This window comes from Trichocoleus sp. FACHB-262, assembly GCF_014696035.1.
Taxonomy (GTDB): domain Bacteria; phylum Cyanobacteriota; class Cyanobacteriia; order FACHB-46; family FACHB-46; genus Trichocoleus.
Window position 1 is genome coordinate 1 of the sequence record NZ_JACJPK010000108.1, and the last position, 57,671, is coordinate 57,671.

50 protein-coding genes, 2 tRNA genes and 1 pseudogene (1 of these 53 running past the window's edge) are annotated in these 57,671 nt (G+C 50.0%); 29 read left to right on the forward strand and 24 right to left on the reverse strand.

All coding sequences use genetic code 11. The annotated features are described in order from the left end of the window. From H6F68_RS25585 to H6F68_RS25595, 3 genes and pseudogenes are all read left to right on the forward strand, one after another. A pseudogene (locus H6F68_RS25585) lies at positions 1–144 on the forward strand (photosystem II protein D2); the annotation flags it as partial. Continuing rightward, complete coding sequence (psbC, locus tag H6F68_RS25590) at positions 128–1,513, forward strand: photosystem II reaction center protein CP43 (RefSeq protein WP_190436428.1); 1,386 nt, start codon at positions 128–130, stop codon at positions 1,511–1,513. The pseudogene H6F68_RS25585 and the gene psbC, both read left to right, overlap by 17 nt. 228 nt (positions 1,514–1,741) lie before the next feature. Beyond that, the gene (locus H6F68_RS25595; protein ID WP_190436434.1) at positions 1,742–1,927 is read left to right on the forward strand and encodes a PCP reductase family protein; all 186 of its coding nucleotides are present in this window, start codon (positions 1,742–1,744) and stop codon (positions 1,925–1,927) included. A gap of 24 nt (positions 1,928–1,951) precedes the next feature. Here H6F68_RS25595 and H6F68_RS25600 read toward each other — a convergent pair whose 3' ends face one another. Both H6F68_RS25600 and H6F68_RS25605 read right to left on the reverse strand, forming a co-directional pair. Further along, on the reverse strand, positions 1,952–2,860 hold the full coding sequence (locus H6F68_RS25600) for an SWIM zinc finger family protein (protein ID WP_242065661.1): 909 nt from the start codon (positions 2,858–2,860) through the stop codon (positions 1,952–1,954). Beyond that, entirely contained in the window at positions 2,857–6,249 is a 3,393-nt protein-coding gene (locus H6F68_RS25605; protein ID WP_190563427.1) for a DEAD/DEAH box helicase, read from the reverse strand. The genes H6F68_RS25600 and H6F68_RS25605 overlap by 4 nt, the downstream gene beginning before the upstream one ends. Positions 6,250–6,379: 130 nt before the next feature. Here H6F68_RS25605 and H6F68_RS25610 point away from each other — a divergent pair, with 130 nt between their 5' ends. The 3 genes from H6F68_RS25610 to tpiA all read left to right on the forward strand — a co-directional run bounded on the left by H6F68_RS25610 (position 6,380) and on the right by tpiA (position 10,324). Next, positions 6,380–6,931, forward strand: a complete 552-nt coding sequence (locus H6F68_RS25610) for a GNAT family N-acetyltransferase (RefSeq protein WP_199300355.1) — start codon at positions 6,380–6,382, stop codon at positions 6,929–6,931. 316 nt (positions 6,932–7,247) lie between these two features. Continuing rightward, entirely contained in the window at positions 7,248–9,398 is a 2,151-nt protein-coding gene (locus H6F68_RS25615) for a polyribonucleotide nucleotidyltransferase (RefSeq protein WP_190563429.1), read from the forward strand. 197 nt (positions 9,399–9,595) lie between these two features. After that, complete coding sequence (gene tpiA / locus H6F68_RS25620; RefSeq protein WP_190551682.1) at positions 9,596–10,324, forward strand: triose-phosphate isomerase; 729 nt, start codon at positions 9,596–9,598, stop codon at positions 10,322–10,324. A gap of 54 nt (positions 10,325–10,378) precedes the next feature. Here the strand turns inward: tpiA and H6F68_RS25625 are convergent, their stop codons facing one another. Together H6F68_RS25625 and H6F68_RS25630 are read right to left on the reverse strand one after the other, a co-directional pair. Beyond that, positions 10,379–12,199: a histidine kinase N-terminal 7TM domain-containing protein gene (locus H6F68_RS25625; RefSeq protein WP_190563431.1), complete on the reverse strand. Its 1,821-nt coding sequence runs from the start codon at positions 12,197–12,199 to the stop codon at positions 10,379–10,381. A gap of 33 nt (positions 12,200–12,232) precedes the next feature. Then, complete coding sequence (locus H6F68_RS25630) at positions 12,233–12,604, reverse strand: response regulator (protein WP_190436450.1); 372 nt, start codon at positions 12,602–12,604, stop codon at positions 12,233–12,235. 190 nt (positions 12,605–12,794) lie between these two features. Between H6F68_RS25630 and folP the strand changes: the two genes are divergently transcribed. After that, on the forward strand, positions 12,795–13,661 hold the full coding sequence (gene folP, locus H6F68_RS25635; protein WP_190563434.1) for a dihydropteroate synthase: 867 nt from the start codon (positions 12,795–12,797) through the stop codon (positions 13,659–13,661). 23 nt (positions 13,662–13,684) lie between these two features. Here folP and H6F68_RS25640 read toward each other — a convergent pair whose 3' ends face one another. The 7 genes from H6F68_RS25640 to H6F68_RS25670 all read right to left on the reverse strand — a co-directional run bounded on the left by H6F68_RS25640 (position 13,685) and on the right by H6F68_RS25670 (position 20,925). Continuing rightward, positions 13,685–14,512: an SPFH domain-containing protein gene (locus H6F68_RS25640; protein ID WP_190436456.1), complete on the reverse strand. Its 828-nt coding sequence runs from the start codon at positions 14,510–14,512 to the stop codon at positions 13,685–13,687. A 90-nt stretch (positions 14,513–14,602) separates the two neighbouring features. Beyond that, on the reverse strand, positions 14,603–15,058 hold the full coding sequence (locus H6F68_RS25645) for an NfeD family protein (RefSeq protein ID WP_313930245.1): 456 nt from the start codon (positions 15,056–15,058) through the stop codon (positions 14,603–14,605). Between the two features lie 202 nt (positions 15,059–15,260). Beyond that, the gene (locus tag H6F68_RS25650) at positions 15,261–17,114 is read right to left on the reverse strand and encodes an alpha/beta hydrolase (protein ID WP_242065662.1); all 1,854 of its coding nucleotides are present in this window, start codon (positions 17,112–17,114) and stop codon (positions 15,261–15,263) included. Between the two features lie 196 nt (positions 17,115–17,310). Beyond that, on the reverse strand, positions 17,311–18,027 hold the full coding sequence (locus H6F68_RS25655) for a CAP domain-containing protein (protein WP_190563436.1): 717 nt from the start codon (positions 18,025–18,027) through the stop codon (positions 17,311–17,313). Between the two features lie 137 nt (positions 18,028–18,164). Next, positions 18,165–18,563: a secondary thiamine-phosphate synthase enzyme YjbQ gene (locus tag H6F68_RS25660; RefSeq protein ID WP_370527502.1), complete on the reverse strand. Its 399-nt coding sequence runs from the start codon at positions 18,561–18,563 to the stop codon at positions 18,165–18,167. A gap of 52 nt (positions 18,564–18,615) precedes the next feature. After that, positions 18,616–19,695 (reverse strand): glycosyl transferase, encoded by a 1,080-nt coding sequence (locus tag H6F68_RS25665; RefSeq protein WP_190563438.1) that lies wholly within the window; start codon positions 19,693–19,695, stop codon positions 18,616–18,618. A 15-nt stretch (positions 19,696–19,710) separates the two neighbouring features. Beyond that, positions 19,711–20,925, reverse strand: a complete 1,215-nt coding sequence (locus H6F68_RS25670) for an aminotransferase class V-fold PLP-dependent enzyme (protein ID WP_190563440.1) — start codon at positions 20,923–20,925, stop codon at positions 19,711–19,713. A gap of 196 nt (positions 20,926–21,121) precedes the next feature. On the opposite strand from H6F68_RS25670, the gene H6F68_RS25675 reads away from it, so the two are divergent. Further along, a complete protein-coding gene (locus H6F68_RS25675; RefSeq protein WP_190563442.1) occupies positions 21,122–21,907 on the forward strand; it encodes a hypothetical protein in 786 nt (261 codons plus the stop codon). 190 nt (positions 21,908–22,097) lie between these two features. Continuing rightward, entirely contained in the window at positions 22,098–23,573 is a 1,476-nt protein-coding gene (locus tag H6F68_RS25680; protein WP_190563444.1) for a TM0106 family RecB-like putative nuclease, read from the forward strand. Here H6F68_RS25680 and H6F68_RS25685 read toward each other — a convergent pair. Next, a complete protein-coding gene (locus H6F68_RS25685) occupies positions 23,565–24,074 on the reverse strand; it encodes a GNAT family N-acetyltransferase (RefSeq protein ID WP_190563446.1) in 510 nt (169 codons plus the stop codon). The genes H6F68_RS25680 and H6F68_RS25685 overlap by 9 nt on opposite strands. Positions 24,075–24,156: 82 nt before the next feature. On the opposite strand from H6F68_RS25685, the gene H6F68_RS25690 reads away from it, so the two are divergent. From H6F68_RS25690 to H6F68_RS25700, 3 genes are all read left to right on the forward strand, one after another. Continuing rightward, positions 24,157–24,230: transfer RNA gene (locus H6F68_RS25690), tRNA-Asp, on the forward strand. Positions 24,231–24,333: 103 nt separating this feature from the next. After that, entirely contained in the window at positions 24,334–25,779 is a 1,446-nt protein-coding gene (gene gltX / locus H6F68_RS25695; protein ID WP_190563448.1) for a glutamate--tRNA ligase, read from the forward strand. Between the two features lie 291 nt (positions 25,780–26,070). Further along, the gene (locus H6F68_RS25700; protein WP_190563450.1) at positions 26,071–26,574 is read left to right on the forward strand and encodes a hypothetical protein; all 504 of its coding nucleotides are present in this window, start codon (positions 26,071–26,073) and stop codon (positions 26,572–26,574) included. Between the two features lie 129 nt (positions 26,575–26,703). On the opposite strand, the gene H6F68_RS25705 is transcribed toward H6F68_RS25700, so the two are convergent. Together H6F68_RS25705 and H6F68_RS25710 are read right to left on the reverse strand one after the other, a co-directional pair. Continuing rightward, entirely contained in the window at positions 26,704–27,426 is a 723-nt protein-coding gene (locus tag H6F68_RS25705) for a hypothetical protein (protein ID WP_190563458.1), read from the reverse strand. A 5-nt stretch (positions 27,427–27,431) separates the two neighbouring features. Next, positions 27,432–28,511, reverse strand: coding sequence for a ParM/StbA family protein (locus H6F68_RS25710; protein WP_190563460.1), 1,080 nt, complete (start codon positions 28,509–28,511; stop codon positions 27,432–27,434). Between the two features lie 507 nt (positions 28,512–29,018). Between H6F68_RS25710 and ftsH2 the strand changes: the two genes are divergently transcribed. After that, on the forward strand, positions 29,019–30,905 hold the full coding sequence (ftsH2, locus tag H6F68_RS25715) for an ATP-dependent zinc metalloprotease FtsH2 (protein WP_190436490.1): 1,887 nt from the start codon (positions 29,019–29,021) through the stop codon (positions 30,903–30,905). Between the two features lie 81 nt (positions 30,906–30,986). Here the strand turns inward: ftsH2 and H6F68_RS25720 are convergent, their stop codons facing one another. From H6F68_RS25720 to H6F68_RS25740, 5 genes are all read right to left on the reverse strand, one after another. Then, a complete protein-coding gene (locus tag H6F68_RS25720; RefSeq protein WP_190436995.1) occupies positions 30,987–31,292 on the reverse strand; it encodes a DUF6464 family protein in 306 nt (101 codons plus the stop codon). Between the two features lie 133 nt (positions 31,293–31,425). Continuing rightward, complete coding sequence (locus H6F68_RS28760; RefSeq protein ID WP_190551655.1) at positions 31,426–32,310, reverse strand: glycine betaine ABC transporter substrate-binding protein; 885 nt, start codon at positions 32,308–32,310, stop codon at positions 31,426–31,428. After that, the gene (locus H6F68_RS28765; protein WP_190563462.1) at positions 32,307–32,945 is read right to left on the reverse strand and encodes an ABC transporter permease; all 639 of its coding nucleotides are present in this window, start codon (positions 32,943–32,945) and stop codon (positions 32,307–32,309) included. Before H6F68_RS28765 ends, H6F68_RS28760 begins: the two co-directional genes overlap by 4 nt. Further along, positions 32,945–33,718, reverse strand: coding sequence for an ATP-binding cassette domain-containing protein (locus tag H6F68_RS25735; RefSeq protein ID WP_190563464.1), 774 nt, complete (start codon positions 33,716–33,718; stop codon positions 32,945–32,947). Before H6F68_RS25735 ends, H6F68_RS28765 begins: the two co-directional genes overlap by 1 nt. A gap of 86 nt (positions 33,719–33,804) precedes the next feature. After that, the gene (locus H6F68_RS25740) at positions 33,805–34,476 is read right to left on the reverse strand and encodes a RusA family crossover junction endodeoxyribonuclease (protein ID WP_190563466.1); all 672 of its coding nucleotides are present in this window, start codon (positions 34,474–34,476) and stop codon (positions 33,805–33,807) included. A 289-nt stretch (positions 34,477–34,765) separates the two neighbouring features. On the opposite strand from H6F68_RS25740, the gene H6F68_RS25745 reads away from it, so the two are divergent. From H6F68_RS25745 to H6F68_RS25755, 3 genes are all read left to right on the forward strand, one after another. After that, positions 34,766–35,086 carry a nucleotidyltransferase family protein gene (locus H6F68_RS25745; protein WP_190563468.1) on the forward strand — a complete coding sequence of 107 codons (321 nt, stop codon included), beginning with the start codon at positions 34,766–34,768 and terminating at the stop codon, positions 35,084–35,086. Further along, positions 35,073–35,417, forward strand: coding sequence for a DUF86 domain-containing protein (locus tag H6F68_RS25750; protein WP_190563470.1), 345 nt, complete (start codon positions 35,073–35,075; stop codon positions 35,415–35,417). Before H6F68_RS25745 ends, H6F68_RS25750 begins: the two co-directional genes overlap by 14 nt. A 277-nt stretch (positions 35,418–35,694) precedes the next feature. Then, positions 35,695–36,327 carry a DedA family protein gene (locus tag H6F68_RS25755; protein ID WP_190551649.1) on the forward strand — a complete coding sequence of 211 codons (633 nt, stop codon included), beginning with the start codon at positions 35,695–35,697 and terminating at the stop codon, positions 36,325–36,327. 144 nt (positions 36,328–36,471) lie between these two features. Here H6F68_RS25755 and H6F68_RS25760 read toward each other — a convergent pair whose 3' ends face one another. Continuing rightward, complete coding sequence (locus H6F68_RS25760) at positions 36,472–37,674, reverse strand: argininosuccinate synthase (RefSeq protein WP_190563472.1); 1,203 nt, start codon at positions 37,672–37,674, stop codon at positions 36,472–36,474. 208 nt (positions 37,675–37,882) lie between these two features. Here H6F68_RS25760 and H6F68_RS25765 point away from each other — a divergent pair, with 208 nt between their 5' ends. The 10 genes from H6F68_RS25765 (at position 37,883) to H6F68_RS25810 (ending at position 50,332) form a co-directional block, all read left to right on the forward strand. Further along, the gene (locus tag H6F68_RS25765) at positions 37,883–38,848 is read left to right on the forward strand and encodes a glycosyltransferase (protein ID WP_190563474.1); all 966 of its coding nucleotides are present in this window, start codon (positions 37,883–37,885) and stop codon (positions 38,846–38,848) included. Positions 38,849–38,968: 120 nt separating this feature from the next. Continuing rightward, a complete protein-coding gene (locus H6F68_RS25770; RefSeq protein WP_190563476.1) occupies positions 38,969–39,574 on the forward strand; it encodes a hypothetical protein in 606 nt (201 codons plus the stop codon). A 148-nt stretch (positions 39,575–39,722) separates the two neighbouring features. Next, complete coding sequence (gene rpsB, locus H6F68_RS25775; RefSeq protein ID WP_190563478.1) at positions 39,723–40,517, forward strand: 30S ribosomal protein S2; 795 nt, start codon at positions 39,723–39,725, stop codon at positions 40,515–40,517. A gap of 113 nt (positions 40,518–40,630) precedes the next feature. After that, positions 40,631–41,290 carry a translation elongation factor Ts gene (gene tsf, locus H6F68_RS25780; RefSeq protein ID WP_190436520.1) on the forward strand — a complete coding sequence of 220 codons (660 nt, stop codon included), beginning with the start codon at positions 40,631–40,633 and terminating at the stop codon, positions 41,288–41,290. 137 nt (positions 41,291–41,427) lie between these two features. Further along, positions 41,428–42,384 (forward strand): hypothetical protein, encoded by a 957-nt coding sequence (locus H6F68_RS25785; protein WP_190563480.1) that lies wholly within the window; start codon positions 41,428–41,430, stop codon positions 42,382–42,384. 36 nt (positions 42,385–42,420) lie between these two features. Continuing rightward, on the forward strand, positions 42,421–44,979 hold the full coding sequence (recG, locus tag H6F68_RS25790) for an ATP-dependent DNA helicase RecG (RefSeq protein ID WP_190563482.1): 2,559 nt from the start codon (positions 42,421–42,423) through the stop codon (positions 44,977–44,979). Positions 44,980–45,062: 83 nt separating this feature from the next. Next, positions 45,063–45,776 (forward strand): DUF305 domain-containing protein, encoded by a 714-nt coding sequence (locus tag H6F68_RS25795; protein WP_190563484.1) that lies wholly within the window; start codon positions 45,063–45,065, stop codon positions 45,774–45,776. Positions 45,777–45,912: 136 nt separating this feature from the next. Further along, a complete protein-coding gene (locus tag H6F68_RS25800; RefSeq protein WP_190563486.1) occupies positions 45,913–48,987 on the forward strand; it encodes an ATP-binding protein in 3,075 nt (1,024 codons plus the stop codon). A 554-nt stretch (positions 48,988–49,541) separates the two neighbouring features. After that, positions 49,542–49,847 carry a WGxxGxxG family protein gene (locus H6F68_RS25805; RefSeq protein WP_190436535.1) on the forward strand — a complete coding sequence of 102 codons (306 nt, stop codon included), beginning with the start codon at positions 49,542–49,544 and terminating at the stop codon, positions 49,845–49,847. Positions 49,848–50,047: 200 nt separating this feature from the next. Next, on the forward strand, positions 50,048–50,332 hold the full coding sequence (locus H6F68_RS25810; protein WP_190436538.1) for a WGxxGxxG family protein: 285 nt from the start codon (positions 50,048–50,050) through the stop codon (positions 50,330–50,332). Positions 50,333–50,432: 100 nt separating this feature from the next. Here the strand turns inward: H6F68_RS25810 and glpK are convergent, their stop codons facing one another. The 3 genes from glpK to H6F68_RS25825 all read right to left on the reverse strand — a co-directional run bounded on the left by glpK (position 50,433) and on the right by H6F68_RS25825 (position 54,560). Then, a complete protein-coding gene (glpK, locus tag H6F68_RS25815; protein ID WP_190563488.1) occupies positions 50,433–51,938 on the reverse strand; it encodes a glycerol kinase GlpK in 1,506 nt (501 codons plus the stop codon). A gap of 106 nt (positions 51,939–52,044) precedes the next feature. Next, positions 52,045–54,258, reverse strand: coding sequence for an ATP-binding protein (locus H6F68_RS25820; RefSeq protein ID WP_190563490.1), 2,214 nt, complete (start codon positions 54,256–54,258; stop codon positions 52,045–52,047). Positions 54,259–54,488: 230 nt separating this feature from the next. Continuing rightward, positions 54,489–54,560, reverse strand: a tRNA-Val gene (locus H6F68_RS25825). Between the two features lie 118 nt (positions 54,561–54,678). Between H6F68_RS25825 and H6F68_RS25830 the strand changes: the two genes are divergently transcribed. Next, positions 54,679–55,305, forward strand: coding sequence for a metal-binding protein (locus H6F68_RS25830; protein WP_190563492.1), 627 nt, complete (start codon positions 54,679–54,681; stop codon positions 55,303–55,305). Positions 55,306–55,350: 45 nt separating this feature from the next. Next, on the forward strand, positions 55,351–56,208 hold the full coding sequence (mazG, locus tag H6F68_RS25835) for a nucleoside triphosphate pyrophosphohydrolase (RefSeq protein WP_190563494.1): 858 nt from the start codon (positions 55,351–55,353) through the stop codon (positions 56,206–56,208). Positions 56,209–56,224: 16 nt separating this feature from the next. Here mazG and H6F68_RS25840 read toward each other — a convergent pair whose 3' ends face one another. Beyond that, a complete protein-coding gene (locus tag H6F68_RS25840; RefSeq protein ID WP_190563496.1) occupies positions 56,225–57,136 on the reverse strand; it encodes an ADP-ribosylglycohydrolase family protein in 912 nt (303 codons plus the stop codon). Between the two features lie 292 nt (positions 57,137–57,428). On the opposite strand from H6F68_RS25840, the gene H6F68_RS25845 reads away from it, so the two are divergent. Further along, positions 57,429–57,671, forward strand: partial view of a methyl-accepting chemotaxis protein gene (locus H6F68_RS25845; RefSeq protein ID WP_190436556.1) — the start only. Its footprint extends 1,173 nt past the window's final position; 243 of the gene's 1,416 nt are visible here — the first part of the coding sequence; it begins with the start codon at positions 57,429–57,431; its stop codon lies beyond the right edge, outside the window.

Here is a 57,671-nt window from a genome sequence, read left to right on the forward strand (position 1 = left end):
GCGGAGGACCCTGAATTTGAGACGTTCTACACGAAGAACATCTTGCTGAACGAGGGCATCCGCGCTTGGATGGCACCTCAAGATCAGCCACACGAAAACTTTGTCTTCCCTGAGGAGGTTCTGCCCCGTGGTAACGCTCTCTAATCCAGTGGTTGCGGGCAGTGGCCGCGACCAAGAGTCATCTGGTTTTGCTTGGTGGGCTGGTAATGCCCGTCTAATTAGTTTGTCTGGTAAGCTGTTGGGCGCTCACGTCGCTCACCAAGGTTTGATTGTTTTCTGGGCTGGAGCGATGACCTTGTTTGAGGTCGCTCACTTTGTGCCCGAGAAGCCGATGTACGAGCAAGGCTTGATCTTGCTACCGCACTTGGCTGCTCAAGGCTGGGGCGTGGGTCCTGGTGGTGAAGTGATCAACACCTTCCCCTACTTTGTAGTGGGTGTATTGCACCTCATTTCTTCTGCGGTACTTGGTTTGGGTGGCATCTACCATGCTGTCCGTGGTCCCGAAACCCTAGAAGAGTACTCCTCCTTCTTTGGCTACGACTGGAAGGACAAGAACAAGATGACCACCATCATCGGTATTCACCTGATCCTGTTGGGAGGCGGTGCTCTGCTACTGGTGGCCAAGGCGATGTTCTTTGGTGGTCTCTACGATACTTGGGCACCAGGTGGTGGTGATGTACGGGTTGTTACTAACCCCACCTTGAACCCAGCTACTATCTTTGGCTACCTGTTGAAGTCCCCCTTTGGTGGCGATGGCTGGATTGTCAGCGTTGACAACCTAGAAGACATTGTTGGTGGTCATATTTGGGTCGGCTTGGTTTGCATTTTCGGTGGTATTTTCCATATTCTGACCAAACCTTTTGCTTGGGCTCGTCGGGCTTTCATCTGGTCGGGTGAGGCTTACTTGTCCTACAGCTTGGGCGCTCTGTCCCTGATGGGATTCATCGCTTCTTGCTTTGTTTGGTACAACAACACTGCTTACCCCAGCGAATTTTTCGGTCCTACGGGTCCTGAGGCGTCTCAAGCGCAAGCAATGACCTTCTTGATTCGTGACCAACGCTTGGGTGCAAACGTCGGTTCTGCTCAAGGTCCTACAGGCCTTGGTAAGTACCTGATGCGCTCCCCCACGGGTGAAATCATCTTCGGTGGTGAAACCATGCGCTTCTGGGACTTCCGTGGTCCTTGGTTGGAGCCTCTACGTGGTCCCAACGGTTTAGATCTCAACAAGATCAAGAACGACATTCAACCTTGGCAAGTACGCCGCGCGGCTGAGTACATGACCCATGCTCCTCTAGGTTCTTTGAACTCTGTAGGTGGTGTGGCAACCGAAATTAACTCTGTTAACTTCGTGTCTCCTCGCGCTTGGTTGTCAACTTCTCACTTTGTGCTCGCTTTCTTCTTCCTAGTCGGTCATCTGTGGCATGCGGGTCGTGCACGGGCTGCTGCGGCTGGTTTTGAGCGAGGCATCAATCGTGAGAGCGAACCCGTACTCTCCATGCCTGACCTAGACTAAGACTATCTCTATCAAGCTTGTCTTAGCCTAATAGGCAAATAACTTTCAAGCTCCTGTGTCATAGCAGGAGCTTTTTTAATGGGGCAATGTTTAAGGCGATCGCCCTTGCCTACACAAAAGCAAGAGGATTTGAGGATTTATAGAAACGTAAAAGAAACAAAAAGGAAAGTAAAGCAGGGCCAAGAGTTTGAAATGATAGAGCTAAAGCCCAGTTTTAGGGAGACGAATATGCGTGAGTCAGATCTAACCGATGCTTTGAAATGGACTCCTGAAGCCAAAGTGAAACTTCAAAATATTCCCTTTTTCGTGCGATCGCAGGCACGCCAGCGGATTGAGCATTTAGCGCGAGAAGGGGAGATGGATACGGTGACGGCTGAACTCGTCGAGCAAGCTCGCTTAGAGTTTGGTCAATAAACACCAACCCCACAGTGTTTCTAATTAACTGCCTTCCGTGCTCATGGCTGATAACACGGCCTGTTGGCTAGCAGCTGTGTAGATGGAGCGCAGGTGATCCATTGCGGCTGAAGTTGGAGGTTGAGCCGTAGCAGCACTGGAGCTAGATTCTGGCTTGATAGAGATCGGGCCGAGCACATCCAGAATTGTTTCTGTGCTGGGAGGAGGCGCAATTACTACCAAAGAGGACTCTAGTTGTTCGTTGTAGTGCCAAAACTGGTCGAGATTGAGAGGGGCAATGAGTTGGGATCGCTCATTCGTTGCTTCTTCTGGCACTGTTTCTGACGTTCCCTCACTGTTAGCACTCCGCATTTGTCGCAGGGCGGCAATGATTTGCTCTTTGGTGCGACCTCGGAGTTCAAACAGAACAAAGGGATCTTCACTAAAGCGATCGCCCAACAGATAATAAACCGCGCCAATATGCTTGCAGGGGTTTGCAGGGTCGGGACAAGAGCATTTGCTGTGGATGTCGAACCGCGTCAACGGAAACAAGCTTAAACCATTGCTAGTAAAGACTTCTTCGATGCTTTGAGGCATTTCTCCCGCCAGTAGTTTGGCGGAAAAAATTGCTCGCTGCGACATGGTTTCAATCACATATCCCCATTGTTCATCATCGAACGGATCGAGGGAGAGCGAGACTTGGTACGGCTCAGGAGCGGTGCCTTGAACTTGGGCAGATACCTTTGGCCCCTGGAACTCTAGTTCTAGAACATTGCCTTGCCGAGCGTAATTGCGAGCTCGTTCTAACCGTCGCCGCCAGCCAAAGGACTCTAGAACATCTACCCAGCGCTGTGCCCACCACTCGCGACTGGGCTGGAGAGAAACGCCATCAGCGGCAGTGGTAGCTTTGGGCGGTGGGTTGTTTTTAGGGAGATTAGAAGAATAGTGGGTCATTCGGCATCCTCATCAATCACAGCACTGCGATCGAGCAAGAGCAAGTTGCGGAGTTGATCGGTATCCAGCTCAGTTAGCCAATGTTCACCTGCTCCTACTACCTGCTCGGCCAAGGCTTTTTTACTTTCGATTAGTTCATGAATTTTTTCTTCCAGGGTGCCGTTGCAGACAAACTTATGCACCTGGACATTGCGAGTTTGACCGATACGGAATACCCGGTCAGTCGCTTGGTTTTCGACTGCTGGATTCCACCAGCGATCGAAGTGGAAGACATGGTTGGCGCGAGTTAGATTGAGACCCACTCCGCCTGCTTTAAGGGAAAGAATGAAGATTTGAGGGCCTTGTGGATCTTGTTGGAAGCGATCGACCATTTCCTCGCGCTGTTTCTTGGAGGTGCTGCCGTATAGGAATGGAATTTCTTGCTTGAGCTGTTTTTGTAGATGGTCTTGGAGCAATTTGCCCCATTCAGCAAACTGAGTAAAGATTAGGGCGCGATCGGCTCGGTTGGCACCCACTTCTTCACTCGTCGCTAAAATTTCTTCCAGCATCTCCTCCAAGCGCTGAAGTTTGCCTGAACGAGCTTTAAAGGATGAAGTAGTTGTTTTTTCATCCTTCCTCTTTCCGCCTTCATCCTTCCCCAAATCTGGGTGGTTACAAATTTGCTTTAGTTTCACCAGTAGTGCCAAAATCATGCCTCGCCGTTTAATGCCTTCAGCGCTATCAATTTCGGCCAAGGAAGCATCGACAGCCTGCTGATATAGTTTTGCTTGCTCGGCAGTCAGCCCACAGAAAATAGTCATTTCCTGTTTTTCGGGCAAATCTTGGATAATGCTGCGATCGCTCTTGAGGCGGCGCAAGATAAAAGGTTGCACCAGCGATCGCAAGGTTTTAAGCGAGGCAGTATCGCCGTAACGCTCGACCGGAATCGCAAATCGTCGTTGAAAGAAGTTCTTTGGCCCTAAGTAGCCAGGATTGAGGAAGTCCAAAATGGACCACAGCTCCGAGAGGCGGTTCTCTACGGGAGTTCCTGTCAAGGCAATGCGAAAGTGGTTCTCTAACTGTCGGACTGCTTGCGATTGCTTAGCGTCTGGATTTTTAATATTTTGAGCTTCATCTAGCACCACTCCCTGCCAACTCACAGTTTGCAGATCTTTCAGGTCTCGCTGAATCAGAGCGTAACTCGTAATGACTAAATGTTGACCTTTAACAGTTTTAGCAAAAGCTTTACCTTTAGGACGCTTGTCACCGTGATGCACCATCACTTTGAGGGTGGGAGCAAATTTCTTTACTTCTCGCTCCCAATTCCCTAATACAGAAGTGGGACAGACCAACAAGGTCGGTTGTTCTAGAGCGTTTTGCTCCTGTAGATGTAACAAGAAAGCAATGAACTCCACGGTTTTACCTAAACCCATATCGTCCGCGAGGCAAGCCCCCAAACCCCAGCGCTCCAGAAATGCTAGCCATCCTGCACCACGGGCTTGGTAGGGGCGCAGTTCTCCTTTAAAGGTAGTGGGAGTGGCGATCGCTTCTACAGATTGGCTGCCAGAGGTGAGGGCATTAATCAGCTCTTGCAAAGCACCGGAAGCTTCAAAACTCACAACGGGAAGCTTTTCAATCACTTGAGTGTCGCCTGTGCTAATTCGCAAGGCATCCTCTAGAGAAAGAGCCATCTGGTCTTTACGTTCTGCGAAGAAGTTCTGGGCGGCGCGGATATCTTGAGGACGCAGTTCTACCCACTCACCGTTGATTTCGACCAAAGGTGTGTTGAGTGCTACCAACTGGTCGAACTCTGCTTTGGAAAGCGTTTGACCCCCAATGGACAAACCCCAGCGGAAATTCAGCAGGCTTTGTAGCCCTAAACGGCGATCGCCCGCGATAGAAGTCTCAGCTTGAATTTTCAGTCCGAGACGGTTGGCCCAGCCTTCTTGGTTGGCTAGCCCAGGGGGGAGAATCACGCCAAAGCCGCTGTCTTGCAAGCGCCAAGCTGCCGTTTTAATAAACTCGTACACCTGCAAAGCGGTGAGACGACAAAACTGAGGTCGTTGCTCGTGTAAGCTCGGTTCTAGCAACGGGTACAGTCTTGAAGCGAGCCCTAAGCCTGCTAGTAGCGTTTCTTGTGGTCGCTCAATCGTGCGGCCTAAATACACTAACCGCTCCACTGGATTGCTCCAAATGGTGGGGGCACTTAGCAAAAAGTCGGCATCATTAGCTGCCTGCAAGAAATATTCCAGGAGCCATTCCGTTTGACCACTGACTGGAGGATGCAAATAGAAGCAAGTCCGAAACCGTCGCTGCTCCACCAAATAATCTTGGAGCGGAGCTGTCCAGGTCTGTAAAGCAGATTCTAAACGCCCTACGGTCGTTGGATCGGTTGCGACTAAATCAGATTCAGTGCTTAACGCTTGAAGCCACAGTTGCAGAGCTGGATCAATGGCCGCGTCTGGTTTGCGGCGATCGCCTGAAGCTGGCGTAAAAGTTGGAGGACTGGCGATCGCTCTAACTTGGGCATCCAACGTATTGTTTAAGAATTCTCGAATTAAATCTTGCGGAGCTAGGGGTAAGTCTAGGGCTTGGACTTGAGACGCAGATGGAGATGCAGCTTGATAAGTGCGGCAAACCGCAGGTAAGTGCTGACTAAACTTTTCTAATCGAGCTTGGTCAGTGGCACTGTCTAAAAGCACGTGCCAACGAGCGACTACCGCATTGGCATTGGTTTGTACTATCGGCAGAAACTTCGATCGCGCCAGCAAATCTAGGCTCCAACGAGCCATGTGGGACCAAAACCGCAAATCATCGCCCACAAACGAGTCTTCCGCACCAAAGGAACTCAGCGGCAAAGCCTGCAAAAATTGCATTGCAGCCAAGGGTGGTAGACAAAAGCCTTCGACTCGCCAAGAAGAGAGACAGAGGGCATCGGGTGTGACTTCAGCTTCACTAACTGCCGCAGCCGAATGTTGTGGGATAGCGGCTGTGGCTGTAACCCAAGTGGGCAAAGCCAAAACTTGCGATCGCCAAGTGATCTCGCCATCGGCAGTGGTAGCAGGTTCAACGGCGATCGCAGTACTTGCGGCACGTTTACGAGAGCGTCCCGCCGGAGTTGAGCTTGCTGCTGGAGACACGGCAGCAGTTGGTAAAGTCCACTTGAGCTTGCCTGCTTGTTGCAGCGATCGCAGGAACTCGGCTAACTCGCTAGGTGCGATCGCGAAGGGATGCTCAGGAATTTGGTCAGTGGTAATGGCAGTGTCTTCAGCAATCCGTCGCCACGTCTCACCCCAAACAAAAAAACAGCCCGTGAAATTCAGAGATGAATGCTCGCCTAGTTCTGATGCACTCTGATGAGCCACATTTTTGGAAGTTTGCAGTAACCAACTACCGTGTAAAATTGCCATGCGATTTTAAGTTGCCGAATTTTATCAGGATTAAAAGTTGGAGTAAAACCTACCGAAGCTTGCCATCTGCGTAGCCATGACTTTCTTGAACTAAGAATTCTGAGCTGATCAGTCTTTTGTTAATTACTGAATGAATATCCAGTTGCCGCTCTATAAAACGCTACGAAATGGAATGTCAGCCAAGCTCGATCGGATGCAGCTTGCCGATCGCGAGTGGGTTCGGGAACTGTTGAATATTGTCATTATTGAAGGCCAAACCTATCCTCAAATACAACCTTTGGGCGAAAGTGAATTTGCAGCTTATTGGGCGACTCATGATGCCTTTGTCGTGCGGGGGGTGAACGACCTAGGGGGCCAGGACTTACCGAAGATCCTAGGAGCCTTTTATCTCAAGCCCAACTTTCCAGGACGATGCAGCCATCTCTGCAATGCTGGGTTTATTGTGGAATCGAGTCTTCGCGGCCAAGGAATTGGGCGCTGGATGGGAGAGTCAATGTTAGCGATCGCCACTGCCCAAGGTTATGAGGCGGTGATATTTAACTTGGTGTTTGCCACCAATACCCCTTCCATCAGCCTATGGCAATCTTTAGGATTCAGCACCATTGGGCGAATTCCTGAAGCTGTACAGTTAGCTGATGGCTCTCAAGTTGATGCCCTCATTCTATATCGGTCTTTACGCTGATTGTGCTTACCAATAACTTGTTGAATTATTGCTCAAGCCATGAGCATCTCTCGGCTCAGTTTCGTGAGCAAGCAATAACAAAATCAGCCATTGAAGGCATGGTTTATACCTGCAATTTCTAGCGAGCTCTCACAAAAAAATCATTAATTATTGTTGAGTTGAATGACTAAAGATTGAGGGCTAGGTAAGGAATTGCCCTGGCTAATTTATTCAAGCGATCGCCTCCAAAGACTCTCCTGTAAAGGCAGCACAAGGGCATCAGTGCTACGATTGCCACAGAAGAAAAAAATAAGAACAACAAAGGAACGAACGCTACATGGTAGAGATAGACAAGTCAATATCCTTTGATGGACGGGATATTCGACTTAAGGTTGGTTTGCTGGCCCCCCAAGCAGGCGGATCAGTATTAATTCAATCGGGCGATACGGCGGTTCTAGTGACGGCTACAAGAGCCACAGGGCGAGAAGGAATTGATTTCTTGCCATTGCTGGTGGACTACGAAGAAAGACTTTATGCAGCAGGTCGGATTCCAGGCGGATTTCTCCGGCGTGAGGGTCGTCCCCCCGAAAGAGCAACCCTGACCAGCCGTCTAATTGACCGTCCCCTGCGGCCACTATTCCCCGGTTGGTTGCGGGATGACATTCAAGTGGTGGCAACCACCGTGTCAATGGATGAGCGAGTCCCCCCCGATGTGCTAGCGGTGACGGGAGCTTCCATTGCGGTGTTGTTGGCTCAGATTCCCTTTAATGGCCCAATGGCAGCCGTGCGCGTCGGTTTGGTGGGTGATGATTTTATTATTAACCCGACCTACACCGAAATTGAGTCTGGCGATTTGGATTTGATTGTTGCAGGCTCGCCCGATGGCGTGGTCATGGTGGAAGCAGGGGCGAACCAGTTGCCTGAGCAAGACATGATCGAGGCAATCGACTTTGGTTATGAAGCGGTGCGCGACCTGATTCAAGCTCAGCGTGATTTGCTGGAAGAGTTGGGCATTGCTCTGGTGCAAGAAACGCCCCCCGAAATCGACTCGACGCTAGAGACGTTCATTCGCGATCGCGCCACGGCTCAGATTAAAGAAATTCTGGCCCGCTTTGAACCAGACAAAAAGGTACGAGATGCCGCTTTAGATCAGGTCAAAGAAGCGATCGCCAGTGAAATTGCGGCTTTGGAAGAAACCGATGCGGTACGAGTCGCCGCAGCAGCAAACTCCAAAGCGCTCGGCAACACCTTCAAAGACATCACCAAAACCCTCATGCGTCGTCAAGTGATTGAAGACGGAGTGCGTGTAGATGGGCGGAAGTTGGATGAAGTACGGCCCATTTCTTGTCGGACTGGGGTACTGCCTTCGCGTGTACATGGCACTGGCCTATTCAACCGGGGCTTGACTCAGGTGTTGTCGGTTGCCACATTGGGTACTCCTGGCGATGCCCAGGAACTAGACGACCTGCACCCCGACGAGCAAAAGCGTTATCTGCACCACTACAATTTCCCCCCCTATTCGGTGGGCGAAACTCGGCCCATGCGATCGCCTGGTCGTCGGGAAGTGGGCCACGGTGCCCTGGCAGAACGCGCCTTAGTGCCTGTCTTGCCGACTCAGCAAGAATTCCCCTATGTGATTCGGGTTGTGTCTGAGGTGCTGTCTTCCAACGGTTCCACCTCGATGGGTTCCGTTTGCGGTTCTACCCTGGCCCTAATGGATGCGGGTGTACCGATTACCAAACCTGTTAGCGGTGCGGCAATGGGTCTGATTAAGGAAGGTGACGAAGTCAGAATTCTGACCGATATTCAAGGCATCGAGGACTTTCTGGGTGACATGGACTTCAAAGTAGCTGGAACCGATAGCGGCATCACAGCGCTACAGATGGACATGAAGATCACTGGGCTGTCAATGGAAATCATTTCCAAGGCGATCGCCCAAGCCAAGCCTGCCCGGATGCACATCCTGGATAAGATGTTGGCCACGATCGACCAACCGCGTCAGGAACTCTCACCCTACGCGCCCCGCCTACTGACGATCAAGATCGATCAAGATTTGATCGGCATGATCATTGGCCCAGGTGGTAAGACGATTAAAGGCATTACCGAAGAAACCGGAGCCAAGATCGACATCGAAGATGATGGCACCGTCACCATCTCGGCAGTCGATGGCGAAAAGGCGAAGCGGGCCCGCAACATCATCCAAGGCATGACGCGCAAGCTGAATGCGGGAGATGTCTATGCAGGCCGCGTGACTCGGATTATTCCAATTGGGGCGTTTGTGGAATTCCTCCCTGGTAAAGAAGGGATGATCCACATTTCTCAGTTGGCTGAGCACCGGGTCGGCAAGGTGGAAGATGAAGTAGCGGTTGGCGATGAAGTAGTGGTGAAGGTCCGGGAAATTGACAACCGGGGCCGCGTCAACCTCACTCGTTTGGGTATTCATCCCGACGAAGCTGCTGCCGCGCGTGAAGCTGTGACTGCGGAATAAGTAACATTAGGTTTTAGCCAGTGAGCTAGTATATCGGTTCACTGGCTAAAACTCTTAATTCAAGCGATCGCTTTTTTCCTAACTGGAGAAGGGCGATCGCTTTGAGTTTAATTCTGGGTTCCTAAGTAAAACTGCCCCCTCAAAGCCTTAAACTGGAGGTTGCATTTCGAAGTGTTGTGAGTTTGGCTGAAGCACCTGTGCGCAAAATCGTTATTGCTGGCAACTGGAAAATGTACAAAACCCAGGCAGAATCCCTGGAGTTTTTGCAAGGATTTATGTCCGAATTGGATGCAACCCCAGATGAGCGGGAAGTAGTCGTTTGCGCTCCGTTTACAGATTTAGGGCTGTTGTCTAAGAGCCTGCATGGTAGCCGAGTTCAGTTAGGCGCTCAGAACGTTCATTGGGAAGACGTGGGTGCCTACACGGGTGAAATTGCTGGTGCCATGTTGGCTGAAATTGGGGTGCGGTTTGTAGTCGTGGGTCACAGCGAGCGCCGACAGTACTTTGGTGAAACCGACGAAACCGTAAACTTGCGCCTGAGAGCAGCCCAAAGGCATAACCTCACCCCCATCTTGTGTGTGGGCGAAACCAAGCAGCAGCGGGACGCTGGCGAAACCGAAGCCGTGATCTTTAACCAATTGGCAAAAGACTTAGTAGGCGTTGACCAGCAGAATCTAGTGATTGCCTACGAACCTATTTGGGCGATCGGCACTGGTGATACTTGCGATTCAGCAGAAGCCAATCGCGTGATTGGGTTAATTCGTCAGAAGTTAACCAACGCCAATGTCTCAATTCAATATGGTGGGTCTGTCAAGCCAGACAACATCGATGAGATTATGGCTCAACCAGAAATCGATGGGGCTTTAGTCGGTGGTGCCAGTTTAGATCCCAAGAGCTTTGCCCGGATCGTCAACCACCAAGCGTAGAACCTAGCAACTATACCCAAGCAGGGCACCTCTTGTAGGTGCCCCTGTTAAAGATTATTCCAAATGGGCGTCACTGTTGACCTGGGTCGGCAAGCAGATGGTAAACACGGAACCTTGGCCAAACTCACTCGCAACGGTGATGTCACCCCCCATCATTTGACAGAAACGGCGACTCAGCGATAGACCCAAGCCAGTGCCACCATAGCGACGGGTGGTTGAAGCGTCTGCTTGAGTAAAAGGTTGAAAAATTTGTTGCATCTGCTCTGGGGTAATGCCAATCCCCGTATCAGCAACCTCGAAGATAAAACAGTCTGAGCTTGTAGCTGCTCCTATAGCCAGGCGGGTCTGGCTTTTGTAGACCGTCAAGGTAATCAGCCCTTGTTGCGTGAATTTGGTGGCATTGTTTAATAAATTGCAGAGGACTTGACGCACCTTCATCAAGTCAGCCTGCATAGAACCTAAATTAGCTGCCAGGTTAACCTGTAGCTTGTTATCGTTCTCTCTCAGAGACAGATAAATGGTGGCAACGACCTCTTCTACTAGTGTCGCCAGGTCAAAGGTCTCGACATAGAGATCCATTTTGCCTGCTTCAATTTTGGAGAAATTTAGGATATCGCTGATCAGTGCGAGCAGATGATGTCCTGACCTGCCAATCGTCTCCAAACCAGAAGCAAACTCCTCATGCCCCATTTCTTGCAGTTCTTCTTGAATTAGCTCACTGTAGCCAATCACGGCATTGAGCGGAGTCCGTAACTCATGGCTCATGTTGGCTAGGAAGGTATTTTTGGCCCGGTTAGCGGCTTCTGCTGCTTCCTTTGCCGCTTGCAATTTAGCCTCCGCTTGCTTCCGCTCAGTCACATCTCGCCAAACAATTAAGCGACCTGTTAAGCGACGGTAGGAGTCAGTCAAGGGAGAAATGCGTAGATCAAAGCAGCGTTCATCCTCGCCAGTGCCAAAGCTGATTTCGGTATGTGCTTCTAAAAGGTTGCCATACTCCTGTAGTAAATGCGGCCACTGGGCCAGCACACGCATGGCAGGTTGTCCGATCGCGGCGGCATTCCACCCAATCATTTGTTGGGCCGCAGGATTGAGGTCTACAATCCGATTTTGAAGGTCTAAAACCATCACGCCATCGCTCATGCTCTCAATGACGGCATCTCTAGCCACAGGCACAATGTCGAGCAGACGGAAGCGGAACAATCCCCAAGCTGTCGCGGCTCCTGTGACTGTGAAAGCAAATGGAGTAAGGTCTAAGTGAGGAAAGGGATTTAAGCGTAAGAGGTAGAGGGCATTAGCGAGCCAAGGCGCGATCGCCCCGATCAATAAAGCCCAAGCTTGCCCCCGATAGAGCTGAGGAGAACGCAGCAACGCTTGCACGACTAGAACCGTGCCCAACCCAGTTATGAGGTAGGAGTAAGCGGCATGAATCCAGAACCCAATGCCGTGGGTCACGCTCAGGAGGGTGTAGGAGCTAATTTGCTCAAGTTCCGTCTGGAACCAAATTAGCCGATGCCACTCGTTCGTCCACACCAGAAGTGACATGACCAGCGGTTCAATGGTCAGCAGGAGCAAGTTTCTCCGAGTCATCCACTTGGTTCGCCCTGTGTACTGGAGGGCAAAGAGTAACCAAGCCGCTGGCACCACCACAATGCCGAAGTACTGAACTTTCCCTGCTAAAACTTTGCTAGCGAGGTCGCTGCTGCTCAGTTCCCAGATATATCCGAGCAACCATTGTGAAACACCCAACATGAACAGGGCAAAGGTATTAGCAATACTCGCAGAGCGACGCCGCCATGCCAGGTACACGAGGGTGATGGAGACCCCAGCGGCAATGAGGAGCGGAATAGCATAAGGAGTAGACTGCCAGCGCAGCATCCTAGAAAATCCCCACGTTAATAAAGGGGCAGCCTAAAGAGGCTTGTTCAGAAAAAAGTGCATTTTTTCTAGTAACTGATTGAAGTTGACTGGCTTCGTTTCGTATTCATCGCACCCTGCGGCTAGACATCTTTCGCGATCGCCTGCCAGGGCATGGGCGGTCAGCGCGATGATGGGAATGGTGTGGGTGGTAGGAGCAGCCTTGATCTGTTGAGTTGCTTGCCAACCGTCCAGAACGGGTAGGCTCATGTCCATTAGAATCAAGTCGGGTGTCTCTGCTTGGGCGATCGCGATTGCTTGAACCCCATCGGCAGCATGTACAACTTGGTAGCCGCGCTTTTGAAGCCGCCGTAACATCATAAAAGAATTCACCTCGTTGTCTTCAACGAGTAAAATTTTGGTCATATTTTTTTGCTAGCCTGCTGGCTCAAAAACGGCTAAATAACGGCTAAATATTATTGCTGTATAACTAAGCGTCTCTATATCTAGTTGTATAGCAAGATGCTGAAATGACCACCGGTTTCCTACGTGGGTTGACTTCACCTTCAGAATAGTCTATTCGGTATCTTTCGCTACTGTATATCTAGTGACTTCAATGCTAACGCGTGCTACCTGGACAACCTGGACAATTAGAAATAATCGCTTCGATTGGGGAGCACGTACCTACTTGATGGGAGTTCTGAATGTTACCCCAGACAGCTTTAGTGATGGTGGAAAATTTGACTCCTTGGCGACAGCCTTAGAGCAGGCCAAACATTTAGTTGCGGCTGGTGCAGACGTTCTAGATATTGGTGGTCAGTCTACCCGACCCCAGGCCGCTGAGATAGATGTAGAAACAGAACTAGCGCGGGTAATTCCGGTGATAAAAGCGGTGCGATCGCAACTGGATGTGCCCATTTCGGTAGATACAACCAGAGCGGTTGTCGCTAAAGCGGCGGTAGAGGCTGGAGCTGACATCATCAACGATATTTCGGGTGCAACCTTTGATCCAGAGATGCTATCTACTGTGGCTGCCTTGCAAGTCCCTCTGATCTTGATGCATATCCGAGGCACCCCTCAGACAATGCAACAGTTGACTGATTACCAAGACTTAGTCGGCGAGATTCAAGCCTTTTTGCAAGCTCGCATAGAAGCGGCGATCGCGGCGGGAATTAACCCTGCTCACCTAATGATTGATCCGGGAATTGGCTTTGCCAAAACTTACTCGCAAAACTTAGAACTGCTGCGCCGCATCTCAGAGTTTCGAGCCTTAGGTTGCCCAATTCTGGTTGGGCCTTCCCGCAAAAGTTTTATTGGTCATATTTTGAATCAGCCGGACCCACAGCAACGAGTCTGGGGAACAGCGGCTGCTTGTTGTGCCGCGATCGCTGGCGGCGCTGACCTACTGCGATTGCATGATGTCCAGGAACTGCGAGATGTTTGCCTTGTAGCAGATGCAATTTGGCGGCAAGAACTGGCTTAACTTACAGGTAAAACCTGCCTGAGTCAGGATGAAGCACCATTACCAGGACCGCCACCGAGTCCCGGATCAAAACCATCGGGCGTGGTTGGTGTTTCCATCAAGTTCTCCAAAGCTTCGCTCAAAGCCTTCGGGTCCATGAAAATGACTTTGGAGTTAGGACTTTCACTAATTTTTTCATTGGCTTCTACATACCGCTGAGCAATTAGGTACTTCAGCACCTCACTCGTATTGGGTTGAGCTTGCAGCGCTTTCGCAATTAACCGCATCGATTCAACCGTGCCCTCTGCCTCAGAAATGGAAGCCCGCTTGCGAATTTCCGCCGCTCGTTGCTGCGCCATCGATTCTAGGAGGGAGGGAGGCGGTGAAATGTTCTGCACCTCAACCCGCGTTACTTTCACGCCCCAAGCTGCGGTCGCTTCATCGAGCTGATGCAGTAGGGTTTGGTTAATTTCGGAGCGAGATGAATAGGTGTCTTCTACTTTCATTTGGCCCAAAGCCGATCGCAGAGTTGTTAGCACCAGGTTTTTAATCCCCAACTCCACATCTTCTACCGAGTAGAATGCTCGCTCTAACTCTAGAATCCGCCAATAAACCACCGCATCCGCTTTCAAAGCCACGTTGTCTTTGGTAATGGCTTCTTGGGGTTCTACGTCTAAGACTTGCTCCCGTACCGTGTCTTCCAAAACAATGGAGTCTACAAAAGGCACGATAAAGTTCAAGCCAGGAGTGAGTTTGCGGTGATAGCGGCCCAGACGTTCTACCAGCGCTTCGTTGCCTTGGTTGATGATTTTTACAGAGCCGACGGTATAACCGACAATGACTAAAGCTAAGGCGGCAAGAATAGACTCCATAAGTCAATCAACTCCCGATGAGTGGGTTGGGCAGAAACGCAGAGCCAAAATTACTCAGACTACGACTTTTCAGTTTAGTGGTTAGTTTAGTCAGCTTGAGGGGAGTCTGTCTGAAATGTTAAGGTCCGGGTAGTTGGCAGGGATAACCAGGAGGGTGTTGCGTTGCCGCCCCACTACATAGACCCGCTGCTGGATTGCGATCGCCACATCTGGTAACTGACAGCAAGCTTGCCAAAGCGTTCCTTCATAAATGACAAGCCCCATTCCACCTGCCGGAATGGCAGTTCTGACCCAAGCTTCGGTATCGTGCTTGAGAGTTTTGGCTTCTTTCGGCATCAGCGATCGCATGAAACTCGCTAGGGTGAAGGACAGCACCCCCCATAAAATCATTTGGGCGAGGGGAGAAGGAACGCCAATGGTGGCGATCGCGGTAATGATGGCGGCGATGCCTAAAGCCGGGATGCTTGGTTCAGGAATCAGCGTCCCTAAGGCTAGACAGAGCATGCCGCCAATCAGCCACAGACTATGAGCAGGTAGAGTTACCACCAGAGGTGACCAGTGAAGAGGGGATAAGATACCAGCATTTGCAAGGGAGCTAGGCTACGTCATGCAGCGTCAATCGTGCAGCCCCAAGCTGGTTGGCAAGATAGTTCAGTTGCTAGATCCTACTCCCAGTGTACAAACTGGTGACTCGTTCTGGTGGAATGCCACCAATTGAGCTTTTGCCATCCCAATCAGCTAGAAACGATCAGCCAGAACCTGGACGACGCGAACCGAGTTGCCACGCAGAGCTGCCAAATGAGGCACTAACGGTGTAAAGCACTGAGTTACAAGCCACGAAATAATAGGCCAACGCCGAAACCTGCTGATTTACTTGAGTATTCAGTTGATGGGGCGGCAGGGCTGCTACTTTCATCCAAGGCGCTAAGCTGGCTGGCAATTTTGTGTTCAGGCGTAGCGGAATTTGGGCTGTAGAGAGTGATTGGGCATAGCCAGAAGTTAAAAACGGTTGGTATTGCTTAGCCTCTGGAGTCAGTTGCTTGATAAAAGCTAAACTCACTCCCTGCAGCAATTGGCGGAGATTTGCAGTTTCTTTGCCTTGCCGTTCTCGCACTAAAGCACTTTGGGTAATCAAGTCGCTAAAATTCGCTGGATCACCCACACTCAGATGAGTCCCTCCGATCGCGGTGACTAAATATTTAGGATTAGGCAGTTGGGCGAAAGGTTGTAACTGGTGGGTTAGGGTCGGGGTCAGGCTGTCTTCTGTACCCGTCAAAATCAAGGTTGGCGTTGCGACTCGCTTCAGTCCTTCTGGCCCAAACAAACGACCAATGACAGGATTGAGGGCGATCGCCTGCACCACTCTTGGATCGCGCAAGCTCACCCGACGTTCTGGTAGATCAATAGCGGTACATTGCAACCAGTCGGCAGGAGATAAACCGAGGGGGATGTGCTCTTGGCAAAACTGGCGCAACCCGACCACATTCAGTTCCGCTCCTGCCAAAGCCAGGGCTGTGTACCCTCCTAATGAGTGCCCCATGACGCTGGCTTGGTTTGTATTCAGCTTCCCCCGCAAGGCACCAGGTTTTTGATTTAGTTGTGCCAACTGATCCAGCAAAAAGCTGACATCCCTGGGGCGCTCAACAAACTCGGCGGCTGAGAGTAAAGTATCGCGAGCCTGACCTGGCGAAGGACTCGCTAACCAGGCCATGTTGCTGCCAGGATGCTCGATCGCGGCTACCGTCAGCCCATAGGAAGCTAAATGACGTGCCAAATAAGCCAGGAAAGTCCGATTCGCGCCAAAGCCGTGAGAAAGCACAACCAAAGGACCACTAGGGCGATCGCTCCAGTAAAGATCCACAGGAAGAGTACGCTGGCGTTGGCGATCGCGCAGCACCAGAGTCTTTTGCTCTACGACCTGAGGCCCAGGCACCGTAGGGTCAAAGGCGGCGGTAAAGGCAGAGTCTACCTTCAACTCGCGCTCTAAAATGGGGCTGAGAGCTTGGCTTTCCCAGTAGGAAAAGTTGAGTTGCGAGGCGAGCGCCGCGATCGAAGTGACATCTACCGTCACAGTTTCTTGGGGGAATGCTCTCAAGATCGCCAGGACACTCAAGCCATCGACCTGACGGGCCGCCAGCGTAATCGCGGCTTGCAGTTGTTCTACATTACTACCCGGAATCGCCACGCCCAAGGCAGCTAGCATTCTTTGGCCAGCTGGGGAGCGCAACAGCTCATTCACGACTTGATCGCCAATATTCGGGTCAAGTTCTAGGCGATCGGCCAGAGCTTTACGGATGTCAGGGGTCAAGACTAGTGCATAAGGTTTGAGTGCGGGAGACAGTTTTCCCGTCTTGGCAAATTCTTCTAAATCCGCGATCGCGATCGTCTGCTGAAAGGGGCCGAGGCGTAATGTGAGCCGTTCTGCCGCATGACTAGGGCTGGCAATACTGCAACTAAGCGCGACAGCAGCACTGCATAAGAGCCCTTGCATCCACCTTTGATAACGTTGTGGTAAAGCTGAATGGACGGCTGGGGAGGAGGCGACTCTCGGCTGAGGCCAGAAAAACTGCGGCATGTTCTCGAATGGCGACAAGTTCAACATCAATGAACTGCTAGAACCGCTTTGGCAAATGACTCTGGGCTATGCAAAAGCCTAAGTTTGCCAAAACACTTAGCAAGACAATTTGGTAGAAGGAATCTGTTGCGGGTTGTTCCCACCTGCTTTAAAGGTAGTAGAAAGTTGAAGCGTTTGATGTATTCCTGATGCCGAGCTGACTGAAAGATTGGTAAGAAATTGGTTAGGGAGTTGGAGCGGGGACAGCAAATTCTTGAGCTGCAAATTTGCGCCCGGAAACGGGGTCAATTACAATGCCGTAGCCAAACTTGACGTACTCTGGCTTCAAAATATTGTCTCGATGACCGTTGCTATACATCCAGCCCTTCTGAAACATTTCAATATCTCGGTAGGTGAGTCCGACGCTGGAGTCTTGGACATAAATAATGTTCTCTCCTACGCCCACTCTCGGAGCCCCACCGATCGCGTGAAACCGCTCGGTTGGCGTGCGGCCCTCTAGCGAGTTGTGAGCAAAATAGTGCCGATTCATCATGTCTTGGGCATGGAGTTGCGCGGCTTGGGAGAGGAGCGGATCTTCTACCAAAGTAGGCAAGCCGTTGAGTTGGCGATCGCGGTTCATCACCTCCAGGCCAAGCTTCTGTAGCTCTGGCAAAGAGCGGGGCGCTGAAGCAGTCCAAAGAGTCGCGATCGGCAGGCCAATCTTCCAATTGCTGCCCCCAGGACCGTTATAGAGGCCGAGATGGAAAACTTTTTCCGGTGATAGCTCCGCCCAAAAATAGTGAGCATCTAACGGATGGCCGCGTTGGGCCTGCTTGATGTAATGAAAAACGGGTGGAATCGTCCATAGGACTGCAAACAAGGCAGCGTAGCTTAACCAAACCTGTTTAGGGCAAGTCTTGCGCCAACTCGATCGCGAACTGCGGGAAGACAAACTTGACATACTGCGATCGCTCTATCGGATGCTCCATTTTCCGGGTTTATCCTATAAAAAGGTAGCTAGCAGAGATACCGTGAAAGCACCGTTGCGATCGCCGCTCAGAAATTTCATGCCCGTAAAAGTGCGACATTGAGCGGGTTTCAATCTCCAGTGATATGTACCACTAGCTCGCGGGTGTGGCTGCGTTGGCGATGCTCCCACACATAAATGCCTTGCCAGGTGCCTAGGACTAAGCGTCCTTGAGAAATGGGGATTTGCTCGGAGCTGTGAGTTAAGGCCGTTCGGATGTGAGCGGGCATATCGTCTGGGCCTTCAGCGCTGTGAATGTAGCGTTGGCTATCTTCGGGGACAAGCTTGGCAAAAAAGTTTTCTAAATCGCGTAACACGTCTGGGTCAGCGTTTTCTTGAATTAGCAAGCTCGCCGAAGTATGTCGCAAGAACAAGGTACAGAGCCCCGTCTCAATCCCTGACTCCGCCACGATCGCCTGAATCTTGGAGGTGATTTTAGCCAGCGACTTACCCGCAGTTGAGATTGTCACGAAACGTTGGTAATGGCGCATGAATTTTGAATAGCTGGTTAATTGAATAAATTTACTGGGCAAAGTGCTGAATCACCGCTTCAGCGATCGCCTGATTGCCATCGGTTCTGACCGCTTCAGACTGACGCGGGGGTTGAGGTGATTGGTGCAAAAACTCCCAGTCGCTGTGGAAAAATTCATCTGGTTGCAGAATTTGATGCTGAGCATGCTCCTGAATGCCTGCTAACAAGACAGGCGATTCGGCAAAGTCATCGCGAGTGATGGTGATAATCGGCAAATTCTGACGGCAAGCTTCGGCAAAGGTGCTGTATCCCGGTTTGGAGACTAAACGGCCACACAAAGGCATAAAGTCCACCGGACGGTATTGGTGATCGGTGACTTGGCGTATGTTCGGTAAATCTGGAGCTTGACGATCGAAAGTGATGAACTGCCAATCAGGGAAGCGCTGCAAATTCTGATAAGGAATTTGATCCAGACCCAAACCGCCGAAGGTGAGTAAAACGGTTCGCTCTGGCGGGGCAGTGAGATTAAACGTGGCGCGGAGCTGATCTAAGTCAAAGCGAGGCGAGCCTCCGGTTAAACCCACATCTGTAATTTGGGGAAAGGCGCTCATCGATTCGTGGAAAGGTAGGCGAAACAGGCGATCGCACTGTTGGAAGCAACCCCGAATCCAATCCGCTATCTCAACAAATTCACCGCCCCAAGCTTGATAGATAAAGTCCCAACCAAAGTTGCTCATCATCCAGCAAGGTACGCCAGCGGCTTTGGCAATTTTGGCAGCCAGGGGAGGAATATCCGCCAACACCAGCCCCACGCGATTTTGCTGAATAAAGTTCACTTCTGAGGCAATCAGCGATCGCTCTTGCGCCCGGATATGCCGCAGTTTTTCCAGCGTGGCGGCTTTGTCCATCGTGATGCTGTCGCTTTGGATAATCCCGACATCTAGGCCACGGGGACGGTGAATAAAGTCACCACTTACATACGACTCCAGCAACCACCGGGGGGCCGTTGTCACCATTGCCACCAAAATCTCTGGGCAGAGGCGTTGAATTTCTGCCACTACCGAAGCAGCACGAGTGGCGTGACCAAAACCGTGATTGGTAATTGCCACATATAAAACGGGTCGCGACATGCCTAAGCTCTCCTCCTACCCCACCGTTTGACAAAACTGCTGCACGCCCACCACCAAGCGATCGATCTCCGATTCTAAAGTCAGGTAATGCACACAAGCGCGGACACAATCAGGATTCAGAATGGTACGAACCATTAAACCTTGGCTCTCTAAAAACTGCGCCAGTTGACGGTGCGATCGCCCTGCCCCTTGATCTACCAGCCCGAAAGAAACCAGACCTGCTTCCGGTGGTGCAGTCCGCAAGCAATGAACAGCAGGTAACTCCTTCAGTTGTTGCCATAGGTAGCCGCTCAAAACTTGAATCCGCTGATAACGAGCTTCCACTGAACCCCATTCGCTCTGAGTCGCGATCGCCACTCTCAACGCAGGATATAAGGCATAGTCGGAAGTGGCTACCTCAAACCGTTTGCCGCCTCGTTCCCACCCTGCGGGTTGGCCATTAGCATCCGTGGTGATGCCTCGCCAGCCAATGAAGGTTGGTTGCAACGTTTCTAGAGTGTCTGGGCGAATGTATAATCCACCGACTCCAGCAGGTCCACACCACCACTTATGGCCTGTAAACGCATAGAAATCGACCGCTAGTGCTGCCAGGTCGAGCGGTAACACCCCGACCGATTGCGCTGCATCCACTAAAACCCGTACCGGATGTTGTTGAGTTGGGTAGGCGTGGCAAGCCACCACAATTTCTCCTAGGGGAAGCAACTGGCCCGTGTTCCACAGAATATGGCTGAGAACAACCAGGCGAGTATTAGCTGTTAAATGTTGCGCGATCGCCGCCACCGGATCACCTGCATTCAGCGTTGCCATCAGCGGGCAAACGTCTACCGCTACGCCAAACCGACGCTGAATTTCTTGAACCACAGCGATGATGCTTTGATGCTCACAGTCAGTCATCAAAATGCGATCGCCAGGTTGCCAATTGATACCCCAGAGTGCAATATTACAGCCCGTCGAGACGCTATCCGTCAAGGTGATGGTTTCAGCCGTTACGCCCAGCTCTGCAGCGATCGTTTGGCGAGTTTGCTGAGATTCCTGATTAATCCAGACATTGCTGCTATTAGAAAATGGGCCAGCTTGTTGCATCTGCAAGTGCGCTTGCTGCATTGCTGCTAAAGCCGCTTGGGGCATTGGGCCTTGACCACCGTAGTTGAAATAAGCTTTATTCGCTAAGGCAGGAAACTGGTGGCGATGACGCTCTAGAAGGTGATGAACCGGAAGCGTGCTGGTCATAGCGGCTCAAGTCAGTGGGCAAGCCCTAGCATTTTAGCAATTTAAGTTATGACGACATGAGCGTAGCCTTAGAATTTCCAATGATTTAGCAATTTGCCTAGAGAAATCAATCCTGGGATACATCCCCAATTAGATAGATTCTTATAAATTGTTTAAGGAAAAATATTTAGTGTTCGTGTGAGGAATTAGAGTCCCTATGGCAAACTGGCAACTACGTAGCTCCCTGCTGAAATCTGTTCTGATTGTTGGACTAGCGACTGTAATGGGTGCTAGTGGCAGCATCGGCATGGCTCTGATCGGGGAGCAGAGCGCGATCGCTCAAGAACAAGCTCCCGCTGAGGAGACCCCAGCTGAAGAGACTCCTGCTGAAGAGGCTCCCGCCGAAGAGACCCCCGCTGAGGAAACCCCCGCCGAGGAGACTCCTGCTGAAGAAGCTCCCGCTGAAGAGACCCCTGCCGAGGAAACCCCAGCTCCAACTGGGCAAGCTTCTGACCAACGAGTTCTTCCCATCGTGCTTGTCTCTACTGCTGGAGAAACGGCTAGCACCAGAGTTATTCCTGGCTACCAGCCTCGCTTTAGCAAGATTTTAGGCAGTGGTGCCCTACTTGTGAACGACGAAGATCAAGTCACAGGCTACTACTTCGCGACCACAGGTTTAGAGCCTAGCCAGACTCTGCCTTATCACTTTCATGGCGCTCTGACTGATGCTAACCCCACCAGTTGCGAAGGCGACAAAGCTCTATTAGATTCCGAAGTCGGTGGCGGCGTTATTACAGATTTGGCCGCGATCGCACCACTGCAATCTAGTGCTGGTGGCTTTGGTCGGGTTGGTTCACCCTTCAGCCCTGTTCAGCTATCTGCCCCGGTTGCTTTGGCAGACATTGGCTACCTAAACATCCACTCGACCCAAGGCACTCCTGTTGGCCCTGGCATCGTTTGTGCCAACGTGCGTCTAGATCCCGCTGGCTTCCTGCGTAAGTAAGCGTTCTGGTAGGGCTAAAGTTTGGAATGATTTGAGTGGTATGGACTACTCAAATCATTCTCATATACAACCACCAGAGGCCCTTTGGCGTTGCTGATCATGAGATGAATCTGGGTTCTTCGACAAAGTAGGCTGATTTAGCAGTCTCTAAATACCACAACTAAGCAAATTTCCTGCTAGCGTTGAAGGCATGTTCCTGACTACTGAACTCCTACTACAGTATCAACGCTGTAGTCGAAGAGCCTTCCTAGATATCTATGGAGATCTCACTCAACGAGATCCTCCGAGCGATTACTTGCTCAAGTTAATCCAGGACAGCGCGGCTCATCGACGCACTGTGTTGACAGAGTATGCTTGGCAGCAACCCACCTGGCCGCCGAGAGATTGGATTGCTGGAAGCCAAGCCACCCTGGAAATGATGCGGCAGGGAGTAGAGTGCATTTACCAAGGGATTCTCCTAAGGGAGACACCAGAAGGAGTGACCTTGGTGAGTCAGCCCGATCTCCTGATCAAGCAGCCTGGTCAGTCTTACTTTGGCGATTGGATTTACGTCCCAACTGAAATTAGGTTAGGCAAGCGCCCCAAGCTGGAATATCAAATTCTGGCTACGTTTCATACCTATGTTTTGGCTGCGGTGCAAGGCGCTTGGCCTGAGACAAGTTGGCTAATTTTGCGAGAAAAAGGAGCTTACGAAGTCGATTTGTGGACTTTATTGCCCCAGATGCAAACGATTTTGCAAGAGTGTCTGCAAACTCTGCTTGCCCCAGAAGCCCCAGAAGTTTTCATTGCTCGCAACCGCTGTAACCTGTGTGGTTGGCTGAACTACTGTTCGGGAGTAGCGCAAGCGCAACGGCATCTATCGCTGCTGCCTGGAGTCACTGCTAGCCGCTACACACAGTTGCAAGCCCTTGATCTAGTTACAGTCGAATCTTTAGCCAGTTCTACACCAACCAGGCTGGAGACTTTACCTGGCTTTGGTCCAGAAGTAGCTCAAAGGCTAGTTTGGCAAGCGCAAGCTGTGTTAGAGAATCGAGCGATCGCCTACCCAGACAAGTCACCTTCCAGCAAGCCTTTAAACTTGTCCCAAGAACTGCCGACTGCCCCAGTCGAACTTTATTTTGACATTGAAGCCGAACCAGACCTGAATGTGGCTTTTCTACACGGGGTATTGGTTGTTGATCGCCGAACTCAGCAAGAAACATTCCATCCCTTGTTGGCGGAGCGGCCAGAAGACGAGGTTTTGGTTTGGCAGCAGTTTTTGGAGTTAGTCAACGACTATCCAGATGCTCCGATTTTTCATTTCTGCCCCTATGAGCCTCAAACCGTAGCGCGCTTGGCGAAGCTGTACGACACACCATCTCATTGGGTACGACCACTGCTCAACCGCTTTGTCGATTTGCATGAGCGGGTGACTCGTACGGTAATTTTGCCCGTCGAAAGCTATGCCCTCAAACCGATCGCTCGTTGGGTGGGGTTTGACTGGCGCGATGCCAAAGCCAATGGAGCCCAGGCAATTTGCTGGTATAGCCAGTGGCTAGAAACAGGCGATCGCGCTTACCTAGATGCGATCGTGCAGTACAACGAAGATGATTGTCGCGCCACTTACCAGATCAAAGATTGGTTGGTTGGGTTCCTGCAAGCAGAACTCTGCTCAGAGTTAGTCTAGAGGTTTTGTTCTAGAAATTTTGCGTCCCAGAATTACTAAATCTCGCTCTACGCCATCGAGACTAGCGACTTGCGGGAGATAGCCCCACTGCTGGAAGCCAAATTTCTCAAACAACCGCAAACTCGGTTGATTGTGAGCAAAGATGAAGCCGAGCAAGTTTTTTAAGCCTAGCTGGGGGCTGTGCTGAATGGCTTGCTGCAAAAGAACTTGCCCAATTCCTCGACGCTGATAAGGTGCAGCTACGTAAACACTCACTTCGGCAGTGGCTTGGTAGGCGGGTCTGCCATAAAAAGATTGAAAGCTGAGCCAACCCACCACAGTTTGCTCCTGCTCCATTACCCATAAAGGTCGAGATTGATAATCGCGATCGCGTAACCAAGCCAAACGACTCTCCACTGTGACAGGTTGGGTGTCAGCCGTGACCCTGCGGCTAGGAATGGTGACATTGTAAATTTCTACGATCGCGGGTAGGTCAGCCTCCACCGCATCCCGAATTAGCATCCAAAAAATCCCTCAAGAAGAATTTGAGAAAACGTTTGACAAACCCGTGAAACATCAGCATAATAGAAATCGCGACTTGCAAGGGACTGTAGTTCAATTGGTTAGAGCACCGCCCTGTCACGGCGGAAGTTGCGGGTTCGAGCCCCGTCAGTCCCGTAAAATAAAATGTGAAGCATGAGGGATGAAGGATGAATTAAAATCTTCTTCATCCCTCATCCTTTTTCATCCCTCCTAATTGCATCCTTTCTAACTTTGACCTATGACTGTTCGAGTCCGTCTTGCCCCCAGCCCCACAGGGAACTTGCATATTGGTACTGCCAGAACTGCGGTTTTTAACTGGCTGTTTGCCCGCCATCAGGGTGGTCAATTTATCTTGCGGATTGAGGACACTGACATAGAGCGATCGCGTCCGGAATACACCCAAAACATCCTGGAAGGTTTGACCTGGCTAGGCATGACTTGGGACGAAGGGCCGTTCTACCAAACCCAACGGATGGATTTGTATCGGCAGGCAATTCAATCTCTGCTGGACAAAGGCTTAGCGTACCGCAGCTACGAAACACCGGAAGAGTTGGATGCCATGCGCGAAGCCCAGAAGGCAAGAAGCGAGGCTCCTCGGTACGACAACCGTCACCGGAACCTCACGCCTGAGCAAGAAGCGGCTTTTATTGCTGAGGGCCGTCAGCCTGTCATTCGATTCAAAATCGAGGATGGCCGAGAGATTAGCTGGAATGATTTAGTCCGGGGCAAAGTCACTTGGAAAGGGCGCGATCTGGGGGGCGATATGGTGATTGCGCGGGCCGCTGCCGCTGATGAAGTTGGACCACCCCTCTACAACTTTGTCGTGGTTGTCGATGATATTGACATGAAAATCTCCCATGTGATTCGGGGAGAAGACCATATTGGCAACACGCCCAAACAAATTCTGCTCTACGAAGCCTTAGGGGCTAAAGCGCCAGAATTCGGTCACACGCCACTGATTCTGAACTCAGCGGGAGCCAAACTCTCTAAGCGGGATGGCGTCACTTCCATTTCCGATTTTAAGCAGATGGGCTACGTGCCAGAAGCGTTGGCTAATTACATGACCTTGCTCGGTTGGTCTGCACCAGACGCCACTCAAGAGTTGTTTACCCTACCTGAAGCAGCTGAGCTGTTTAGTTTCGATCGCGTCAACAAAGCAGGAGCCAAGTTTGACTGGGATAAGCTGAATTGGATCAACAGCCAATACCTCCACGCAATACCTGTCGATCGCCTGACAGATTTGTTAATTCCCTTTTGGCAAGCCGCTGGGTACGAGTTTGACCCCACAGGCGATCGCGCTTGGCTAGAGGAGCTCACGACTTTACTAGCAGCGAGCTTGGTACTTCTAAAAGATGCAGTCGAGATGAGCCAGTTGTTCTTCAACCCGATTGCTTTTACTGACGAAGCTAAGACACAACTCCAGCAAGCAGGCTCGGCTGCTACTCTGCAAGCGGTGGCTGCAGCTTTGCCGACCGACCACAGTCTGACTGCTGAGCAAGCGCAAGACATCATCAAGCAGGTGGTGAAAGAGCAGAACGTCAAGAAAGGCCTAGTGATGCGATCGCTACGCGCCGGATTGACTGGAGACTTACATGGGCCTGATTTACTTCAGTCTTGGCTGCTTCTGCATCAGAAGGGACAAGATTTACCCCGTCTGCAACAAGCTTTGACGGTGGCTCAGTAAATCTTCGTGTCGGCCTTGTAGCAAATCATTCAATCAAAACCAAAGATACTAGCTACTGAAGGAGATAGGGTGGTAAAACTATCTCAAGCGAAGGGTAGGGAACTCCGTTAGGAACCCTACCGTCTTTTTTACAAGAGTAGTTCTCACCAATCATTTACGGAGTGGGATTGGGCGCAAGCGTGCTCATTACACTCCGAATAACAGAAATGTAGGTTTAGAGCAATGGCGATCTGTTAGCGACATGATTGCTATTTGCTACATTCCGTCAGTAAGCAGTTAAGGGCAACCAGAATGCGCAACAGTGGGCTAGGCAGAGGAGTAGGATTGCCAATCGCGATCGCGATCGTAGCTGGAGGTTTGATCACGACCCCGGCACAAGCGCAGTCAGCCCAATCTCCCTTACTTTCGATTTTTGAAAACATTAAGCTCGGTCCCAAGTTTTCCCCAGACCCAACTAGAATTCAGGGTATTAGTGGGGGGTCAGTGGCGGCTACAAGTATCGCAAAACGCAATGATACGGTGACAGGGCCGTGCAGCGGTTATATGGATACTAAGCCAGACCACACCCTCTCGCTGACAGGCTTTTTCGATTACCTCAGCTTGGAAGTTGAAAGCCCTGAAGATACTACCTTGGTGATTCAAGGGCCAGGTGGCACCTGGTGTAATGATGACCATCAAGGTAAAAACCCCGGTATTGCAGGTCAATGGCTTGCTGGAACCTATAAAATCTGGATCGGTTCCTACAAACCTGCTAGCTACCATCCTTATCGCATCAAGCTCTCAGAAGTTCGTTAATGGTTGTCCGTCCATCATCTCAGCCTATCCATGAATAAGTTCAGTTTGAGTGGGGAGTTGCTAAGGTGCCAATTCAGTGACTCCACACTCAAGGGCTGAAGCCTCTGCTAGAGGGCCAATCTAAATGACTTAGAAATCTTCTAGAAGAGAGCTGAGTCGGCTCAAAATTGGATCAGATTCGGGAGATAAAGCTGCTGTTTTTGAGACTGGCTCCTTGAAAACAAACATAGGTTCAGGGGCAATGGGGGCAGCAGGGATGCAAGCCTGAGCTGATAGTGGTGACGGAACTTCAACCATGCTAGGTGGAGGAGTCGGAACGGAAGAGGGTAAGGTTGATGGAGCCTGGCTAAGTTGAGATTGTAGGTCTGCAAACTGCTGAGCAATGTGAGTCTCGATCGCTTCAACTTGAGTCGTCAAGTGAATGAGCTGACTAGTTAATTGATTGAGATACTCCGTCGTTGGATTGTTGGTCGGTTGTTTCCAGCTAGAAAACCCGCGATCGCTCTTCGTTCCCAATTCCTCTAACTGCTGAGTAACTTGCCTGAGCTGAGCTTCAAGCTGATCAAATTGTTGAGATTGGTTAGCAACTAACTTTGCCTCCAATCGGTCTACTTGTTGCTGGATGGGTGCTAAAGCTGATTCAAAGTCAATATTGTGACCGCCATTGGGATTGACGGGCTGGGTGGGCTCAGTGGCTAATAAGGTTTGCTGGAGCGTTTGCTTACAGAGGTCACTGAAACTGTTGTACTGCGCCTCGCTCAATGTGGCTTCGATCGCCGCCAGCAAAGTTTGGTCAGCAGCTTCCGGAGTAAACGTAATAGATTTATTCGTCTTTTTCGGGGAGGTGGGCATGGCAGTCAGACCTTGGTGAGTTGAGGATTAACAGTTGCCAACTGGGCGCGGCCATAGAGGTATTGGCCTAACGCATTCGCTTTGCGCGACGGTTGGGCTAGGTGAATGCGCAACTGCGCCTCCTCTAGCAAGGGTTGAAAATCTGGCCAGAAAAATTCGCCACCCCCACCACTGACGATCACATCTGTAACTCGTTCTGGTAGCCAAGCGATTAAACGGTTCGACAACTCACGGGCAAAACTCTTCCGCAAGCTGGGCAGAATAGCATCCAAATCCGTTGGGCGAGTGGCACCACGCGGACGATAAAACCGTTGTCCTTGAGGTCGATTCACTGCTTCGATCAACGAGAGAGACTGACTATCTGCGCCTTGAATTTGACTTGCCACTTGGTCGTAAAACTGGTTCATGGCAAAGGGCTCGCTCTTGGAGGCTCCGCGCGCAAACCGAAAGCGATCGACCATGAGAAAGTCGGTAGTTTGGTGTCCAATATCCACGATCGCGACTGATAGATTTGGCAAGTCAGGACTATGAGCGTCTTTGTCTTGGGCTTCACACCAAATCAGGCTGCCATAGCCTTCTGGCATCACCCACACCTGCTGAATGTTGACCGCGATCGCTTCTCCTCGGTACGACAAGACATGGGGCGATCGCAGCAAACCGATTAATTGTTCTTTTTCGCGATCGAACTGCTCTTGAGAGTGGTAGGGCAATCCCAAAACCACAGCTAAATCCCCGCTGAGATTGAAATGCCCTATGCAAGCCAACACCTTGACCAAGGCATCTTCAACCTTGGATTGTCCTACGCCTAAGTTGGCTCCAAAGTCGGCTGCTAATTGCCCGATCGCGTAGCCTCGACCTTGGTGCTCCAACCAAATATCTAATAGCGCATCGGTAGAACGGGACTCGAACCCACCCCGTCGCACTTGATCAACGGTTAGATGAGCAACATTAGCAGCAATCAGCACCACATCATCGGGATAGCGGCTCACGCAAGCTTTAGTAGAAGTTCGGCCCAAGTCAATACTCAAAATTGCAGTACTGCTGGAATGGCCATTGAGTGAATTAGAGGGTTGTCTGGCAGTCATCGAATTATTCACCTCTCGCTTAAATTCATAACTGTGCATGCCCTGTCTTGACCACGAAGCACTGATTCAAGCCCCCAGGAGGGATGGTTGAATAGCCAAAATTCTGTAAAGTCTTGGCATAGGTGCTAAGAAGTGGATGCTGAAAAAAGTTTGAGTCTGGCTGAGCCTAGACCTGGTAAACCTGGCTTTGTAAATCCAGATCTGGCGAGCGCTTTCTTTAGGCCCTATTTCTATAGTACAAAAGTACTATATAGCATGGTTTATGAGGAGACAAACCCCTTTGCTTGCCCCAATCCTGATAATTAAGTTAAATTTGATTAAGAAGCTGTTTTAACCGTTCTTAAGCAAGCTCCGACAAACCTGAGCTTGATAGATATGAAGCTAAGGGAAATTAATTTAGCTGCCCTTGATTCAAAAACTCTATTCTGCGAGTGGGATGGCTCACTCACGCCGAATCTAACTGTTGTGCTCCGTGTTGCTCCGTCTGTATATAGAGGCCACTAACTTATGAAATTGTCTTGGAAAACAGTGCTGCTGTGGGCACTGCCCGCTGTGGTCATCGGTTTCTTCTTTTGGCAAGGCGCTTTTGCTCCAACTCCGGTAGATATGAGCAAAAACGCGGCAAGTACCCGCATGACCTACGGGCGCTTTTTGGAATATCTAGACGCAAGTCGAGTCACAAGTGTTGACCTCTATGAAGGAGGACGGACAGCAATTGTAGAAGCGGTTGATCCAGAATTAGATAATCGGGTGCAGCGGCTCAGAGTAGATTTGCCTGGTAATGCTCCTGAACTGATTTCCCGCCTCAGAACCGAAAAAATCAGCTTTGATGTGCATCCACCCCGTAATGATGGTGCCATCTGGGGCCTATTGGGGAACCTAGTCTTCCCAATCTTGCTGATTGCGGGACTCTTCTTCTTGTTCCGTCGCTCTAATAATGTGCCAGGTGGCCCTGGTCAAGCCATGAACTTTGGCAAATCCCGCGCTCGGTTCCAGATGGAAGCGAAAACGGGTGTCATGTTTGAGGATGTGGCAGGCGTAGAAGAAGCCAAGGAAGAGTTGCAAGAAGTTGTAACTTTCCTCAAGAAGCCAGAACGCTTTACTGCCGTTGGTGCCCGCATTCCTAAAGGGGTGTTGCTAGTGGGTCCTCCAGGAACAGGTAAAACTCTCTTGGCTAAGGCGATCGCCGGAGAAGCGGGTGTACCTTTCTTTAGCATCTCTGGTTCTGAGTTCGTCGAAATGTTTGTCGGTGTGGGTGCTTCTCGCGTCCGTGACCTGTTCAAGAAAGCGAAAGAAAACGCGCCTTGCATCATCTTTATCGATGAGATTGATGCAGTCGGTCGTCAACGGGGCGCAGGCATTGGCGGTGGCAACGATGAGCGGGAACAAACCCTCAACCAGTTGCTCACCGAAATGGATGGCTTCGAAGGCAACACTGGCATCATCATCATTGCTGCAACTAACCGTCCTGACGTTCTAGACTCAGCCCTGCTCCGTCCGGGTCGTTTCGATCGCCAAGTCACGGTGGATGCTCCTGACATCAAAGGTCGCGTAGAGATTTTGCAAGTTCACGCTCGCAACAAGAAGCTCTCTGACGAAGTTTCGATCGATTTAGTGGCTCGTCGGACTCCTGGCTTCACCGGGGCAGACTTGGCAAACTTACTGAACGAGGCCGCTATCCTAACCGCACGTCGCCGTAAAGAAGCGATCACCATGCTAGAAATCGATGATGCAGTCGATCGCGTGGTAGCTGGGATGGAAGGCACTCCTCTGGTCGATAGCAAGAGCAAGCGCTTGATTGCTTATCACGAGATTGGCCATGCGGTGATTGGCACCTTGGTCAAAGCTCATGACCCCGTCCAAAAAGTCACTTTGATTCCTCGCGGACAAGCTCAGGGCTTGACCTGGTTTACTCCCAGCGAAGAGCAAGGCTTGATTTCTAAAGCGCAACTGATGGCTCGGATCATGGGAGCTTTAGGCGGTCGTGCGGCTGAGGAAGTGATCTTCGGTGATGCTGAGGTGACTACTGGGGCGGGTAATGACCTGCAACAAGTCAGCAGCATGGCGCGGCAGATGGTGACCCGGTTCGGTATGTCTGACTTAGGCCCCTTGTGCTTAGAGAGCCAATCAGGCGAAGTGTTCTTGGGCCGAGATTTGATGACTCGCTCGGAGTTCTCCGATGAGATTTCGTCTCGGATTGATGCTCAAGTCCGCTCAATTGTGGAGCACTGCTACGATGAATCCCGTCGCATTATCCGCGAGAACCGTACCGTAATCGATCGCCTGGTGGATCTCTTAATTGAAAAAGAAACCATCGACGGTGACGAGTTCCGCCAAATCGTGGCTGAGTACACGGTAGTACCCGAGAAAGAGCAGTACGTGCCTCAGCTCTAATCTCTAAAACTCAGAAACTCTAAGAAAGGGGATGGTGAAAACTATCCCCTTTCTTGCGTTTACGGCATGACTAGAAGCGTCCTAGCTAAACTCAATTGACTCGTAATACCGACAGTCCTGACACGGCCCTAGAGGATTCACCGCACAACGTAGATGCGCCGATCGCGCATTAAACCGACAGGTAATATCGCCTGTAAGCAACCCCATGCCTTCGACATAGCGCTGGTCGCTAGAAGCTCGACGGAGATTTTGTAAACTCCGACGTTCCACTGCTGCCATTGCCACCCTTAATCGATTCTGGGCTCTGATTTCTGCTCGCTGCAACAGCCATAGTGATAATAGGGGAGGCAATAAGCCTAGCGTGATCACTAAGATGATTTCGATCATGGCAGCCCCTTGCTACAAACATGATGCGATCGCCAAACAGTCTTAGACCGAAAGGCCAGCCTGATTGACGTTGCTCTACTTAATCACAATCCTAATGAATTCATCTAGGAAGTGTCTAGCTGGCCAAAAATTCCTACAAGTTTTGAGCTTTGCGGAATTCTTCTACCACTTGCTTTACATCGCGGCGTTTGCCGTCTACTTCGTAGTTGAGTCGTCGCATCTCGGTTTCAGAGATTTTACCAGCCAGCCCCTGGAAGACAGAGCGCAGTTCAGGGTGTTTTTGTAGGGTTTCTTGACGCACAATAGGGGCAGCCTCGTAAGGCGGAAAATATTGCTTATCGTCTTGTAGCACCACTAAACCTAGCGAGTCGATCAGGCCGTCTGTGGAGTTTCCAGCAACGAGATCGACTTGCTTGTCGGTAAGTGCCCGATACAGCAAGCCTAGGTCCATCACTTTGGGCTGCTCAGCAAATTTGAGATTGTAAGTTTTCGCTAACCCAGGAAAACCATCGGCGCGTTCTAAAAACTCGTAGCCAAACCCTGCTTGCCACTGTGGAGTATATTTGGCGACTTGGGAAAGAGTTTGGAGATTATTCTTACGAGCATCATCGCCTCGAATCACGATCGCGAAGGTGTTGTTGAAGCCTAGCGGTTCTGTCCATTCCAACTGGAACTGCTGAGCATAAGTTTGTTTCACCTGCTGGTAGACCGCCTTGGGATCGCTAATAGCAGTCTGCTTGAGAATTGCTGTGTAAGCGGTGCCTGTGTATTCCGGATAGACGTCTAGCTCGCCAGCTACGATGCCTTGATGGCAGACAAATGTGCCCCCCAGATTCAAACGGCGATCGACTTCGAGATTGGTTTTCGCTTCAATTTCTTGAGCCAGCAACTCCCCTAAAATCACTTGCTCGGTGAAGTTTTTGGAGCCGACCACGATACGCTGATTGCTAGAGTTGCAGCCTGCGATCGCCAAACTCAAAACGCTTGCGATTAAACCCAAGACAACTGTTCTTCTCATCGGGAACCCTTTAGTGTTAGCCGCCGCTCCAGCCAGCCGAAACCAAAATCTGCCAACAACGCCATCACCGCCGCTGGGATTGCGCCAGCCAGAATGAGTTGATTATCCACTACTGCCACGCCGCGAAAGATAAACACCCCTAATCCACCTGCACCGACTGCCGCTGCGATCGTCGCTAAACCTACGCCAATCACCGTCGCCACTCGTACCCCCGACAGAATGAAGCCCAGGGCCAACGGCAGTTCTACTTGCCACAACAACTGCCAGTCGGTCATGCCCATGCCCACTCCTGCCTCTCGAATCGCCGGATCAACGCTGACAATTCCGGTGTAAGTGCTGCGAATAATAGGGAGTAAGGAGTAGAGAATTAACGCCAAAATCGCCGTTTGCACACCAATCCCGCCTAAAAATGGCACTGGAATCAAAAAGCCGAATAGAGCCAAACTGGGAATCGTTTGTACAACGTTGGCGAATCCTAAAATTGGCTTACCGAGGTGTGGCTTGCGAGTGATCAGGACTCCTAAAGGAATGCCAAACAGAATCGCGATCGCCAGGGCAATCCCCACCATCTGCACATGCTCTAGGGTGTGCTGGGCAATCTCACCCGCATAACGGCTCCAAAACTCACTCAACATCAACTGGCTTCCCGGTTTGGCATGGTATTAAACGGCTGTAAGCACTGTGTAAAGGCTTGCACTTCGGGAAGGGGCGATCGCAAAAACTCTTCTCGTGTCCCCCAGAAGCTCAATTGACCCTCTTGCATTAAGCCAATTTTAGAAGCGAGCAGAAAGGCTTCTTGCACATCATGAGTCACAAATATCACGGTTTTGCCGAGTTGCTGTTGCAGTTGGCGAAACTCTCGCTGAATTTCTAATCGGGTAATCGGGTCCAGCGCTCCAAACGGTTCATCCATCAACAATAACGGTGGGTTAGCCGCTAAAGCTCTGGCCACTCCCACTCGTTGCCGTTGGCCACCCGAAAGTTCATGAGGATAACGGTGGGCAAAATGCTTGGCTTCTAAGCCCACAAGTTCTAGAAGCTCCTTGACACGGGCAGAGATGCGATCGCGCTCCCATCCTTCCAGAGCAGGTACCACCCCCACATTCCGAGCCACTGTGAAATGCGGAAACAACCCCACTTCCTGAATCACATAACCAACCCGTCGTCGCAGTTGAATCGAATTCCAATGGCTGGTAGGTTTGCCTTCTACCCAAACTTCGCCACTCGTTGGCAATAACAACCGATTGATCAACTTGAGAGTGGTAGTTTTGCCACAACCACTACGTCCCAACAAAACTAAGATTTCACCTCGATGCACTTCAAAATTTAGTTGAGTAATCAAAGCACGCTGCTTGAGGCGATAGGTAACATCCCAAAACTTAACAGCAAGCTCACTTACCTCTAACATCTGTTATTAACTCCGCAGCTGATTTGGTTCCCTCATCCCAGCACATCTCCGCTTTGACCAAAAATATTCGCAATATTAAATCACTTTTACAACTGACCGTATAGGTCAATGCTTACAACCTTAAACCCCTTGACCCTCGTTTTGTGAAAGGGTCTTGGTGCCCCCTGAAAACCAGCAACACTAGGATAGGCAACCCCTAATGAGAGAAACTTTTCCTTGAATAGAGTCATTTTTGTAAGCAAATCAGTCCAAACAGTTTTGGCTTCCGTAGACAAAGACTTGGGGGCTAAGACGCATAAACCTTGACCTACATCTATAAATACAATGTCATCGCGAGAGGCCCATTCATCTGGGATGAAGTCTATTCGAACCTCAATATACTCATTACCTGACATTGAATGAGACCATGCAATATGAAGGCTCCTAACTTGGCAATCATCAATGAAGAGACCACTAGGGCCAGTGAGAGCATCTATAGTTGGCTTCAATACATTATCAATATCAGCACTAGCATCTGTTTCATATCGGCTTTTTGCAGAAATCCACCAGCGCAACTCAATGCTGATGTCTCCTATCAGCAGATAATCCTTTCCAGCAAAAGCAGTCCTTACTCGCTCAATATACTCATCTTTGCCTTGCTTTTTGGCCTGAATAGACACGGGTGAGTATGGAATTGTAAATTCAAGGCTACCAAATGGAGGAGGAGCCTTTCCTTCATTAGCGAATTCAATTGCTTTAAGTAATTCATCGTCGCTCATAAAAGAGATCACGCTGTTTAGAAGCCAACTAATTATTAAAAATCACTTTATTGCTATTTTTGATAACTCAACTCGGTTTACTGATTGAAAGCCTTAATACTATGCAAACTTACGAAATTGGGTTCGGAGTGCTCGCAGCATTTTGCTGGTGCCTTCGGCGATCGCTTTTTGTGCCCGTTGAGGAATGAGGTCAGCAATCGCATTCTGCTTGTGACTTTTACTTGGTAGCGATGCGTCATGTATAACGGAAAGTAGGTAAAACTAGCAAGCAGCTAGGAGGCGAGCGAAATTGAGACAAGAATTAAAGTTTCAACTACCTCAGCAAGCTCTTGCAGAGTTTTGTCAGCGATGGAAAATCCAAGAATTGTACTTTTTTGGCTCAGTGCTGCGAGAAGATTTTAGACCTGACAGCGACATTGATGTCTTGGTGGCTTTTGAGGCAGATGCGACTTGGGGCCTTTTAGAGTTTGTCCGGATGAAACGCGAGTTGAAAACCGTGTTAGGGCGCGAAGTAGATTTGATGACGAAAAAGTCAATCGAGGAAAGCCATAACTGGATTCGTCGGCAAGAAATCTTAGGAACAGCTCAACCTGTATATGTCGCGGGATAACGCATCACTGCTCGATATTATTCAGGCAGGGCAACTGGTTTTGCAATTTTCTCAAGGATTGAGCCGCGAACAGTTAGCAGCAGATTTGCGATCGCAATCAGCCATTCTCTACCAAATCACTATCATGGGAGAAGCAACAAAACGGCTATCCCGTGAGTTTCGAGAACAACACCCTGGCGTTCCTTGGGATGACGTGGCTGGAATGCGAGACATAATTGCCCACCAATATGACCGAATTGATTTTGATATTGTTTGGCAAGTAATTCAACGCAACATCCCTGAACTTTTAGATATACTAATAATTCCTCTATTACCGATTCAAAATAGCTGAGTTCGGAGTGCTCGCAGCATTTTACTGGTAGCATTGACGATCGCTTTCTGTGTCCGTTGGGGAATAAGGTCAGCGATCGCCAGATTAGGAAAGGATGAAAAATGTCTGCGTTGTCTTAATTCCTCGAAAAGGGATGGCTGTAGCCTGCAAAGGCGTAAATCCTCTGAGAAGCAAGTTTTGTCCCAGTAGCGTCTGGCACTACCAAGGGTTTATTGACACTTTCAGATAGGCGAGTCAAGATCTTAAGAAAGGCAAATCTTTGTAAAGGCTGTGTTGCATGTCTTTCGAGTTTTTATCGCTAGAGACTATCCAGGAATTAGCTCGTCAATATGGCTACTGGGCAGTATTTGTAGGTATTCTGCTAGAAAATCTCGGTTTGCCAATTCCCGGTGAAACTGCGACACTTGCTGGCGGTTTCTTGGCGGGTAGCGGTGAACTGAATTACTGGATTGTCCTTGGTAGTGCAGTTCTCGGTGCTTCGCTGGGCGGAACTTGTGGCTATTGGATTGGTAGGTGGGGCGGATGGCCACTGCTCGTTGGCCTCGGTCGCATCTTCCGCTTTCGAGAAGAGCAATTGCTAGAAGTCAAAAATCAATTTAGTGAAAACGCCGGAAAGACAGTGTTTTTTGGCCGTTTCATTGCTCTGCTCCGAGTTTTTGCTAGCCCGCTCGCTGGAATTGTCCAGATGCCGTTTCTCAAATTCATGTTTTATAACTTGTTTGGGGCAACGGTTTGGGCTTCTGTGATGGTGACCTTGGCATTCTTCGCAGGTCGAATTGTGCCCTTAGAACAGCTAGTTGTTTGGGCCGCTCAATTTGCTGGAGTCGCTTTGTTCCTGGCGATCGCCTGGATTGCAGTTCCTATCTGGTTAGAAACTCGTAAAGCTAAGCAATTAGAACGTCCAGATTAATTCTGAAGCTGGATCAAACTAAATCAGCTTTGGAAACCTGTTGGTAAATAGGCAAATTTAGCAGATGGAGCAGTTTTGCATTGCTCCATCTGTTTTTTGATTGTCTTAGAGCTTTTGACTGAATCCAAAGCTAAATAGAAAAGGTTAAAGGCGATTTTGTTGCGACCAAACCCGCGTGGGTAGGCCCCAAACATAGATAAACCCTTCTGCTGCTTTGTGGTCGAACTTGTCTTCTGCGCCGTAGGTTGCCAAGTCTGGGCTGTAGAGGGAGTTGGCAGATTGCCGTCCCACAATATTGGCATTGCCTTTAAATAGCTTGATTCGTACAGTGCCAGAAACGCGCTCTTGGGTCTGTTGCACAAAGGCATCTAAGGCTCCCTTGAGCGGGCTGTACCAGAGGCCGTTGTAGACGAGTTGGCTGTAGGTTTCCTCAATGCCCCGCTTGTAGTGGGTAACATCAGCCGTTAGCGTTAGGCTCTCTAAATCCCGGTGGGCTTGAATCAGTACTAAGAGAGCGGGTGCTTCATAAATTTCACGCGATTTAATCCCAACTAAACGGTTCTCCAGCATATCGATCCGCCCGACGCCGTGATTGCCAGCAAGTTCGTTGAGTCGGGTAATCAACGCCACAGAATCTAAAGCTTCTCCATTCAGGTGAGTCGGCAAACCCTTCTCAAAGCCAATTTCTACATATTCTGGTTCGTTGGGTGTCTCTGCGATCGCCTTGGTCAAAGCGTAGATTTCTTCTAGAGGCTCGGTCCAAGGGTCCTCTAGGGGGCCTGCTTCAATACTGCGACCCAAGAGGTTGCGATCGATGCTGTAGGGTGAAGACTTCTTGACTGGAGCAGGAATGCCAAATTTTTCCCCGTAGGCGATCGTTTCTTCCCGGCTCATGCCCCATTCTCTAGCGGGCGCTAAGACTTTGAGATTGGGGTTTAAGGCGGCGATCGAGACATCAAATCGCACTTGGTCATTGCCTTTGCCTGTGCAACCGTGTGCGACCGCATCGGCACCATATTTTTCAGCTGCTTCCACCAATAGCTTGGCAATCAGGGGCCGAGCCAAAGCGGTAGAAAGGGGATAGCGATTCTCGTAGAGTGCATTAGCTTGAATCGCAGGAAAAGCATACTCTTTGATAAAACCTGCCGTTGCATCGATTACCAAGGACTCGCTAGCGCCTGAATCGAGTGCTTTTTTGCGGATGGGTTCTAGTTCATCCCCTTGGCCCAAGTCGGCTGCTAAGGTAATAACTTCTTCAACCCCCCACTCAGTTTTGAGATAAGGAATGCAGACGGAAGTATCAACTCCGCCGGAGTATGCCAGCACAACTTTCTTGGCGCGACCCATTGATTTTCTCGATTTGGTAGAACAACTGAGTCCCTATTATGCAACCAATATTCATAAATTCTTGTCAGAATCTCTACAGATACATCATTGATGCTTGATTTTGTTGAGTCACTCAAATGCCATAAGCTTTAAGGCTAGCTAGGTAGCCAAGGCATAGTTGAAGATTGGCTGAAGATATTGAGAGTAAGGTTCCCTTGCAGGAGAAGCTGTGTTTTTTAGTGTTGTCATCCCGACCTACAATCGCCAACCGATTTTGGAAAAGTGTTTGAGGGCTTTAGAGCGCCAACACCTAGCGACAGATACCGAGGTGACTGGTTATGAGGTTGTGTTAGTTGATGATGGCTCTACGGATGGCACAGTCGATTGGATACGCACGAGTACAGCCGAGTTTCCTCATGTCCGGTTGTTTTGCCAAGATCACCAAGGTCCATCTGCGGCTCGGAATTTGGGGGTGCAGCAAGCGATTGGGGATACGATTATTTTTATTGACAGTGACTTGGTTGTTACCGAACAGTTTTTGCAAGCTCATGCGGATGGTCTAAAGCAAGGCCAGCGATTGCTTCCCGCCCCAGCGACCCCCAATAAGCCGCCCCGCCTCTTCACCTACGGTCGAGTGATTAATACCTGCAATTTTGAGCAACCCACCAGTGAGCCGTACAAAGTCACAGATTTCTCAGCTGCCTATTTTGCTACAGGTAATGTCGCGATCGCCCGTTACTGGCTAGAAAAAGCAGGCTTATTTGATACTCAGTTCCAACTGTACGGCTGGGAAGATCTGGAACTAGGCGTGCGGCTGAAGCAATTAGGTCTCAAGCTGATTAAATGCCCCGATGCGGTTGGCTATCATTGGCACCCACCCTTTGCCCTAGCAGAAATTCCGCAGTTAATTGATAAAGAAATTCAACGCGGACGTATGGGAGTTTTGTTCTATCAAAAGCATCCCACCTGGGAAGTGCGGATGATGATTCAAATGACTTGGCTGCATCGCGTGCTCTGGGGCTTACTCTCTCTGGGCGGCTCCTTAAATGAACGAACCTTAGCTCCTTTGTTGCAATGGTTGATTGAGCAAGGCAAGCCCCAACTAGCCCTAGAGATCGCTCGGATCTTTCTCAATTGGTACAACGTTCAAGGTGTGTATGCCGCTTATGCTGAAATGCAGCAGGCCGCTTCGTAATATATCAGTGGCCTCTATTTTTGGGGTGCTTGAGTAGATATACACATTTGCAGTACTTTAGCTTTGGTAAAACTGCTCTACTCTATCTGACCTGTCTTTCAAATCACACCTAGGATACCTATGTTGCGACTCAAGAATTTAGTGGTTTTCACGGCGATCGCGGTTGCCTTGGCAGCTTGTGGCCCCAGCACCGACACTACAACAACTTCTGATACTACGACTACGACTGCTCCTACTACGACCGCCCCTGCGGCAGGTCAAGCTTCGCCCGCAACAGCGACTTCAACCATCAGTGTTACTGACCTAGGCGTGCAGAACATTAGTGAAGTGAAATTCTATTCACTGCCTGCCGGTACTGAATCTACTAATGGTTATTTTGATGCTGTCAACAATAAGGTGACGCCAGAGCATACCTTACCTAAAACAGATATTTTGACCCTCAACGGCTGGGCAATTCTTCCGACTACTAGCAAGTCAGCGAATCAGGTGATCGTCACGCAGGGTGATCAGAATGCTGTCATCGCGATCGCTCCTGCTGGTGTAGAAAGAACCGATGTTGCCAAAGTCACAAACAACCCTAACTACACAAACTCAGGCTGGACTGTAACGCTCGACCCAGCAACCTTGCCAGCAGACAGAGCTGTTCTCAAAGCGTGGGCATACAACTCTGATACCAAAGAAGCCTTTCAACTGAGTCGAGTGCACACTGTCACTTTCAATCAATAACTCCGACTCAAAAGAAGACTCTGATTGTGTTACGCTAGAAAAGTTGTCTAAATTCGCACATCCAGGATTTCGGGTGTTTCCGAAGAGCCATGAAGCTCAGAAATACACCTGGATGGAGGATTAACCCGAATCAGGAGTTCAAAAAAATATGCCAGTCGTCTCTTTGGCTCAAATGATGGAGGCAGGCGTTCACTTCGGGCATCAAACCCGCCGGTGGAACCCCAAAATGTCTCCTTATATCTACACCTCTCGTAACGGTGTTCATATCATTGACTTGGTGCAAACTGCCCAGTTGATGGAAGAAGCCTACAGCTACATGCGAACTGCGGCTGAACAGGGCAAAAAGTTCCTGTTTATTGGCACCAAGCGGCAAGCAGCTGGGATTGTGGCTCAAGAAGCAGGGCGTTGTGGAGCTTATTACGTCAACCAGCGTTGGTTAGGCGGCATGCTCACCAACTGGACCACCATCAAAACCCGCGTCGATCGCCTTAAAGAGCTAGAGCGCCGCGAAGAAACTGGGGCCCTAGACCTACTGCCTAAGAAGGAAGCTTCTGTTCTCCGCCGAGAACTCGAAAAGCTTCAGAAGTACCTAGGTGGCATTAAAGCCATGCGTAAAGTTCCCGATGTCGTCATCATCGTGGACCAACGCCGGGAGTACAACGCGGTTCAAGAGTGCCTCAAGTTGGGCGTTCCCATCGTTTCGCTCTTAGATACTAATTGCGATCCTGACTTCGTAGATATCCCTATTCCAGCTAATGATGATGCTATTCGGTCCATTAAGCTAATAGTAGGTAAGCTAGCGGATGCGATCTATGAAGGTCGTCACGGTCAGCTAGAGGCAGAGGAAGACTACGAAGACTACGAAGGTGCGGAGGACGACTTCGACTACGAAGACAACGATACTTCGTTCCTGCCAGAGGAAGAAGCAGAAGCTGAAGCATAGTTAATTTCGATAGCTATCACCAAATGAACTGCGATCGCAGTTCATTTGACCCAGCTTTTTTAGAGTTTTCGCGTTTAAGGTCTCAATCGAGTTGAAGTAGGAATCAAGGCAAAATGGCGGACATCTCTGCACAAAGCGTGAAAGAGCTGCGCGAAAAAACTGGCGCAGGCATGATGGACTGTAAAAAAGCCCTTACCGAGAATGGTGGGGACATCACTAAAGCGACCGAGTGGCTGCGGCAAAAAGGTCTCGCTTCTGCTGGCAAAAAAGAAGGGCGAGTTGCAGCGGAAGGTTTGGTTGGTCAGTATATCCACACGGGCGGCCGCGTCGGGGTTCTGGTAGAAGTAAACTGCGAAACTGACTTCGTAGCTCGCGGCGAAACGTTTCAGACCCTGGTTCGCAACGTAGCTATGCAGATTGCAGCTTGCCCTAACGTTGAGTACGTCAAGGTGAGCGACATTCCCGCAGACATCGCGGAGAAGGAAAAAGCGATCGAAATGGGTCGCGATGACTTAGCTGGTAAACCAGACAACATCAAGGAAAAAATCGTTCAAGGTCGTATTGACAAGCGCCTGAAAGAAATGACTTTGATGGATCAGCCTTACATTCGTGACCAAAACATCACGGTGGAAGAGTTAGTCAAGCAAACCATTGCTCAGACTGGTGAAAACATCCAAGTTCGTCGCTTCGTCCGATTCGTTCTGGGCGAAGGCATTGAAAAGCAAGAGAACAATTTTGCTGATGAAGTTGCAGCGATGACTGGGACTAAGTAAAAGTTTTAGCTTGCAGCTTTTGACATCCGCAAGGATCGACTGAAGCGTAGTTTGGATAGTAATGTGAAGACAGGTCAAGCTCACCACTCTGACCTGTCTTTCCTCTATTTGGGGGCTTCTTAACCATAGGCAAGAGAATGGTTAGATCAGTTGAACAAATTGAACGCGATATTGCTGCATTAGAGCAAATGCTAGCAGGTACGGCTGATGAGTTTTATAGCGTTGATTCTGGCTATTTAGCAGCGTTGGGGCAGGCGGTTAAACAGCAGCTAATTTTGGCAAGCTATCATTTGTGTACCCAAGGGTATCCCCAGCAGTTTTTGCGCTTGTCCTTTAACCAAAGGCATCAATTACAGCAGTCTTTGAAGCAACTGGCTAAGCAAGCCCAAGAAACTTTATTGGAGCAACTACGGCGCGTTGGCGAAACCCAACCGGAGCAGCAGTCTAGCGATAAACCAACAGAGCCTGAGGAGTTCTCTCCCGCTTCGCTGGATGTAGCTTTGACAGAAACTGTCGAGAAGCAGTGGCTTCCTGACGTGGCCGAACCACCAACTGTGGAGCCACAGTCGAAAGAATCAGAAGCTCGAGAACCCGAAACTCTAAAACCCAAAAGCGAAGATGCCGAGTCCCAACGCCTGACACCAGAACGGTTAGTCGGGTGGCGAGAAGGGGTGGAACGGGCGATCGCTCGAACTTTGAGCCAAGTTTCGAAAGAGGCAAATCATCTATTTCAGCAAGTAGACATCTTGCCAAAAGAGCTGCCAGAAGTTTTACTAGAGGCGGCTTCTAAAGCAGAAGAGGCGGCAGACTCAGTAGCGAGTACACCAAACTTGCTGAATTTGTTGGTGGAAACTGTGGATGAAAATCGGCCTGAAGCAATGCCATCAGGACTTTCTATCACTCATATTGTGGCTATTCATTTGCGTCTGGCAGAAATTGAGTTTACGGATAGCACTGTAGCGGTGTGGCGACAGAAACTACGGAATTTATCCGGGCGGTTGCAATCTCTTGGCAAGGAATACCAAAAGAAACAACGAGAACGAGCGATCGCAGAAGCTGAATCTGCTTGGCGTGCCAGTTGGTTTGAGGATTAAATCGAGATCCGCTGTCCTACTTAATCCAGGATTTGTATGGAGGATGCAATTGAGCAATTGGCTTTGCCCCAACCTGAAACAGTGACACCAACCTCCACAGCGGCAATTCCATCTTCCTCGCCGCCTGATTGGGTGCGGCTGCAAAAAGCCTTGGCCGTGGAAGCAGAGCATGGCTTCAATGATTTGGTGGGCAAACAGTCTCGCTTCAGTGAATTTCTTGCCCAAAGCTTGCAGCAGGCTCCAGAAATTTTGCCGAGTCGCGATCGCAGTCGTTGGCAGGAGATGGCGGGCCAATTTACTAATTACTCCGATCTGAGTTTTGCCCAGCGGCAGCATTTAGTGGCCGATACGCGGCGGTTTCTTTATCAAGTGCGGCAAACCTGTGAGCGGACGAACCAAAGTAGTGGCGCTGAAAACGGGCTGGCAGCGTCAGAACCGAAGCCAAAACCTCCTAAAACTGCACCAATAGCCGAGTCACAGCGAGCCATTTCTCCCGATGAACCGCTGACTTACTTACCCGGAATTGGCCCCAAGAATGCGGAACGGCTAGCCAAACTAGGACTTTATACGGTTCGCGATCTGCTGTTTTATTACCCTCGTGACCACATTGACTACGCGCGGCAGGTCCAGATTCGTGACTTGGAGGCTGGGGAAACGGTGACATTGGTGGGCACAGTCAAGCGCTGTACCTGCTTCAATAGCCCCCGCAATGCCAAATTAACCATTTTTGAATTAGTGGTGCGCGATCGCAGTGGACAAATTAAGCTGAGTCGTTTCTTTGCAGGGAACCGATATCGCAATCGAGGCTGGCAAGAGCAACAGAAACGGCTCTACCCACCCGGCGCAGTGATTGCGGCTTCTGGCTTGGTCAAGCAAAGCAAGTACGGCATGACCTTGGAAGATCCGGAGATTGAGGTGCTGGATCATTCAGGTAGTAGCATTGAGTCGGTCACCGTGGGGCGAGTGGTGCCGATCTACTCATTAACGGAGGGAGTCGGGGCAGATTTAGTTCGCAAAGCAGTGATTGCGGCGTTACCTGCGGCCACTCGTCTGGATGATCCCTTACCGGAGCCATTACAGAAGCAGTATGAGCTAACTGGATTGGCAGAAGCGATCGCGCATATTCACTTCCCGCCAGATAGCGCTGCCTTAGATATGGCCCGTCGGCGTTTGGTGTTCGATGAGTTTTTCTATTTGCAGTTGGGGTTGCTGAAGCGTCGCCAGAGCCAGCGCCAAACCCAAGCGAGCGCTATCTTGGCTCCCACTGGGCAATTGATTGATCAGTTGTATGAGTTGCTGCCGTTTCAACTCACGGGGGCTCAGGAACGGGTGATTAATGACATCCTCAACGACTTGCAGCAACCTGCCCCGATGAACCGACTGGTGCAAGGAGATGTGGGATCGGGGAAAACTGTGGTAGCAGTCGTGGCGGTTTTGGCAGCAATTCAGGCGGGCTACCAAGCAGCGCTGATGGCTCCGACTGAGGTGTTGGCAGAGCAGCATTACCGCAAGTTGGTGAGTTGGTTTAACTTGATGCATTTACCCGTCGAGTTACTCACAGGCTCAACTAAGACGGCGAAGCGACGGCAAATCCACGCACAATTACAAACAGGCGAACTGCCTTTGTTGGTAGGTACCCATGCCTTGATTGAAGACCCAGTCACCTTTCAGCGCTTAGGCTTGGTGGTGATTGATGAGCAGCATCGCTTTGGGGTGCAACAACGAGCTAGATTGCAGCAAAAAGGTGTCAATGGCATTCCCCATGTTTTGACGATGACAGCGACGCCCATTCCCCGTACCCTAGCCCTGACGCTCCACGGCGACTTGGATGTGAGCCAGATTGATGAGTTGCCACCGGGACGCAAACCCATTCAGACAACGGCTCTCACTGCCAGCGATCGCACCCAGGCTTACGAGTTAATTCGTCGCCAAGTAGCTCAGGGTCGCCAGGTGTATGTAGTGTTGCCCTTGGTGGACGAGTCCGAGAAGTTGGATCTAAAGTCTGCGATCGAAGAGCATCAACGGCTGCAAGAGCAGATTTTTCCTGAATTCCAGATTGGTCTGCTGCATGGCCGCATGACTTCGGCGGAGAAGGAGGAAGCGATCAATCAATTCCGCGACAACCAAACCCAAATTTTAGTTTCGACCACTGTGGTGGAGGTGGGTGTGGATGTGCCAAATGCCACGGTAATGCTGATCGAGCATGCCGAGCGCTTTGGTTTGTCGCAGTTGCACCAGTTGCGCGGGCGCGTAGGGCGAGGCGCAGATCAGTCTTTTTGTTTGCTGATGAGTAGTTCCAAGGCGGAAACTGCGCGGCAACGCCTGAAAGTATTAGAACAATCGCAGGATGGCTTTTTTATCTCAGAAATGGATATGCGCTTCCGAGGGCCAGGGGAAGTGCTAGGAACTCGGCAATCTGGGTTACCTGACTTTGCTCTAGCCAGCTTAGTTGAAGACCAAGCAGTGCTGGAAGTGGCACGGGAAGCCGCCGAGAAAGCGATCGCCAAAGATGCCACGCTCGATCGCTGGCCGCTAATGCAAGCAGAACTAGAATATCGTTATCAGCGGCTCATGGGTGGAGCCATCTTCACCTAAACTTCCCGATTGACACTCCAGTTGGCTAGAGCGTTGACAATCCTCTGTAAGACACTTATTGAGTTGCACTGGAACTAATATTTATGCAACCCCCTACTTCTAGAGCCAAAGCTCCGGCTCGTTTACTCACGGCGATCGCCTTCACGGGCAGTCTTCTCATCAGCTGTGCTTCCACCCCCGAAACCCAAGCACCTACCCCAGGAGCCACTAGGAGTTCAGCCGCCAATCCCTCGGCCAGCCTCCAAGCTCAGGGGATGAACCACGCGCACCCAGGCTCAAGTCATAATACCGCTCTCGATCTAGGGCCCTCTGAAGCTAATTATGATTTGCGCTTCATTGATGCCATGATTCCTCACCATCAAGGCGCGATCGCGATGGCTAAAGCAGCCCAACAGAAAGCGCAACGGCCTGAGCTGAAGCAGCTTGCAGCAGAGATGATTCAAGCTCAAACTCAGGAAATTACGCAATTGCAGAAATGGCGGCAACAGTGGTATCCCGAATTTGACAGCACTCCGATGGCTTACGACGCAGAGAAGCGCAAGATGCTACCGATGTCTGCCCAGCAACAGGCAGCGATGATGATGCATCAGGACTTCAGTGCATCCGGGAATGAATTCGATCAGCGGTTTCTCAGTGCCATGATGCCTCACCACGCAGGCGCGATCGCGATGGCCCAGGACGCTTTGCAGAAGTCACAACATCTAGAAATCAAGCAATTAGCTCAAAATATTCTTACGACTCAAAAAGCCGAGATTCAAAAAATGCAACAATGGCAAGCCGCTTGGTCTCAGCCCTAAGCAAATTAGTTACAAAAACAACTGTAGTTGCGCTAGCTAAGAGCGATCGGTCTCACACTTTCTTGTTCAATCAGGGTATCTCTGTATGTATAGCGATTTATAGCGATTTAAAACAATTTGCAGGAAGTCGGTCACTGTGCGGCAGTTCCATTTTTTTTCCCTTCGCACCAAATTAATTTTGGCTTTTTTGGGAGTAGCGCTGATCCCGCTGCTATTGCTGTCTTGGCTGAATAAACACACGGCTCAAGTTACTCTCACCAGCACTGCCAACCAAGCTTTGTATGCTGCAGCCAGCCAAACTGCCTTAACCCTAGATGCTTTTATCACTGCCAACTTAGATGCAGTTCGAGTGGATGCGCAACTACCCGGTTTAGCTCAATATCTGAGTCTCCCGCCAAAGGGACGCTCCAACAGTGAGGCCGAAGCCGAAGCTGCTGCCATCTTAAGTACCCTGACTCGCCGAGATTCGCTCAATATCCTGTCTTACACCTTGTTCGATCGCCAGGGCCGTAGTGTGCTGGCAACGAACTTGAAGGATATTGGTCGCAGTCAGGCTACCGATGACTACATTCGGCAACCTTTGCAAACTAAATTTCCTTACGCTTCACCGATCCGGGTCGGCAGGGATGGTTTTACCAGCCTTTATTTCAGCAGCCCAGTCCGTAATGCCAAAGGCACGATTGTGGGTGTACTAGCAGTTCGCTACAATGCCGCCGCTATTCAACAGCTAGTCGCCCAAAACAATGGTTTAGCAGGTGCTCAATCTTTTGCTGTTTTATTGGACGAAAATCACATTCGTCTGGCTCATGGCATTGCTGCCGAATTGATATTTAAGTCTGTAGTGCCGTTACCTGCCAACAAAGTGAAGGCCTTGATCGAGGCGGGACGATTGCCGCAGCGACCTTCATCTGAACTGGCTACTAACTTACCTGCATTTGAGCAAGGACTGAATCAGATTACCTGCAAAGCAGTCAGAACCTGTCCACCCACATACTTCACTACGGCACTTACTGGGGTCAGCCATCAGCTAAGTGCCGTAGCAGCGGCTAGACTCAGAACCCAGCCTTGGTTCGTGATTTTTGCGCAACCTCAGCAAGTTTTTTTAGCTCCGATTTACGCTCAAGTTCGGGTAGCGCAGAGGTTAGCAGTTGCGATCGCGATCGCCGTGATCATCATTGCGATCGCGATCGCTCAATGGCTCGCCCGACCTTTAGTCCACTTAGCGCAACGAGTTGCTCAGTTTACAGCAGGGCAGCTTAATGCTCGGGCTCATATCGTATCGCAGGACGAAATTGGCAGCTTAGCGACCAACTTTAATGCGATGGCGGAGCAAGTTGGCAAACTCTTCCAAGGGTTGGAAGAACGCACCCATGAGTTGGAAGCGAGTCAACATGTCACCTTCGCCGTGAGCGAGTTATCCAAAGCAATTGTTGATCCCGAATCACTTTTGCAAGAAGCGGTCACCTTGTTGCAGACTCGCTTCAATTTGTACCATGTGCAAATTTATTTATGGGAGCCCGCTACACAACAGCTCAGCCGCCAAGCGGGAGCCAGTGGAGCCGATATCTCTTGGCCTGCTCATCGAGAAATTAGCATCCGGTTAGATTGCCCTGATAGCTTAGTTGCCTGTGCCGCACGCACCCAGAGGTTAGCCGTTGCAGAGTCTAGGCGTATAAGTGAGGCGATCGCCCCTGATTTAGCTGCTTTGCCAATGGGTACAGAAGCGGCTGTACCGCTGGTCGCACGAGGGCAACTGCTCGGCGTTCTCGACATTCAAGACGTTTACACCGATCACTTTAGTGCAATTGACCTAGACACCTTCAAAACCCTAGCGGGCCAAATTGCGATCGCCTTAGAAAATGCCCGCCTGTTTGAACAAATCCAGAAAACCGAAGAGCGCTTTCGGCGTATTTTTGAAGACGCTCCGATTGGCATGGCGATCGCCAGCTTGGAAGACGAGCAGTTGGTTCAGGTGAACAAAGCCTTTTGCCGCATGTTGGTTTATGAGGCCGAGGCGTTAGCTCAGCTCTCGTTTAAGGACATCACGCATCCAACCGACCTGAGTAAAGATTTACGCCTGTTTCAGCAAATGGTGACAGGGGCGATCGCCAGTTACCAGATTGAGAAACGCTACTTGAAACAAACTCAGGAAGTTGTTTGGGCCAACCTAACCGCCACCTTGATTCGGGACCAGCAAGGCGGTGCCAGCTACAGCCTCGGCATGATCGAGAACATTACCGAACGTAAACGAGCGGAAGCGGCGCTACGCCAGTCAGAAACGCAATACCGAGAAAAGGCTCAACAACTACAGGAAGCCCTACACGAACTACAGCAGACGCAAGCCCAACTCGTGCAAAGCGAGAAAATGTCCAGCTTGGGGCAACTAGTCGCTGGAGTGGCGCACGAAATTAACAACCCGATCAACTTCATCTATGGCAACCTAACCCACGCCAAGCAGTACCTCCAGGACTTGTTCAAGTTGCTGCACCTTTACCAAACCCACTATCCTCATCCTGCTCCTGCCATTCAGACCACAACCCAAGAAATTGATCTGGAGTTTTTGGGAGAAGATTTCGAGCGAATTCTCGCTTCGATGCAAGTGGGCGCGGAACGAATTCGGCAGATCGTCCTCTCCTTAAGAAATTTCTCTCGATTGGATGAGGCGGAAATGAAGCCAGTCGACATCCATCAGGGGCTAGATAACACTCTGGTAATTTTGCAGAACCAACTGAAGCCTAGACCAGGCCATTTAGGCATCGAAGTAATTAAAGAATATGGTCAGCTCCCTTTGGTTAACTGCTACGCAGGACAACTGAATCAGGTGTTTATGAACTTACTGACCAATGCGATCGACGCTTTGGAAGTGCGCTGCACCCATCAACCCTTGCAAGATGGCGTGGCTCTAGTTGATCAAAACGCTCTGGTTGTACCCCCCAGGATCTGGATCAGCACTGCGGCAGTAGAGCCTAATCAAGTCATGATTCGGATTGTGGATAATGGCCCAGGTATGACCGAAAGAACCCGACAGCGCCTCTTTGATCCCTTTTTTACAACTAAGGAGGTGGGGAAAGGGACAGGCTTAGGATTATCGATTAGCTACCAAATTGTAGAAAAACATCAAGGACAATTGCGTTGCCTTTCGGTACCTGGAGAGGGCGCAGAATTTATCGTGCAAATTCCTATACAACCAGCCCCTAAATTGAATTCTTAACTTTTGTCAAGAAAATGAGTTGATAGCTACTTAAAAATCACTTTTAGCGGCTTGTAAATGAGGAATTGCCCTTAACATCTCTAATTTATCTCTAAGTAGCCTAAAAATTCTCAGCTAATTCTCAGTTAGCTTTCAGCTAATTCTCAGCTAGTTCTGAATGGTAGTAAACGGATCTATTCAGCTCATGATACCTGCCAGTTGCAGATAGAAATTTAACGACAGGATTGGGCTAGGTTTATTACTAATAAACTCACCTATTTCGGAAACTGTTGCTGGGTCTATGATCCCCAATTTTTATTGAAATTTAAAGGGGTGCATAGAGGTATTTGGCGCTTGCGAGTCTTGCCTCTTATGACTGACCAGTGACGCAATTTCTATTTCTTGAGTGAGAGTTAAACGCACTAGCAGATTACAGCTAGAGAGCGATTCGCTATCGATTGGGAACCAGTAAATTGTTCAGTATCGGTGCCATCTAAACCGAAGAGTTTTTCAAAGCTTGAATTATTTCTTAAAGCATTCGACAGACATTAACAAAGAAAAAAGGAATTTTAACCATGAAATCTGCTGCTCTATCTAAATTTATCGGTGCTGGTGTACTCAGTCTTAGCCTTGCTGCACTACCTCTAACCTTGCCTGCTGGTGCTCAAACTGATGCTGGCACCTCCACTACTTCTGGTACAGATACTACTTCTACCTACAACAATACTGACACTGCTACTGAAGGCGATCGCGATTTTGACTGGGGTTGGTTGGGTCTGCTCGGTTTGGCTGGTTTGGCTGGTTTAGCTAAGAAGAGCCACGAAGAGCCTACTCGTTACCGCGAACCCGAAGAAGTCAGCCGCACTGGAACTCGCTACTAATCCATAGAGTTGTCGTAGTTAGCGTGTTATCTCTCCAAAGGCCAGGGGAGATCTGAGGTAAAACTCTCTTCTCTGGTCTCTTCTCAGAACTTTGGATTTGCTTTCGCAACGCTAACTTCCACCCCAAGGTCATATTCAAGCATTTAGTTGCTTAGCTGCATTGCATCCCTTCGCTAGAAATTTTTAGAGGATTTTTGACCATGAAACGGACTACTCTATCTAAGTTAGTTGGTGCTGGTGTGCTGGCTGCTAGCCTTGCTGTTGTGCCCCTGAGCCTCCCTAGCCACGCTCAGACTGACAACAACGCAAACAACAACCCCACTCTAGACACAACGCCTTTCCAAGAAACCAAAGATGACAACAACAATTTGGGTTGGTTGGGTTTGATTGGTTTGTTAGGTCTAGCTAATCTCTTCCGCAAGCCGAAAGAAAATGTCCGCTACCAAGAGCCTGATGTCGTTAGCCGCACTGGTTACAGAGAGTAAGCGATCGCGCTCTGCCTAGGATTTTTATTCGCGTAAATCTCCCTTCCCCCTCGTCATTTTCCGGTTGTATCGGATTAGGGCGAGGGATTTGTTATGGAGGCTACTCGGCCCAACTTTTTGCCCTAGACAATGCTTTTTGCCAGGTGGTGAAGTTTTCTAGCGCTGCTGTGGCGGCTTTCGGCTCAAAGACGCGATCGCTCTGGCGATTATTAACTAGGGCCGCGTAGTCTTGCCAAAAACCGGAGGCTAAGCCCGCAGCAAAGGCCACCCCTTGCACAGTCACGTCCCGGACTACAGGACGCTCGACCGGAATCCCCAACACATCTGCCTGAAATTGCATGAGGAAGTTGTTGTTGCAGGCTCCCCCGTCTACCTTGAGCCGTTGCACCTTGGTACTACTACAAGCATCTACTGCTTGCACCACTTCTTTGACTTGGTAGGCGATCGCCTCTAAGACTGAACGCACCAGATGTTCTCGCTGGGCTCCTCCTGTAATGCCGAGAAAGGCACCACGAGCGCTCATATCCCAGTGCGGTGCACCTAAGCCACTTAAGGCAGGCACAAAGTAAACGCCACCGTTATCGCTCACCTGAGCAGCCATTGCTTCCGTCTCCGCCGCAGTCTGAATCAGCTTCAGTCCATCGCGCAACCACTGAATGCAGGCTCCGGTGGTAAACATGCTGCCTTCGAGGGCATAACCCACCTCCGGGGCTCCAGTCTGATCAGCCCGAGTCCAAGCCACGGTTGAAACCAATTGTCCCGGCGATCGCCGGATTTCCGCTCCTGTATGAGCCACAAGAAAACAACCTGTACCGTACGTACATTTGATTAAACCTGCGCGATCGCAACCCTGCCCAAACAAAGCCGCTTGCTGATCGCCCAAGATGGCAGTGATGGGAATTTCAACTCCTAGTAACTGAGCATCTGTCACACCAAACAAACCTAAGCTAGGTCGCACTTCGGGTAAAAGGTGAGCGGGAATCCCAAATATATCGAGCAGCCGAGCGTCCCACTGGCGCGATCGCAGGTTAAACAGCATTGTGCGGCTGGCATTACTGTCATCTGTGGCATGCACCCGTCCCCCCGTGAGGTTCCACAACACCCAAGTATCAATCGTCCCTGCCAACACATTGCCTAGATCAACCTTGTCAGCCGTATGGTCTAGAAGCCATTTCAACTTGGTGGCGGAGAAGTACGCGTCGATCACTAAGCCCGTGCGATCGTAAATTTCTGGGGCGTAACCCTGCTCCTGTAACTGATTGCAAAGAGGGGCAGTTCGGCGGTCTTGCCACACAATCGCAGGATGCAAAGGTTGTCCGGTGGTTTTATCCCACAGCAGGCAAGTTTCTCGCTGCACGGTCAATCCGATCGCAGCAATCTCAGTGGCGGTAATGCCTGCTTGCTGTACTGCTGTTTGCATCACCCAACAGGTATCTTGCCAAATCTGTTGCGGATCATGCTCTAGCCATCCGGGCTGCGGGTAGTACTGGGTCAATTCTTTGTAAGCCTGCCCGACAATCTTGCCATCGTGGTTAAACAGAAAAGCTCGATTGCCCGTAGTACCCAGATCTAGCGCCAGAATGTACTTTGCCGATGGATTGCTCATGAGTTGCTTACTGGTGTATCAACCAGCCTGCGATCGCTTGTCCTCATTATCCGTGGGAGACGCAGACTGTGAATGCAGCTCTTTGAATCTGCCCTTAAAGATGCCTTTAAATCTCTTGAGATTGAGTTTCGTGGGATTGAGATATTAGTGGCAGCACAACCGTAAATTTGGTACCGAGATCAGTCTTACTTTCTACTGTAACTTGACCACCCTGGATGTCTACACAGTTCTTGACGATCGATAAGCCTAGACCGACCCCAGGAATGTTAGTCGCATTTTTGGCGCGATGAAAGGCTTCAAAGAGATGCAACTGGTCGGCAGCAGGAATACCAATCCCTTGATCCTGCACGCTCAAAGTGACACTAGCACCATCACAAGTAACCTCAAGCTCCACCTCGCTGCCCTGGGGTGAATATTTGATGGCGTTTGAGAGCAAATTAGTCAGGATGTACCGTAATAGCCTCTCGTCTAAACAGACCGACGGATGAAAGCTTTGATAGCGAAATCGGAAAGTATGAGAACTGAATGAGGCAACCTGCATGTCTTCTAGCAGATTGCGGCAAAACCGCTCTAGATCCATAGGAGCAGGGTTGGGTTGCAGCTCACTACTACTGGCTTGGCTCAGCAATAGCACTTCATCGAGTAGATGAGTGATATAACGACTAGCAGTTTGGATTTTCTCGAAATGTTGCTGTTTCTTCTCTTGAGTCATTTTGTGCTCGTAGTGCTGCACTAACTCCGTAGAGGAAACAATTACAGTCAGGGGGGTGCGAAACTCATGAGAAACTGTGGTGACAAAACGGGCGCGTAGCTCATTCAGCTCTCGCTCTCTAGCTAAAGCATGGCGAATCTCTTGCTCCGCCTGCTTCTGCTCTGTCACATCCTCAACGGTGCCTACATGCCCCAGGAGAATCCCAGTGTCAGCAAATAAGGGAGACGATCGCGCGTGAACCCAACGAGTCTCACCCTCTGGCATTTGCAGTCGATACTCATCTGCGTAACTGCCACCTTGTTGGATATGCTCAGCCCAAGCACTAAGCACACGATCGCGATCTTCAGGATGCACCCACTCCATCCAACTAGCTCCCCAGCTAACTTCGGTGCCATTCGCTGCGGTGCTCTTGGGGCTCAAAGCTTGCAACCGGGGATTCATGTAAGTTAAACCACCCGCCACATCTGCCAGGAAAATGCCGACAGGAGAACAAGCGCTTAAGGAGCGAAAAAGCTCCTCACTTTTGTGCAGCGCTACTTGAATTTGGCAACGGAGGCTAATTTCCTCCTCTAGCTCCTGAATTGTCTGTTTTAGTTCCTGAGTTCGTTCTTCGACTCGCAATTCTAAAGTTTGGCGGCTGAGTTCTAGCTCTTGGGTGTACTGCCCTACCTGACGGATCAAGCCATTGAAGGCCGTTGCCAGTCGTCCCACTTCATCGTCAGTTAGGGCTGGAGCTTGCAAGTCAAACCGTGATTCTTGAGCTGCTCGTTGCGCCACTTGGGTCACGGCTTCAATGGGACGAGCGATCGCTTGGCTAGTCCGCAGAGCCAGGACAACTGCGAGCACAACCGACAGCAACAAGCTCGTGTAAGTAATTAAACTGTGTAAGTCTTCTGCTCGATGCATGGCGATGTCTGCCTCCATCTCTCTGGCATGGACATCATTCAGCAAGAGAGTCAAGTCGTCAGACAAACTATCTAGCTCTAGAGCCGCATCACTATTGGTAAATGCCAGCAATGATTGCTGAGCCGCTGAAACATTGGCTGTTTGTAAACGACTGCGATCTATCTTTTGTAATACCTGATCTAGCTGCTCCGTATAGACTTCAATCGTGCTGTCATAGGTACGCAACCAAGCTTCTAACTCTACACTGGCCTGACTAAATCGAGCATGAGTGACAACCGCAGTCTGCACCTCTGTCCTTAATCCACGAATTTTCTGCACATGACCCAAAAAATGTTTGTGCTCATGCTCAAACGCTGGGGGATTTTGAAGTAAGGGAATAAATTGTTGTTGGTGACTGCGAGCAGCTAGGACAGCCAAATTCAAGCTGCTCAATAGCCTCTCTTCCTGGTGAGCTGCTTCCCAGTTTCGCGTTGCGACTCTCGCATAGGCGTCTCCCAGAAGGTGGCCAAAAGTAGATCCAATCACTGCTACCCCAATCGCCAAAGCATGAGACCAACCAATTTTTTGGCGGATACTTTTCGCTCGACGCAACGACCAACGAGTGGGAAAGTCCAGTAGGCCAGCACCCTGTCGAGAATCATAGTCTGACAGCGGCTCAGAAGACACGCGGTGCTGTAGGGAAGACTTAGGAGGATGACTCATAGAAGCAACGCTGTTAAAGTCCTGCCCTTGACTTAAAGGCAAATCAACGTAGATGGCTCTATGATGCTTGAATAAGTTGGAGGGAAGCATCCGCTATTTGCGCAGACTGTCTCAGTCGATTAGCACATAACAGCAGGATCAACCAGATAAAATAATTTTCTCAGCTCAGAAATTATTTTGCGAATCGCGACATCTAATGTGCGAATCTACAGAACATACAAAAAGAAAAATGGGCGATACAAGATTCGAACTTGTAACATCCTGCTTGTAAGGCAGGCGCTCTACCGTTGAGCTAATCGCCCGTGACCTGCACCCAATCGTTTGGGCACGAGAATTAAATATAGCAGACATTTTTGTTCTTGTTAATATTTTCTGAGACTAAATTTTCGGATTTTCTGGATTTCCTCGTACTTTACTTCCATGCCCTCTGGTCGAACCCACGATCGCATTACCCTGTGGAGCTTGCCATTAGTGGCAGGTCTGACCTATGGGCGAACTCAAAGTAGCAACCTCACCTTACTAGTGGCGGGTGGATTTTTGTTTGGGGGACTGATGTTTGGTCCTGACCTCGACATTTACTCGCGGCAATATCAACGCTGGGGATGGCTGCGATGGATATGGTTGCCCTATCGCAAAATGATGCGGCATCGTTCCTTTTGGTCTCATGGGCCTGTAGTCGGCACAGCGCTGCGCCTGCTTTATTTGGCGACTTGGTTGAGTGCTTTGAGCTTAGTCGGAGTGACGATCGCGGCAGCGCTTGGTTATGCCATCCCCGATTGGTCTACCGCAACTCATTTAGCTCAACAGTCAGTTTTGCAGTACAGCCCAGAAGTGATGGCCCTATGCTTGGGCTTAGAACTGGGAGCGCTCAGCCATTCCTGTAGCGATTGGCTGAGTTCTACTTACAAATCGACTCACAAACGCTACAAAACTCAGGGTTGGAAAGGACTGTTTTACTCCAAGCCTAAAAAGCGTCAACGAAAATCAGCTCCTCGCGCCAAACCGCAGTCTAGGATCATGCCTACGAAACCACAGCCTAGAAACTAGATTGATTAAGGTAAAGATTAAAGTAAATAGTCTTGGTTTTTCTCCATGTCACACCCAGAGGGACAAGTTCCGCTTCCGACTACTGCTGCCCTAACTGCTTTGCAACAACTGATCGAGGTGGTGGCTAAATTGCGATCGCCCGATGGAGGTTGTCCTTGGGACTTAGCTCAAACTCCTGAGACTCTGATTCCTTACGTGATTGAGGAAGCCTACGAAACCGTAGACGCGATTCGCAGCGGTGATCAAAAGGCGATCGCGGAAGAATTAGGAGATCTGCTGCTGCAAGTGGTTCTGCAAGCCCAGATTGCCAGCGAGCAAGGGCAGTTTAGCTTAACCGAAATCGCCCAAGGCATTAGTGAGAAATTGATTCGTCGCCATCCTCATGTCTTTGGGGATGTGGAAGTTGCCAGTGTGGAAGAGGTACGGCAAAACTGGGAGCAAATTAAAGATCAAGAAAAAGGAGCCACAACTCAGCCCCCCCTCCTCAGCCAAAAACTCAGCAACTATGCTCGGAGCCTACCGCCTCTAGTGGCAGCGATGAAAATCTCTCAGAAAGCCGCAGGAGCTGGGTTTGAGTGGGATAGCATTGACGGCGTGTGGGATAAGTTCCACGAAGAACTGGCTGAGTTGCAAGAAGCACTCCAAGGAGAGGACAAGGTTCACCAAGAGTCAGAACTCGGAGATCTGTTGTTCACGATCGTCAATATCGCTCGCTGGCAAGGATTAGACCCAGCGGAAGCCCTACAAGGCACCAATCGCCGTTTTATTCAGCGGTTTGTGCAGGTTGAAGCCGTGTGCGATCGCCCCTTAACCGACTACAGTCTGGAAGAATTAGAAGCGTTCTGGCAACAAGCAAAAGCTAAGTTAGGCCACACTCAACCAACGACTCTCTCAGAGCCATAACTAGCTTGGCAAAGTTTTACATTTCCTCAAACGGCCAGTTGGGTAAAGGTTCTCTTGCGGTGAGCCAAGCGGCAGGAATACTTTCTACCCCGCTATAGGCTGCAACAATTCCACCTACGATCGCGCAAGTTGTATCAACGTCACCAAAACCCCGTGAGGTCAGCCAAAGGGCTGCTTCATAGTTGTCAAGGTGTGTCGCTGCACACCACAGGGCAAACGGAACCGTGTCTTGAGCAGAAATGCGGCTACCATTGCCTAACACCGCAACTGCCTTCAAAACTTTGGTGTCTGCTGGTAAATCCAACGCTTTTTGAACTAGCGATCGCACTTTGCTAGGAGGCACCAACGACAAAACTTGGGTCAAAAATTCAGCATGACTGGGACGAGAGCCATTCATCCGAAATCGCCAAGCCCAAGCAGTTGCCACAGCCACCGCGATCGCGCCTGCAATTGCTTCCAAATGAGTATGAGTCACAACAGCCGAGCGTTTTGCCTGCTCAACCACAGCGTCTAAGTCATCGGCAAAATAAGCGCCTAGAGGAGCAACTCGCATAGCAGCTCCGTTCCCAAAAGACCCCTGACCTTGAAACAGACTAGCAGCCAAAGCTTGCCAAGATTGACCTGAACGGATTTTTGCTAGCATGTCACCCATTGCTCGGCCATATCCTCGTTTGGCATCGTAATGCTGAGCAAAGCTGGCAACTAGCGCATCTGGCTGAATCTCACCATATCGGCGCAGGATAGCCACAACTGAGAGGGCCATTTGGGTATCGTCAGTGAATGACCAAGATGGTGCGGGTAGTATCTGAAATTGTTTCCACTTAGTCTCAATCTTCGGGTCACGAAAGAAATTCTCACCGAATGCATCTCCGACGGACAGCCCTACCAAAGCGTCTTGAGCTCGGCCTAGTCGGTCACTGTTTTGCATTCACCCCTCCTGTGGATGTTGTTTAATTTGCTTAATTTTTGACTTCTATTTCAAAATCATTGCGAGCGGTTACTAAGGCTGCGATCGCTCAGTATTTCCTCGGTGAAAGCAGCTAATTTTCTTTTTTAATGAACACTTAATCGGACTGAGCTATGAAATTTTGTAATCAGACTCGAGCTTGAGAAACACTAGTGGGATAGCTAAGAAAAGATAATTCGAGGCTCTATCGATGTCTATACATCACGTCAGAATTATCAATCTTTGAAGCTCTTTAAAGCATCCTATAGAAAACATGATTGATTTTAGCCGCCTCAAGCTTAGAGAACGCATTTTGTTGGGTTATGGAGTGCCATTAGTCCTTACATTTGCAGCGACCGGGGTAGTAGTTGCTAATGCTAGACATGTAATCGAGCAAAGCCGCATCACAGAAGTAGGTGCCCACATTGTTCAAGAGTGTGACCGTTTAGCAATGACTCTGTATAAACGTCAGACTCATGCGCGTGGGTATCTTTTGACTCGAAATGATATCTTTGCC

What these genes read in the sequence shown, in the direction of transcription:
- H6F68_RS25595 (WP_190436434.1), top strand. Translation starts at nt 1,742, where the DNA reads ATGCGTGAGTCAGATCTAACCGATGCTTTGAAATGGACTCCTGAAGCC.
- H6F68_RS25600 (WP_242065661.1), bottom strand. Translation starts at nt 2,860, where the DNA reads ATGACCCACTATTCTTCTAATCTCCCTAAAAACAACCCACCGCCCAAA.
- H6F68_RS25605 (WP_190563427.1), bottom strand. Translation starts at nt 6,249, where the DNA reads ATGGCAATTTTACACGGTAGTTGGTTACTGCAAACTTCCAAAAATGTG.
- H6F68_RS25610 (WP_199300355.1), top strand. Translation starts at nt 6,380, where the DNA reads ATGAATATCCAGTTGCCGCTCTATAAAACGCTACGAAATGGAATGTCA.
- H6F68_RS25615 (WP_190563429.1), top strand. Translation starts at nt 7,248, where the DNA reads ATGGTAGAGATAGACAAGTCAATATCCTTTGATGGACGGGATATTCGA.
- H6F68_RS25625 (WP_190563431.1), bottom strand. Translation starts at nt 12,199, where the DNA reads ATGCTGCGCTGGCAGTCTACTCCTTATGCTATTCCGCTCCTCATTGCC.
- H6F68_RS25630 (WP_190436450.1), bottom strand. Translation starts at nt 12,604, where the DNA reads ATGACCAAAATTTTACTCGTTGAAGACAACGAGGTGAATTCTTTTATG.
- folP (WP_190563434.1), top strand. Translation starts at nt 12,795, where the DNA reads ATGCTAACGCGTGCTACCTGGACAACCTGGACAATTAGAAATAATCGC.
- H6F68_RS25640 (WP_190436456.1), bottom strand. Translation starts at nt 14,512, where the DNA reads ATGGAGTCTATTCTTGCCGCCTTAGCTTTAGTCATTGTCGGTTATACC.
- H6F68_RS25650 (WP_242065662.1), bottom strand. Translation starts at nt 17,114, where the DNA reads ATGTTGAACTTGTCGCCATTCGAGAACATGCCGCAGTTTTTCTGGCCT.
- H6F68_RS25655 (WP_190563436.1), bottom strand. Translation starts at nt 18,027, where the DNA reads ATGTCAAGTTTGTCTTCCCGCAGTTCGCGATCGAGTTGGCGCAAGACT.
- H6F68_RS25665 (WP_190563438.1), bottom strand. Translation starts at nt 19,695, where the DNA reads ATGTCGCGACCCGTTTTATATGTGGCAATTACCAATCACGGTTTTGGT.
- H6F68_RS25670 (WP_190563440.1), bottom strand. Translation starts at nt 20,925, where the DNA reads ATGACCAGCACGCTTCCGGTTCATCACCTTCTAGAGCGTCATCGCCAC.
- H6F68_RS25675 (WP_190563442.1), top strand. Translation starts at nt 21,122, where the DNA reads ATGGCAAACTGGCAACTACGTAGCTCCCTGCTGAAATCTGTTCTGATT.
- H6F68_RS25680 (WP_190563444.1), top strand. Translation starts at nt 22,098, where the DNA reads ATGTTCCTGACTACTGAACTCCTACTACAGTATCAACGCTGTAGTCGA.
- H6F68_RS25685 (WP_190563446.1), bottom strand. Translation starts at nt 24,074, where the DNA reads ATGCTAATTCGGGATGCGGTGGAGGCTGACCTACCCGCGATCGTAGAA.
- gltX (WP_190563448.1), top strand. Translation starts at nt 24,334, where the DNA reads ATGACTGTTCGAGTCCGTCTTGCCCCCAGCCCCACAGGGAACTTGCAT.
- H6F68_RS25700 (WP_190563450.1), top strand. Translation starts at nt 26,071, where the DNA reads ATGCGCAACAGTGGGCTAGGCAGAGGAGTAGGATTGCCAATCGCGATC.
- H6F68_RS25705 (WP_190563458.1), bottom strand. Translation starts at nt 27,426, where the DNA reads ATGCCCACCTCCCCGAAAAAGACGAATAAATCTATTACGTTTACTCCG.
- H6F68_RS25710 (WP_190563460.1), bottom strand. Translation starts at nt 28,511, where the DNA reads ATGACTGCCAGACAACCCTCTAATTCACTCAATGGCCATTCCAGCAGT.
- ftsH2 (WP_190436490.1), top strand. Translation starts at nt 29,019, where the DNA reads ATGAAATTGTCTTGGAAAACAGTGCTGCTGTGGGCACTGCCCGCTGTG.
- H6F68_RS25720 (WP_190436995.1), bottom strand. Translation starts at nt 31,292, where the DNA reads ATGATCGAAATCATCTTAGTGATCACGCTAGGCTTATTGCCTCCCCTA.
- H6F68_RS28760 (WP_190551655.1), bottom strand. Translation starts at nt 32,310, where the DNA reads ATGAGAAGAACAGTTGTCTTGGGTTTAATCGCAAGCGTTTTGAGTTTG.
- H6F68_RS28765 (WP_190563462.1), bottom strand. Translation starts at nt 32,945, where the DNA reads ATGTTGAGTGAGTTTTGGAGCCGTTATGCGGGTGAGATTGCCCAGCAC.
- H6F68_RS25735 (WP_190563464.1), bottom strand. Translation starts at nt 33,718, where the DNA reads ATGTTAGAGGTAAGTGAGCTTGCTGTTAAGTTTTGGGATGTTACCTAT.
- H6F68_RS25740 (WP_190563466.1), bottom strand. Translation starts at nt 34,476, where the DNA reads ATGAGCGACGATGAATTACTTAAAGCAATTGAATTCGCTAATGAAGGA.
- H6F68_RS25750 (WP_190563470.1), top strand. Translation starts at nt 35,073, where the DNA reads ATGTCGCGGGATAACGCATCACTGCTCGATATTATTCAGGCAGGGCAA.
- H6F68_RS25755 (WP_190551649.1), top strand. Translation starts at nt 35,695, where the DNA reads ATGTCTTTCGAGTTTTTATCGCTAGAGACTATCCAGGAATTAGCTCGT.
- H6F68_RS25760 (WP_190563472.1), bottom strand. Translation starts at nt 37,674, where the DNA reads ATGGGTCGCGCCAAGAAAGTTGTGCTGGCATACTCCGGCGGAGTTGAT.
- H6F68_RS25770 (WP_190563476.1), top strand. Translation starts at nt 38,969, where the DNA reads ATGTTGCGACTCAAGAATTTAGTGGTTTTCACGGCGATCGCGGTTGCC.
- rpsB (WP_190563478.1), top strand. Translation starts at nt 39,723, where the DNA reads ATGCCAGTCGTCTCTTTGGCTCAAATGATGGAGGCAGGCGTTCACTTC.
- tsf (WP_190436520.1), top strand. Translation starts at nt 40,631, where the DNA reads ATGGCGGACATCTCTGCACAAAGCGTGAAAGAGCTGCGCGAAAAAACT.
- H6F68_RS25785 (WP_190563480.1), top strand. Translation starts at nt 41,428, where the DNA reads ATGGTTAGATCAGTTGAACAAATTGAACGCGATATTGCTGCATTAGAG.
- recG (WP_190563482.1), top strand. Translation starts at nt 42,421, where the DNA reads ATGGAGGATGCAATTGAGCAATTGGCTTTGCCCCAACCTGAAACAGTG.
- H6F68_RS25795 (WP_190563484.1), top strand. Translation starts at nt 45,063, where the DNA reads ATGCAACCCCCTACTTCTAGAGCCAAAGCTCCGGCTCGTTTACTCACG.
- H6F68_RS25805 (WP_190436535.1), top strand. Translation starts at nt 49,542, where the DNA reads ATGAAATCTGCTGCTCTATCTAAATTTATCGGTGCTGGTGTACTCAGT.
- H6F68_RS25810 (WP_190436538.1), top strand. Translation starts at nt 50,048, where the DNA reads ATGAAACGGACTACTCTATCTAAGTTAGTTGGTGCTGGTGTGCTGGCT.
- glpK (WP_190563488.1), bottom strand. Translation starts at nt 51,938, where the DNA reads ATGAGCAATCCATCGGCAAAGTACATTCTGGCGCTAGATCTGGGTACT.
- H6F68_RS25820 (WP_190563490.1), bottom strand. Translation starts at nt 54,258, where the DNA reads ATGAGTCATCCTCCTAAGTCTTCCCTACAGCACCGCGTGTCTTCTGAG.
- H6F68_RS25830 (WP_190563492.1), top strand. Translation starts at nt 54,679, where the DNA reads ATGCCCTCTGGTCGAACCCACGATCGCATTACCCTGTGGAGCTTGCCA.
- mazG (WP_190563494.1), top strand. Translation starts at nt 55,351, where the DNA reads ATGTCACACCCAGAGGGACAAGTTCCGCTTCCGACTACTGCTGCCCTA.
- H6F68_RS25840 (WP_190563496.1), bottom strand. Translation starts at nt 57,136, where the DNA reads ATGCAAAACAGTGACCGACTAGGCCGAGCTCAAGACGCTTTGGTAGGG.